The organism is Mesorhizobium sp. WSM3879, from assembly GCF_002294915.1.
Lineage (GTDB): Bacteria > Pseudomonadota > Alphaproteobacteria > Rhizobiales > Rhizobiaceae > Mesorhizobium.
This window is the reverse complement of record NZ_NSFZ01000016.1, coordinates 57,672-114,243: the sequence shown is the minus strand read 5'-3', so window position 1 is coordinate 114,243 and position 56,572 is coordinate 57,672. Positions and strand designations below refer to the sequence as shown.

The window sequence follows — 56,572 nt, the reverse complement described above, 5'->3', positions numbered from 1 at the left end:
GTAGCGCTACCATGCAAGGTAGTAAACCGGCATTTGCACAGTCGTCTTTGCGTGTTTCAACGTGCGGTGCTCTCGCGGCGAATGAGCTCGAAACCGAGATCGACAACCCTCTGCTGGGGCCTCCGGCCCGCAATCGCCGCCAGCGCCATCGCCACTGCCTGCCGTCCGATTTCATAACGATGCGTGCGAACGCTGGTGACCGACGGGAACGCCGCCTGCATCATGTCGAGGTCGTTGAAGCCCACGATGCCGATGGCCTTCGGTACCGCGATGGCGGCGCGGCGACATTCGAACAAGACTCCCAGCGCGATATCGTCATTGTTGCAGAAGACGCCGTCGAGCGACGGCATCTTGGCCAGAGCATCGCGCAAAAGCTCGCGGCCGAGCGTCACGCTGGACAGTAGCGGCGTGGTGGTGACCAGGCGGGGATCGAACAGGCCGGCCGACTCCATGGCCGCGCGATAGCCGGCAAGGCGCCGCTGCGAGCGCGGGTCCATGCGCGCGCCGATGAAACCGATGCGCCGATAACCTGCCTCGATCAGGTGCTCGGTGGCAGCGCGACCACCGTCGAAATGCGAGAAGCCGACCAGCATATCGACCGGATCGTGTCCGGTTTCCATCACTTGCACCACCGGGCAGCCGGCCGTCTCCAGCAACTTTCGCGACTGCGGCGTCTGGTCGATGCCGGCGACGATAAGCGCCGCCGGGCGCTGCGAGGCGAACAGCTGCAGCAGCCGCTCCTCTTCCAGGCCCGAATAGTGGGTATTGCCCATCTGGATGCGGAAAGGGCTGTCCGAAAGACTGTCATAGATGCCGCGCACCACTTCGGCAAAGACATTGTTGGTGAGCGACGGCACCAGCACGCCGAAGACCTCCGCGCGCGCCGAGGCCAATGCGCGCGCATTGGGGTCCGGGATGTAGCCGAGCTCGTCGACGGCGACCTGTATCTGCCGGCGCAGATCTTCCGAGACCCGCCCAGGCTCGCGCAGCGCACGCGACACGGTGATGGCGCCGACGCCCGCCTTGCGCGCCACATCGGCGATGGTCGGGCGGCCGCCGCCGCGCCGCGAGCGCGGCCTTGTCACCGCCTTGTCCTTTTTGCACGAAAGGAGCGCAGCGGCGAGTTGACGATCAACAGTTTAGCCACAGCAACCATGTTTCGCAGCCCGTCCCATTCCGGTTGGGTCGCGCAGGCCATGGCCGTTGTCAAGCCGACGAATATTGGTTCAGCCGACCCCCGGCAGAGGCGATAAACCCCCCAGGTCAATGCCTCGGTCGTCAGACCGCCCTCGCCTGATCGGCCGTAAGCGCCTGCTCCCGCGTGCCGGAGACGATGATCTCAAGGACCTCGTGCTCGTCGGTGTTCCTGACATGACGGTCGCCGACATTCTCGCCGCGCTTGAGTACCATGACACGGTCGCCTACGGCGAAAATGTCGACCAGCCGATGCGAGATGATGATCTGGGCAACACCCTGTCTTTTCAGTTCCAGCATGGTCTCGAGGAGCCGCGCGGTCGCCATCACCGAGAGATTGGCGGTCGGTTCGTCGAGGATCACGACGCGTGGCTCGAACGAAATCGCGCGGGCGATCGCCACGGATTGCTGGCGACCGCCCGACAGGCTCTCGACCTTCTGGAAAACGGAGTTCACGTCCACCTTGAGCCGCTTCAGCACGCTATCGGCTTCCGCGTACATCTTGCGGCGATTGACGAAAGGGCCTTTGCGCGGCCAGCGGCCGAGAAAGATGTTCTGGCCGACATCCATGTTTCCGCAAAGAGCGAAATCCTGGTAGATCATCTCGATGCCCGCGTCGCGGCTCTCATGCGGACTCTTGAAATGCACCGGTTGACCGGCGACGAGGATTTCGCCGGCGTCGCGCTGATAGGCGCCGGTCAGGATCTTCATGAGCGTCGACTTGCCGGCCGAGTTGTCGCCGACCAGTCCAAGGATCTCTCCGGGATAGAGCACCAGATCGACTTTCCGAAGCGCCTGAACGGCACCGAAGGCTTTTTCGATGCCTCGCATTTCCACGATCGGTTGAGGCAACGCAGCATCAGGCATGAATGGTTTCCCGGGTTCGTGCGCCTCGCGCGAGGCGGGCTCGCAGGCGACCGAAGATATTGGCCTGGCGCACCCAGATGTCGATCAGCACCGCGACAATGAGGATGACGCCGATGAAGACATTGATCCAATGCTGCGGCATGCTGAAGCCCTGGACATTGAGCTGCAGGAGCGCCCTAACCAGTGTGATCACGGCTGCACCGGCCAGAGAACCCAGCATGGTGCCGTAGCCGCCGAAGATCGACCCGCCGCCGATGATCACCGACGCGATGGCGTCGAGTTCGCGGAACTGGCCTGCAACGGGGTTGAAGCTTCGGAAATAGGCGACGTTGATGATCCCGGCCATCGTCGCGCAGAACGCCGCCAGCATGAGCGAGATGAAGCGCGCCCGGTTGGTGTTGATGCCGGCATAGGCGGCGGCGCGGATGTTGCCGCCGGTTGCATAGACCTTTTGCCCGAACGGCGTGTAGGCGAGCACGACGCCGGCAATCACGGCGACGAAGATCATCCAGATGGTCTGCACGCTGACCACCTCGGCCAGTGTTCTGAGGATGCCATCCGGAAGCACGATGCTGAAGTGAAGGAGGATGTCATTCACCTTGCGGCCGAGCAAATTGTAGCCCTCCGGCCAGCCGGTAAGCTGCTGCCCGGCGACGAACCAGGCCGCGAGGCCGCGGGCGATGTAGAACATGCCAAGCGTTGCGATGAAGGCCGGCAGTTTCAAGCCAACGGCGACGACGGCGTTGACGAGGCCGGCAAGCATTCCCGCAAGCAGGCCCATCGCGATAGCGGTGACGGGGTCGGTACCCAGGACCTTCAGGAAATAGGCCGCCGCGCTGCCGGCGAGCGCCAGGACGGCTCCGACGGAGAGGTCGATATCGCCGGCCGCGATGACGTAGGTAAGCCCGACCGTGATCAGCGCCAGTTCCGTATAGTTGAGCAAGATCGCGAAAGTGTTGGACAGGTTCCACCAGTAATCCGGCCTGAGGAAAAGACCCGTGAGCCACAGCACCACTGTCAGGATGACGGCGAGGGCATCGCGCCGGGCGAGGAACTTGCCGAACCCGGTCGCCGACAATGCGATGTCGGTCGCCATCGCACCCTTGGTCACCACGCCCTCGAGTGCGACGCCGCCGATCTCGAAGGCCGGCGGCGGCGGCCTGCCGCGCAGCCATGCCCAGAGGCGCGCCGCGACCTGCCGGCGGATGAGATAGGGTTCGATCAGCACGGCGATGACAAGCAGCAGTCCGAGGAAGACCGGAACCGCGCCCACTGGCAGGGAGTAGACGGCGTTGACCGTCACCTCCTCCTCGCCGATCTTGATGGTGCGCGTGATCGGCAAACCCTCGCGCAGCACCTTGTCGAGCAGAACGACCAGCATGGCGCCGAGGCAGGATCCGGCGACGCGGCCGCGACCGCCTAGAATGGAAGCGCCGCCGATGATCACCGCGGCGATGACGGTCAGTTCGCCGCTGACGCCGTAAAGCGGGGTCACCCCCTTGTCCTGAGCGGCCGACAGGAGGCCGGCAACGGCGGCGCAGAGCGACGAGAGCAGATAGGCACGGATGCGCACCCAGTTCGTCGGTATGCCAGCATAGACTGCTGCCTGCTCGTTGCCGCCCGTCGCAAAGGTTTCGTAGCCCCAGCGAGTGTTGGCGAGCACGTAGGCGCCGATCACGGCAACGATCGCGAAGATTGCGATCTGGTTGTTGAAGCCGAAGACGTTCGTCTCGCCGAGATGGAAGAAGAGCGGGGCCTCCTTCGCTTTTCCTGGATAGTAGATCGCCTGACCGTGCGTCAAGGCGAGGACGAAGCCGCGGCCGATCAGAAGCGTGGTCAAGGTGGCGATGAACGCCGGCACTTTTAGGATGGTAACGAGCACGCCATTGACGAGGCCGATCAACATCCCAAGAAGGACGCAGACGGTCACCGACATGACGATGCCGAGATCGGCGAAGCTTGGCGCGAACAGCCTCGCAAAAACGACGGCCACCAGGCCGTAGATGGAACCGACCGAAAGGTCGAGGTCCTTGTTGATGATGACGAAGGTCATTCCGACGGCGATGATGGCGACCCGCGAGGTATCGCGAAGCAGTGCATGGAACGCCTCCGGCGAGCCGAAAAACGTCGGATTGACGGCAGCGCCGCCGAGATAGATCAGCGCCAGCAGGGCAAGCAATCCCATTTCCCAGCCGCCGACGAGCTGGGGTGGAAGGCGACGAACGAGAGCTTCAGCGGGCATTCTTTGATAAAGGGTTCCGAAGGCCAAAATGCGCGGGAAGATACCAGCCCTCCCGCGCCGGGTTCAGTGTCGCTTTGACATTCAGTTCTCGAAACGCTTGCCGACCTTTCCAACGGTCTCTTGCGTCACGAGTTGGGCGCGCGTGTCGAGATTGGCGGCCGCGATGCCGCGATCGATCTGCAGATAGAGTTGCATGACCGGATAGAAGCCCTGCAGGAAGGGCTGCTGCCCGAGCGCGCCGGTCAGGTCGCCGCTCTTCAACGCATCCTGCTGCGCCGGACCGAGGTCGAACCCATAGGCGCAGATCTTGCCGGTCTTTCCGGTTTGGGCGACGGCCTTGGCCAGCGCAGGCGTGAACACGTTGTTGCCGGCGAAGGCGCCGACAACGTCACCTCGCGACTCGAACAGCGTCACGATGCCGTTCACCGGATCGTTCGGATTGGTGTCGATGCCGGTGTTCTCGGGACCTGCGTCGACCTTGAAGGCCTCGAGCTTGCCGGCGTCCCTCAGGCCTTTGACGATCGCGTTGAAGGCCGAGGTGACGCGATTGTTCACCTCGATGTTGCCCATCGCGGTCGATGACGGCAGAACGATCGAACCCTTCTCGATACCCTTGTCCGCCAGGCACTTGACGAGTGCCTCGCCGGCGATCGCCGCGGCGGAGGCGTCCTGACCGGTGTGGCTGATGCCGCTGCGGTCGAGGATCGTGCCGTCGAAGGAATTGGTCGTTGCTACCGGTATGCCCTTGGCCGCGGCAGCCTTGACGATGTCATTATAGGCGCCGACCTGGGGCGTTGTCATGATCAGCCCGTCGATCGTCGGATCCTGCACGATCTGATTCAGGATTTCGATCTCGCGGGCCGGGTCGTCGGTCGGAGATTCCGAGCCGAGCAGCAGTATCTTGGCGCCGATCAGATTGCCGGCGGCGGTTGCGCCGACATAGACTGGATCGAAGAAGCCGTTGCCGGCCGTATGTGTGACGATGGCGAAGGTGAGATGGCCATCGGCCGAATGGAAATCCTTGGTGGTGGGGGCTTCCTTTGCGGCTTCCTCGAAGCTGTAGCCGCCGACTGCTTTCTCGACGCCGCCGGACTGCGCGAAGGCGGAGGGCACGCCGAGCAACAACGCCGCGGCGGATGCCGCGAGCGGGAAAGTACGTCTCATGATTATCCTCCCTTGCATTCAACGGGCGGAAGCCGTTCGAGCGCATTTATTCAGGAGATTTTCCGAGTGCTTCCTCCCACTTTCGCGATATTCCGCCGAAAGCCTTTCCAAGTAAATAGTCTGCTGCACCCAGTATTCGGACGCGACGTCATGCGAAAGAGCACAGACGACTATCCACCTGACCCCTCCCTTTGCGCCGGTAGACAAGCTTGCAATGGCCAGGGTTGCCGGCGGAAATCAGGCTGGCGCTTCCGCGCCTCGCCTCGCCTTCCACATAAGCAGCAAAATCGCCGCGAGATTGACCAGGTTCCAGGCGATGCCGTTGAGGAAGGCGGCGGCATAGGAGCCGGTTAGATCGTAGATCCAGCCCGACATCCAGCCGCCGACGGCCATGCCGAAGATCGTCGCCATCAGGACGATGCCGACGCGCTGGCCGGCTTCCTTGGCCGGCATGTAGTCGCGCACGATGATCGCATAGCAGGGAACGATGCCGCCTTGGGAGAGGCCGAACACCAGCGACACCACATAGAGCGAAGCCAGCCCGTCGAAGGGAATATAGAACAGCAGTGACAGGCATTGCAGCGCCGAACCGATGATCAAAGTTTTCACCGCGCCGATGCGATCGGCGAGGAAACCTGAGCCAATGCGGCTGACAACGCCCGCCGCCAGCATGATCGACAACATGTCGGCGCCGCGCGCGACGCCGTAGCCGAGATCCATGCAATAGGCGACGATATGCACTTGCGGCATCGACATCGCCATGCAGCAGCCGAAGCCAGCAATCACCAGCAACATCTGCAACGCCGCCGGCGACAGCGAGATTGGCTGCGTCGGCCGGCTTCCCGGCGAGCCATGGGTGGCTTCGAGCGGCGCGCCGCGGCGCAGCATCAGCACCAGCGGCACCATGGTAGCGAGGCAGAAGATGCCGATCGCGGCATAGGTGAACCGCCAGCCTTCGCCTTGCATGACATAGGGCATCACCGTCGGCCAGACTGCTCCGGCAAGATAGCTGCCGGATGCGGCCGCGGTCACCGCGACGCCACGGCGCCGGTTGAACCAGTGCGAGATGTCGGCGATCAACGGGCCGAAGATCGCCGATGTGCCGAGTCCGATCAGAAGCCCCTGGACAAGGGTGAACGCAAGGATCGAGCTGGTCAGCGAGGCGAGCAGGAAGCCCGCGCCGAGCGCAATCGCAGAGACGAGCGCCGGGATCCAGTAACCCATGCGGTCGATGGCGCGTCCGACCAGCATATTGCCGGCGGCGAAGCCGACCATGGTCGCGGTATAAGGCATTGAAGCCGCGGCCCTGTCGACGCCGAATTCGGCCTGCACGGCGGGCAGAACGACGACCACCGCCCACATGCCGGCGCCGCCGATCGTCGACAAAAGCATCGAGACGCCGAGCCGTACCCATGCATAGGCGCTGTCGATGCTGGGGCCATCTGCCCGGCTGGAGACGGTTGTCGTCACACCTTTCCTGTCCGCGCTTGTTGGTGATCGGGCGGTTTCCACCCCAAGTATCGGCGCATTCCCGGTGCCGAGCAGCGCCACAAGGGACAAATCCGTGGCTCCAGAAATCGGGAACCGGCCATGCCGCCCCGAGTTTTTGCCCCAAGAGAGCGTTGTGCCCAAGGGGAGTTGTGCCCCAGGAAGGAGGTTCGCCATGACCGCCAGGAAAAAATGGTCGGCCGAAGTGACCGCGCACAGCGATGCGCTGGATCTCGAGGAGCACATTTTCGAATCCGACGATGCCAAGAGGATCGCCACCTCGCTGAAGCGCTCGGCTGAGCACAGCCATCGCCGCAAGGCTGAGCCGTTCCGATCCGCGATGTCGATGCTGAATTTCTACATCAACCGCGCCGGCAGGAACCTGCCGGAGAAGCGCAAGCGAGTTCTGGAAAAGGCCAAGGACGAGTTGCGCGTCGCTTTCGGGCGCGAGAAGGAAGACTAAGACTTGTCGAGGTCGGACCGGGCCTCACCCGGGTATCGGTAGGCCTTAGCGCGAGCGGATGACGTCGTCGGTATTCGCGAGCAGCTTACGCACGGCGTTGCGCGCCGCATCCGGCCGCTGCAGCCGGATGTTCCTCTCGATCGCTTCGTGCAGTTTCTGGGCGTGCTGCAGATCGTCCAGCTCGCGTGTCGTATAGGCGAAGAGATGATTGAAGGCGGATTCGATCAGGACGCCCAGGGGCACTAGGAGATCGTTGCCGGAGGCCCGGAGAATGGCCAGGTGGAAGCGGGTGTCGGCGCGCGTCCGCTCCTGCAAATTGGTCGCCTCGCCCATCTCGCGGCAGGCCTGGCTGATCTCGGCCATTTGCTCATCGGTGCGCCGCATTGCGGCAAAAGCCGTCGCCTCGGGCTCGATGATGTGGCGGAATTCCTGCACCGTCTTCAGGAACACCTCGCGATCCGGCGACGTCGCGTACCAGGAGAGCACGTCGCGGTCGAGCAGATTCCAGCGCTCCTTCGGCTCAACCCAGCTGCCGATCTTCGGACGTGATGCCAGAAGGCTCTTGGCCATCAGCATCTTGATCGCCTCGCGCACCGCCGAGCGGCTGACGTCGAAAGTCTCCGACCATTTGGCTTCGTTGGGCAGGATGGTGCCCGGGGGATAGTCGCCGCGCACGATCCGAAGGCCGATTTCGCTGGCCAGCGAGGTATGCACGCTGGCGCCAGGGATGCGCGGCGCGTCCGGCCGGCGAACGCCAGCCATACGCTCGGCGGATGCCGCTTTCGTCGGCCTTTTTTCGTTGTTCGGCTTTGCGTCCCGCATATGCCCAGAAAGTCCGGTTTTCAGAAGCTGTCAAGCGCGGCAAGGCCGGCTTTGCCGCCAGACGCCGCGCTGTGCACAGCTCAACCTATGTTTGTCGGCCCTCACGCTGTTTTGACGTATTTGCGCCAGCTGTGTTCGGGGCGGAAGCCGAGCACGTCCCGCGCCTTGCGGTTGGACAGCAGCGTCTCGAATTCACCGAGCTCGGCTTTCACCGGCACGCCTGGATAGAAACGCTTCAGGAGCTCGGCCGTCGGCAGATCGGACGAGGTCTCGTCATTGGCGGCGTTGAACACCTGATAGCCCAGCCCATCCTTCTCGATGGCGCGCAAGGCGATCTGGCCGAGATCGCGGGCGTCGATATAGCTCCAGGCAATGCGCTTGCGGAAACCGGAATCGGCAAACCATTTCGGGAACAGCGCATATTCATGCGGCTCGATGACGTTGCCGATGCGCAGCGCATAGATGTCGAAACCGCTGCGCAGCGCGAAGGCGCGCGCCGTCTTCTCGTTGACGATCTTGGACAGGGCGTAGCTGTCCATCGGATCGACGTCATAGTCCTCGTCGAGCGGGAAATGGGTCGGGTTGCGCGGCTCGTTGGCGAAGACCAGGCCGTAGGTCGTCTCGCTGGAGGCGATGATCACCTTGCGGATGCCGAGTTTCACCGCCGCTTCGATGACGTTGTAGGTGCCCATCGCGTTGATGCGGAACACCTCGTTGTCCGGGGTGATCATGATCCGCGGGATGGCGGCAAAATGCACCACGGCGTCGACCGGCTGTGCGCGCAGCGATGGATCGAATTCATGCAGCCCGGCATAGCTCGACAGCGCGTTGAACACCTGGCCGCTGTCGGTAATGTCGGTGATCAGCGTGCGCACCTTCGGGTTGTCGAGCGGCTTGGTGTCGATGTTGAGCACCTGGCAGCCATGCTCGACCAGATACTGCACGACATGGCGGCCGGCCTTGCCGCTGCCGCCGGTGAACATGATCCGCTTCGTCATTTTGCTCTCCACATTTCTCAAGGATTGTGTGTATTGTCAGACAATATGGCATTCAGCAACGGCCTGCCAACCGCGATCCGCGAAAACCTTCTCCAGCAAAGCTCGCCGGCCGGTCGCGCCGGCGCCGACCATCAGGAAAGACAGGGACGAAACGACATGACCACCACCGCTGCCCGCGAAAACATCGGTTTCATCGGCCTCGGCCTGATGGGGCATGGCATCGCCAAGAACATCGTCGACAAGGGCTATCCGCTCACCTTCCTCGGCCGCAAGAACCGCAAGCCGGCGGATGACCTGCTCGGCCGCGGCGCAAAGGAAGTGGCCACGTCCAAAGAAGTGGCAGCGGCCTCCGACATCGTCTTCATCTGCGTCACCGGCTCGCGTGAGGTCGAGGCGATCATCCGCGGTCCCGGCGGGCTGAAGGAAGGTCTGAAGCAAGGCTGCGTGGTCGTGGATTGCTCGACATCCGATCCTGTCTCCACCGTCGCGCTGGCAGCCGAACTCAGGGCGCTCGGCGTCGACTATGTCGACGCGCCGCTCAGTCGCACGCCGAAGGAGGCCTGGGAAGGCACGCTCGACGCCATGGTCGGCGCGCCCGACGCGGTGTTCGCACGGTTGAAGCCGGTGATCGAAACCTGGGCCGGCCGCATCGTCCATATCGGTGACACCGGCGACGGCCACCGCATGAAGCTGCTCAACAACTTCATCTCGCTCGGCTACGCGGCGATCTATTCGGAAGCCTTGGCGCTGGCGCAGAAGGTCGGCATCTCCCCGCCCCGCTTCGATAGCGTGATCCGCAACGGCCGCATGGATTGCGGCTTCTACCAGACCTTCATGCGCTGGACGCTGGAAGGCGACCGCGACGCCCACAAATTCTCCATCGCCAATGCCTTCAAGGATTTGACCTATTTGGAATCGATGGCCGGCGCTGCCGGCATCGCCAATCCGCTTGGCAACGCCACCAAGAATTCGTTCGCGACCGCCTTCGCGGCGGGGCCGGCCGAGCAGTATGTGCCGATGCTGGCCACCCATATCGGCAAGCTCAACGGCGTCGACCTGATGCCGTCGAAGGACGGCAAAAAGCAGACGATTTGAAAGCCGCGGCCAAGTCTGTCAGCGTCTCGAGAGCTCGATCACCTCGTCGGTATTGGCGAGAAGCCTGTGCACCGCGCTTCTCGCCGCGGCCGGGCGCTGCAGGCGGATGTTCCGCTCGATCGCCTCGTGCAGGGACTGGGCCCGCCGCTGGTCGCTGTGCTCGCGCGTGACGAAGATGAAGAGATGATCGAGCGCCGATTCGATCAGTACGCCTAGCGGCACCAGCAGCTCATTGCCCGAGGCGCGCAGGATGGCGAGATGGAACCGCGTATCGGCGCGCGTGCGCTCCTGGATATGCGCCGCCTCCCCCATTTCGCGGCACGCTTGGCTGATTTCGACCATCTGCTCGTCGGAGCGCCGCAGCGCCGCGAAGGCGGCCGCCTCAGGCTCGATGATATGGCGGAACTCCTGCACCGTTCTGAGAAACACCTCGCGGTCAGGCGAGGTCGCGTACCAGGCGAGCACGTCGCGGTCGAGCAGGTTCCAGCGCTCCCTCGGCTCGACCCAACTGCCGATCTTGGGGCGGGACGCGAGCAGGCTCTTGGCCATCAGCATCTTGATGGCCTCGCGCACCGCCGAGCGGCTGACATTGAAGGTTTCCGACCATTTGGCTTCGTTGGGCAGGACAGTTCCGGGCGGATAGTCGCCGCGCACGATCCTGAGGCCGATCTCGCCGGCGAGCGATGCGTGCACGCTGAGGCCGGCAATCCGCGTCGCCTCGGGTCGGCGTATCGTGGCCGGCTGTACAGGCTCGGCTAAGCGCTTTCCAGACTTTTCCCGTGGCATCCAAGTTCCGGTGCCTCCTGTCGCGGGCTCCAAGACTCCCGCAAAAACTCTGCCGGATAAGAAGATTCTGGGCGCAAAACTCTTGGCTCCGCCGCCCCGGCAAGGCCGCGTCCATAGTCCTAGCGAAAGTGGAGGGGCGCCCTTCGAAGGGCGCCCCGGGGATCGAAGCCTACTTCTGGATGCAGGTGTCGACCGTATCCTTGGTGCATTCGTCGAGCCCGGTGAAGACCGGATCGTCGACCTTCTTGCCCTGGATGAGGTCAAGCATCACCGACGGCGCCTTGTAGCCCATTTCGAACGGCCGCTGGCCGACCAGTGCGGTCACAAGGCCTTCCCTGGCGATCGCCACCTCGTCGCCGATCGTGTCGGCGGCGCCGATGACGAACTCGTTCTTGGCGATCTTGTCGGCCATCGGCTTGAACAGGTCGCGATAGGGCTGCGGAGCGCCGAACAGCGGCCAGCCGCCCATGATGCCGAAAGCGTCGAGCTTCGGATTGGCGGCCAGGATGTCTGTCATCGCCTGCACGCCCTTGGCGCCGTCGTCATTGGTGAACACCGGGCAACCCGCCACTTCCGTCCAGCCGCCTTCGCCGGCGAGCGCCGGCAGGCCTTCCTTGCCCGACAGCGCATCGCGCATGCCCTGCGCGCGGCGCAGGATGTTGTCGGCGGCCGGATTGCCCTCGATCGTGCAGATCGTGCCGCCATTCGGCTTGGCCTTCTTGATGTATTCGCCGATCCGCTTGCCCATCAGATAATTGTCGGTGCCGAGATAGGTCTTGCGAAGCGCGGCGTCTTCTTTGGCGAGATCGGCATCGACCGTCATGATCGGGATCGACGGATTGGCGCTCTTGATCGTCTGCGCGATCAGCGGCGCGTTGGACGGCGAGATCGCCATTGCGGCCGTGTCCGGCTTGCTCAGCATGTCCTGCACGATCTGGGCTTCGCCGGCCTCGTCCGAGGTCGATGCCGGGCCGGTGTAGAAGCATTCATATTCGGAGCTTGCGTTCTCCTTGTTCCACTTCTCGCAGCCCTGATGGATGGCTTCGAAGAACGGGTTGTCGAGGCCCTTTACGACAATGACGAGCTGTTTCTTGGCCAAAGCCGGCCCGGCGCCCAGCGCCATGGCGGCGACGGCGGCGAGCAAAAGTGATTTCCTCATATCAGTCCTCCCTTGAAAACAGACGGACACGACGTGCCCGCCACACCGATCGGCCCGGATGCAAGCAACACGCGGAATAGGCTCGAAAGTTCGTGTCTCAAGCCAGGCCGACAAGCATTTGCCGATCCGTTCCAGCTCGAATGGGCGCCGGCCGGATCCTGAATCTTGCCCATCGCGTCACGCCGAGCAGCGATTTCGCGACGGAAAAATTCTTCCTCCAATGCTAGCTAATAACGGCTCGCTGCCAACGTCAATTGCTATTTGTCCTACAAAACCGATTTTTCGACGGGACTCGAAATTAATCGCCCGACAATTGATTGACGCCCATGGCCGCATTTGCCTAAATGAGTCTATCGCACCTGCTCGGGAGGAGTTGGAGGCGCGAGGCCCCTGCGGCGCCGGCAATTATGGCAAGGCAGTCGAGGGACGAAAACGGGGAGGCTTAAGGCTGGTGTCAGTTCTCGAACTTGCCAACATCTCGAAGCATTTCGGCGCCATCCAGGCGGTGAACGACGTCTCGTTCACGCTCGAGGCCGGCGAGGTCGTCGGCCTGATGGGCGACAACGGCGCCGGCAAGTCGACGCTGGTCAAGATGATCGCCGGCAATTTCCGCCCCAGTCACGGCACGATGCACATGGACGGCAAGGAGCTGATCCTGCACAAGCCGGCCGAGGCCCGCCAGCACGGCATCGAGATCGTTCATCAGGACCTGGCGCTTTGCAACAATCTGACGGCCGCCGCCAATGTCTATCTCGGCCGGGAACTGCGCCGCGGCATCGGCCCCTTCCGCATTCTCGACTACGCCGCGATGTACAAGCGCGCCGGCCAGCTCTTTGCCGAACTGAAATCCGAGACGCGGCCGCGCGACCTCGTCAAGCAGATGTCCGGCGGCCAGCGCCAGGCGGTGGCGATCGCCCGCACCATGCTGTCGCAAGCCAAGATCGTGCTGATGGACGAGCCGACGGCGGCGATCTCGGTCAGGCAGGTCGCGGAGGTACTGAACCTGATCCGCCACTTGCGCGACCAGGGCATCGCCGTCGTGCTGATCAGCCACCGCATGCCCGACGTCTTCGATGTCGCCGACCGCGTCATCGTTATGCGGCGCGGCAGGAAAGTCGCCGACAAGAAGATCGCCTCGAGCTCGCCGGAAGAAGTCACCGGGCTGATCACCGGCGCCATCGAACAGGTTGCGTAATCGCGTGGATCGGGCGTCCAACGCCTCAGGAAAGGTCGATAATGGCAGTCACCCTTGACCAGACGATCGCGCAGAAGCAGCACACATTCTTCTCACGGCTCTTTGCCAACCAGACCTTCTGGGTGGTGATCGCGGTTATCCTCGCCTGCCTGTTCCTGTCCTTCGCGACCGACGCTTTCGCCACGCAGAAGAACCTCTTCAACATCACCCGCAACATCACCTTCGTCGCCATCGTGGCGCTCGGCATGACTTTCGTCATCATCACCGGCGGCATCGACCTGTCGGTCGGCTCGGTGCTGTGCCTGTGCTCGATGGTGCTGGCCGTCACCATGCATGCCGGCTATTCGATCGAAATCGGCATCCTGGCCTCGATCGTCACCGCTTTAGCCATCGGCGCCTTCAACGGGGTGCTCATCGCCTATCTCGGTTTCCCACCCTTCGTGGTGACGCTCGGCATGCTGTCGGTGGCGCGCAGCCTCGCCATGGTCGCCTCCAACAACACCGTCGTCTTCCAGTTCGGGCCGGACCACGACAAGCTTCTGGCGCTGGGCGGCGGCGCCTGGGTGTTCGGCATTGCCAATCCGGTGCTTTACATGATCCTTTTGGCGTTGATCACCGGCTTCATCCTGCGCTGGACCAAGTTCGGCCGGCATATCTTCGCCATCGGCGGCAATGAGCATGCGGCCACGCTGACCGGTGTTCCGGTGCGCCAGATCAAGGTCGCAGTCTACATGATCTCAGCGCTCTCGGCGGGTCTGGCCGGCATCATCCAGACCGGCTGGCTAGGCGCTGTCACCACCAATCTCGGCAACGGTATGGAGTTGCAGGTGATTGCCGCGACCGTCATCGGCGGCGCCGACCTCGCCGGCGGCGTCGGCACCGCGTTCGGCGCCATCGTCGGCGCCGCCCTGATCGAGGTCATCCGCAACAGCCTCGGCCTGCTTGGCATCAATGCCTTTTGGCAAGGCACTTTCATCGGGGGCGCGATCATCCTGGCGGTGCTGTTCGACCGCATCCGCAACTTCCGGCGCAGCGACTGACGATCACCGACCGACAATGAGAGCATCGACGACGTCGCCAACTACGAGATCGAGCGCTTCATCGACAGCATGCTCGACGCCCGCCGATGCGTCGGCGCCGCAGGCGGCGCGCGCTCGCATCAACACGATGCTGGATTTCTGCGTCCGCAAGGCAATCCAGCTGATAAAGGCCAATGTCTGCGAGCGCATTTCCCCGATCGAAAAGTTGTGGACCAGCCACACGGAGTTGATCAAGGCGCACCGTGTGGCGGTGGCCAAGCACGGGCGGCGGCGGGAGCGGATATTCTCTGGAACACGGCGGAGAAAGTATATCGGCTGGTGTGAAAACTTTGCCAAACATACCAATGAAGCCGCATCTATTGCGGCGTAGCGGGTGCTTTAGGTCCGTTCTTTTGAAAGTTTTCTAGAGCGTCCCGAAATTCCTGTTCGTTCTTTTTGCGAAAACCCTCGGCACCGTAGCGTGCGATCCCTTCGTCAAGCGATTTCGCGACACTGCCGCCAAAGGTCGGAAGTCGTGCTGGCTGCTCGCGTTCGGTCCACAGCCAGAAGCCCACTACAGTCAGCACAGCGACTGCCATCGCCAGAAGAACGCTTCTATTGAGTATCGCTGACATTGTCGGCCCCTAGCATCCTCCGTAGCAGCCTAGGGTCAATTTCTTAAAACTTGGCGGCGACTGCGCTTACATTTTTAGCCAGAACAAGTGGCGCTTAGACGGCACATCCCACGAAGCCGCCGTTCACTTCACTCGAACTGCTCATCGACCGGTATCCGCATCGCCGTCACCGATTATGGATTCCGCGCTTTTTGCTATTCAGCTGCTGCAAGACACTCTTCGGCCAAACCGCGCTGGGAATATGCGCGTCAGACACGTTCGACATCGCTTTTTTGGGCGTGACCGGAAACCTCGGCCCCCGCATGGGCCGGCAGGATCAGGAAACGCATCGCTGCCACCAGCCCGAGCAGGCCGATCGCGAAAAAGGCGATCCTGAAGTCCATCAGGTTGGGCGCCGCGCCGCTGCGCACGATCTGCGACAGGTTGAGGATCGCCGCGGCCACGGCCACGCCAAACAGCATCGCTACCTGCTGCAGCATACTGGACAAAGTCGCGGCCGAGCTGCGCTGCGGCGCGCCGATATCCGCGAAGGCAAGCGTGTTGAGCGCCGTGAACTGCATCGAGCGCGTCAGACCGGCGACCAGCATCAACGTCACGACAAGTGCCAGCGGCGTCTTGGGCGAAATCACGCCGCACGCCGCGATTGCAAGCGAGGCAATCACCCCGTTGACCACCAGCACCCGGCGGAAGCCAAAAAGCCTGAGCGTCGGCGTGGTCACCGCTTTCATCCCGAGGTTGCCGAGGAAGTAGGCCAGGATCAGAAGGCCGGCGTCCACCGGCCGCATGCCGAAGCCCACCTGGAAGAGCAGCGGCAGCAGGAACGGCGTGGCATTGATGGCGACGCGAAAGATCGTGCCCGCCGAGAGCGTCGAGATGGCGAAGGTCGGCACTTTGAAGGGGGACAGGTCGAGCAGCGGATGCGTCACCCGCCGCACGTGCCGCACGGCGAACCAGCCGACCGCGACGCCGGCGGCAACCAGGCCCGCTGTCGGCAGCATGCCATCCTCGGGATGCGCAAGCCGTTCCAGCCCATAGAGCATCGCGGCGAGGCCGAGCGCGGTGAGGAAGAATCCCGGCCAGTCGAGCGGCTTGGTCTCGGATTCGCGATCGCCCGGAACGAAGCGCGCGACAAGCAGCAGCCCGGCGAGGCCGAGCGGAACGTTGATGAAGAAGTTCCAGTGCCAGGACAGATAGGTGGTGATGAAGCCGCCGAGCATCGGCCCGATCACCGGCGCGAACAAGGCCGGCCAGGTGATCAGCGCCGTGGCGGCAAGCAATTCGGACTTGGCGGCGTTGCGCAGCACCAGGATGCGGCCGACCGGCGTCATCAAGGCGCTGCCGAGGCCCTGAACGATGCGGGCGGCAACGAATTGCGTCAGGCTCTGTGAGTAGCCGCAGGCGATCGACGCCAGCGTGAACAGCCCGATCGCGACGAGGAAAATGTTGCGCGCGCCAAACCGGTCGGCAAGCCAGGCCGACAACGGCACGAACACCGCCATGGTCAACATGTAAGCGGTGATGCCGATGCTCATCGCCACTGCCGGCACGCCGAATGACTGCCCCATCTGCGGTAGCGACGTCGAGATGATCGTCGAATCCAGCAACTGCATGAAGAAGGCGACGGCAACGATCAGCGCGACGCGCCGCGCCTGGCGCGCCGCCGTCGGCACGAGCTGGGATACGGCTTCATTGTCGGGGATGCTGGTCATGACGCGCCGGTTGAACAGCATAAGGCTGAACCAGTCCAGAGCTTATCCAACAAACTTTCGTGTCGGCCCGCCGCCTGTTATGGATGAGCGCGGGCCGGACGAGGGAAATGCATGAAGCCGATCTATATCGACTACCTCAATGCTCTCGACATTGAAGCCCTTGGCCTGAGCGATGCCGAGATCATCGGCGCCGTTGAAGCCGGGCTCGTCGCTCAGGGCAAGGGCCAGACGGTGATCGAGCCGCGCGTCCATCTCGAGCCGGATCCGTCCTTCCGCGGTCATTTCAACGTGCTGCGCGGCTATGTGGCGCCGCTCGATGCGGCCGGCGTCAAGATCGTCGGCGATTATGCCGACAACTACCTGCACTCCCTGCCGTCCGAATTCGGCATACTCAACCTGTTCGACCCGCGCACCGGCGCGCCACGCGCCATCCTCGACGCCACCGTCATCACCGATATGCGCACCGGCGCGGTCACCGCCATCGGCGCCAAGCATCTGGCGAAGAAATCATCCAGGGTGCTCGGTCATATCGGCGCGCGCGGCACCGCCTATTGGAACGTGCGACTGCTCGATCACCTGTTCGACTTCGACGAGATCCGCGTACATTCGCGCCGCCCCGAAAGCCGCGATGCTTTCGCCGCGAAGCTTGCCGCCGACCTCGGCAAGCCGGTTATCGCCGTTGCCGACTGGAAGAGCTGCGTGGAAGGCGCCGACATCGTTGTCGAGGCCTCGCGGCTGCCGGAACCGCAACCCCTGCTCAAGACCGCCTGGATCAAGCGCGGCGCGCTGGTCGTGCCCTACGGCACAATGAGCGCGGTGGAGCTTTCGCTTACCGACATCATGCAAAAGATCGTCGTCGACGACTGGGGTCAGTGCAAGGGCGGCAAGTTCGGCTCGCTACGCGCCCATGTCGAGACGGGACGGCTGAGCGAGGCGACGCTGCATGCCGAGCTCGGCCAGATCGCTGCCGGGCACAAAGCGGGCCGGCAAAGCGACGGCGAGACGATCCTGTTCTGGCATCGGGGTCTGTCGCTCTCCGACATCGCGCTCGGCAAGGCGATGCTGGCCAAAGCCGCGGAACAAGGCATCGGCCAGAGGCTGCGTTTCGCATGACCCCGCTCGTTCTCACCGGCGCCGGCGTCAGCATCGAGGACGTGGCCGCCGTGGCGCGCAGTGCAGGCAAGGTCGAGATCACGCCGGCGGTCATCGAGAAACTCGGCAAGGCCCGCCAGGTCCTCGATGACGCCGCTGCCGGCGGCCAGCAGATCTATGGGCTGAACACCGGGCTGGGCGCCAATCTCGGCGCCGCTGTCGAAGGCGATGCCGGTGCCTTCCAGCGCCAGCTTCTCGACGGACGCGGAGCTGCGGTGGGAAACCCATTGCCCGCCCAGCTCGTGCGCGCCGCAATGTTTGCCCGCATCGCCATGCTTTCCGCCGGCGGCTCCGGCCTGTCGCCGCATGTCCTCACCGCGCTTGTCGATCTGCTCAACGCTGGCATCCATCCGGTGATGCCGTCGCTGGGCTCGATCGGCGCCGGCGACCTGGTGCTGATGACCGCGATAGCCCACACGCTGATCGGCGAAGGCGATGCAGACTATCAGGGCAGGCGCATGCCTTCGGCAAAGGCGCTGATGATGGCGCGGCTTGCGCCGGTCAGCCTGGCACCGAAGGATGGTCTGTCGCTGATCAACGCTTCCGCGGTTTCCACCGGCGCCGGCGCGCTGGCGCTCGTCGACGCGCTGTCGGCACTCGAACAGCAGGAGCAGGCCGGCGCGCTCACCATGGAAGCGTTCGGGGCCAACCGCACCATCCTTGACCCGCGCCTGCATCTGGCGCGTCCAGCCGCCTGCCAGCAGGTAGCGGCAAAGGCGTTGCGCGACCTGCTCACCCGCGACGGGACGCCCGCGCCGACCACCCTTCAGGACCCGCTGTCGATCCGCTGCATGCCCTCGATCCACGGCGCGCTCATCCAGGCGATCGACCATGCCCGGCTCGCCGTCGAGATCGAGCTCAACGCGTCCGCCGACAACCCGCTGGTGCTCGCCGATGATTCACTCGTGCTGTCGACCGGAAATTTCCACACCGCCTCGCTGTCGCTGGCCTTCGAGACGCTAGGTCTGGCAGTTGCGCAATGCGCGGCGGCGTCGGCCGCGCGCTTCATCCAGCTCACCGGCTCAACCCGCCACGGCTTGCCGAAATACCTGTCGCCAATCGGCGGCGCGTCCGCCGGCTTCGTGCCGCTGCAGAAGACGGTGACGGCGATCCTGGCCGCCATCCGCCACAAGGCCAATCCGGTGATGCTCGACTTCCTGCCCGTGTCCGAGGGTGTCGAGGATCATGCGACGCAGACTCCCCTCGCCGTCGCCAAATGCGTCGAGATGATCGTACTGTGGCGGCGGCTGATCGCCCTGGAGCTTATGGCCGCCGCACAGGCCGTCGATCTTCGCGAAGGGCTCATTCTTGCACCGGCCACCAGCGCGATCCACGCGGCCGTCCGCGCCCATGTGCCGACGCTCAAGGAAGACCGGCCGCTCGGATCCCATGCCGATGCGCTCCACGCGGTGCTCGCCGACGGGTATTGGCTCCCTGCGGTGCACCAGATACTGCTCGATTAGACGAGATCAGGGCACCGCATCGTTGCGGACCACCAACGACAGATCGAGATCACCACCCGCCCAAGCCAACCCTCAAGCCAACTGGCCGCTCGCCCCGAATCGGATGGCCGGGCTCCGCCGCTTATGGGCCCGCCGGCCGCACCCCTCGGCACCCTCTTGGGTTGCACGATGAGTTCGGATATGAAGAGCCAAGGGCATATAAGGGGTGGCTCAATTGCATCGTTCCTGCTTCGTCTTGGCGGCAGACGCGAAAAATTTCCCATACGCCGTTCTGGGCGCGCGGCGCATACTGGACGTATCTGCGCCTATCGACGGTTTCATCCTTCATATGGCCGCCGGAACTGAGGATTTGCCGGTCGCGGACCGATTGCTCGGCGCTGCCGTCAAGATCGTCGACGTGTCCGATCTCATGAAGGAATTCGATTTCGATCCCGGTCACCTCAGCGTAGCAACCTACATTCGCCTGCTTGCCGACAAGCTGGCGGTATTCGAGCCTTACGACAGGCTCGTCTATGTGGACACTGACGTTATCTTCAACCGGTCGATCACCGACTTGGCCGATGTTGAACTGAATGCCCCACTCTTGGCGGCCCATGACGAACAGACCTATTTCGATCCGAGCTGCCGTGAGTCTCTTGAGATGGAGCCCGGCTCATCGCATTTCAACGCCGGCATACTGGTGCTGAACATGCCAATGATCCGCGCCGAGGGGCTCTTGGAGCGGGCGCGCGAACTGGCGCTGCGGCGGGTACCGAAGCTCGATCAGGGAGCGCTCAACATAGCGTTTGCCGGACGCTGGCAAACGATGCATCCGCTCTGGAATCTGCAGACCAACTATTCCAGCCAGATACCCTTCAGTAGAGCCTTCGCGCGTCATTTCACCTTCGGAAAGCCGTGGTGGCCAAGCCCTGAAGGAGTGGAACTCGCCGCGATGGCGATCTATCGCAACCTGGCGAAAGATACGCCCTGGCTCGATCGGTTCAAGCGTCCGCTCTGGACGAGAGGTCTGCGCAAGCGATTGCTCCGCAAATTCGACGGCCTCTCCGGGATTATTCTCAATAAGGAAAAATACAGACGCCGTTTCCGCTTCAACGCCGAACGGTGCACCGCCATCTTTGCCGCGCAGGCCGACCAGGGGATGATGGCCGCAACCTATCCGGAGGTCCTGATGGGCGTGGTCAAGGCACGGAAATAGGCGCCGATCTCTCGACGAAAGCTTACCGGCTCGGGCCGCGAGGCCGGCCCAATACCTGCCGCACTTGGCGGCGAACCAGGCAGACCCATCGCAGTGCCCGTTCAGGCTCTTGCGTCCACTTTCTTCATGAAACGCCTGAGCTCGTCTGGATCCATATGCACGATGTGCCGGTCTTCCGGATAGGCGCCGCTGTTGACGTCGCCGACATTTTCCGAGAACGCCGCGATGCGCTCCGCTTGCCTTCAGCCGATATCGATCATCACCTTCCCGGCCTCGACCTTGACCGGATAGGTTTTGAGGTTGAAGCAGACCGGCGCGCCCTTGGCCTGGCCGGTCTTATAGTTGAAGCGGCCATCATGCTTCGGGCATTCGATGATGTCGTCCATCACCAGCCCGTCGGCCAAATGCGCCTTTTCATGCGTGCAGAAACCGTCGGTGGCGAAGAACTCGTCGTCAGGCGAGCGGTAGACCGCGAAGGTGCGGCCGCCATGGTCGAAGCGGATCACGTCCTCCTCATCCACCTCGTCGACCGCGCAAGCTTCGACCCACTCCGCCATCGTCCTTCTCCTGTGGGTTCGCACAACTGCCGCGCGCACCGACCTTATTCGGCAGCCGCAGCCGTTATGTCGAGATCGTGGAATCGCCGCGGTAAGGCTTGGCCGTCGGCGGCAATTCGCGCTTGAGGTAATAGTCCTCGTATTTCAGCTGCCTGACCAGCACCGGCCAGACCTCGCGATAGGCATGCCACATCGACGGGTTCGGCTCCGGCAAATCGTGCTTGATCAGCTCATGCAGCCTGGGCAGCGCATGATAGGGCACCATCGGGAACATGTGATGCTCCACATGGTAGTTCATGTTCCAGTAGATGAATCGGCTGATCGGGTTCATATAAACCGTGCGCGTGTTGAGCCGATGGTCGGTGACGTTGTCGGCCAGTCCGATATGCTGCAGCAGGCCGGTCGTCACCATGTGCCAGGTGCCGTAGAGCCGCGGCAAGCCGATCAGCACCAGCGGTATCCATGACCTAAGCGCGATCGCGACAGCGATCGTCGCGACGTATACCGCTATGTGCCAGCGCGCCGCGATCACCGCCTTGTGCTGCTCCATCTCCGGAATGTAGCTCTTCTCGTCGTCCGACAGCTTGCCGAAGGCCTGGCGCACCAGCGTGGGCAGCGAATAGCGGAAGTCGAGAATGCCCGTGAAGGCGAGCGCAGCCTTGATGAGGTCCGGGGGCCGCATAACGGCGATCTCGGCATCGCGGCCGACAATGATGGTGTCGGTGTGGTGACGAGCATGGCTCCAGCGCCACTGCACCGGGTTTCGCATCAGCATGAACGAGGCGATGTGATAAACGACATCGTTCATCCAGCGCGTGCGAAACGCGGTGCCGTGCCCGCATTCGTGCCAGCGCGAGTCGCTCGACGATCCATAGAGCACGCCATAGACGAACATGAATGGCACGACCCACCACGTGCCCCAGAACCAGATAATACCGGCGGCTGAGCCCAGGATCGCCGAGATCCAGATGACGCTATCGCGGATCGCCGGCCCGTCGCAACGCTGCATCAGCTCCTTCATCACCTTGCGCGGCACGTCGGTGTGGTACCACTCGGCCGATGCAAGTCCGGTCTCTATCGCAAGCCGCGTGCTCTCGCCGACAAGGCTGTAGTCGCGCTTCGTACCGGTGGTCGTCATCGTCATTAAAGCCCGTTGGCGCGGAGTTTCCCGTCGAGGAATTTCTTGGCGCGCGGCACGTCCTCCTCGTCGAGATGCTCGATGATCACCGGGATGTTCGGGTGCTTTTCGCTGAGACGCTTGAGATAGAGATCGTAATTCAGCGCGCCGAGCCCGGGCGCCGGCAGTTCGATCTCGCCGACGCCACGGAAGGTCAGCCCCTCATGCGCATCCGCGTCGCCGATGTCGGCATGCTTCTCCGTCTTGTCGCCGCCCGAACGCTTCACATCCTTGGCATGCGCGATTTTGATCTTGTCCGTCAGCGTGTCGAACACCTGGTTCAGCACCTGATCCATGCGGTCGATGTTGTGCGCCTCGAAATAGTTCGTCGGGTCCATCAACAGGCCGAGGCCGGGATGATCGACCTGAGCGAACATCCTGACCGTCTCCTCGACCGAGCCGACAACGTTGTTGACGTAGGTTTCAAGCAGGAACACCGCGCCGTGGTCGTAGGCGGTCTGGGCAAGATCCGAGATCACCTTGCGGCACTCCTCAAAACCCTCCTCGGTCTTGTTCTTCGGATGATGCACCCAGTCGGATTCGGTGTTGTAGGTGCCGGTTTCCGAGATCACGTAAGGCGAGCCGAAATCGCGTGCGTTCCGGATGAGCTCCTTCAGGTAGGCAAGCCGCCGCTCGCGCTCGGCCCTGTCCGGGTGGATGATGTTCGTGTAGCCGGACACGCAGCAAACCGGGAGGTTGTGGTCGCGGAACGTATCGCGCACCCGCCTCGCCTTGTCCCTGGTGATCTGTCCGGCCGAGAGGTCGATATCCTTGAAATGCAGGTCGAGCTGCACGGTGTTGAAATCGAGCGCCCGGATGCGCCTGGCGACCTCCTCGAGCTCATACGGAAAATAGCCTGTGAAGATACCTGCCTGCATCATGAGGTGAAGTCCTCCCGATAAGCGATTCAATTGCCCTGTTTCTTAGTGGCCTGGTCGACAGGGATTTCGGACAGCCTGATGGTGCGGCCCTCCGCCATCGACCGGTAACCGGCCTCCACCAGCGCCATGGTGTTGACGTTGTCGGCACCGGAAAGCGCCGGCGGCGTGCCGGTCTTGAGCGCATATTGCAGCTGCTCCATGACGCCGATGAAGGCATGCGGAAACCACATCGTCTCCCAGCTCGGGCTGATCCATTTGCCGCCGGTCGTCTCGGTCGAGGCGTAGGTCAGCGTCGAGGCGACGCCCTTCGGCCAACCGATCGTGCCCTTGGCGACACCCTTGGTGCCATCGACGCGCCAGTCGATGTGCTGGTCGTCGGAATAGCCTTCCTGACGCGGGCCGGACCAGACGTCCTCCAGCGACACCGCGAGCACGCCGGAGGGAAAGCGCAGCGTCGAAACGGTGATGCCGTCGGAATGTTCGAACTTGGTGCGCGGATCCATGCGCGTCAGCGTCGTGATTTCGTCAGGGTCGCCGAACAGGAAGCGCAGCACGTCGAGGTGGTGCACACTCATATTGGCGAGCGTCAGCCGGTCATATCCGGCGAGGAAGGTTTGCCAGTGCGGGATGGCATGCATGTCGATCTCGGCGAAGACGATCTCGCCCAGCGCGCCGCTATCGATGATCTGCTTCAAGACGCGCATCGACTGGTCGTAGCGCATGTTCTGGTTGACCGAGAGGATCTTGCCGGAGGCCGCCGCCTCGTCGCGCAGCTTCACCGCTTCGTCGACCGAGAGCGCCAGCGGCTTCTGCGCCAGAATCGCCTTGATGTGCGGCTGGTTCAGTGCATGGCGGATCAGCGCGGGCTGCTGGTCCGGCGGGAAGGCAAGGTCGACGATCTCGACGCGGTTGTCTTCGATCAGCCGCTCCGGCGTATCGCAGACGGTCGGAATGCCCCAGCGGCCGGCGACCTTTTCGGCATTCGCCCTGGTTCGTGAGGCGATCGCCACCACCGGAAAGCCGGCTTGCGCGTAGGCGGCGAGATGGCACTCGGCCATGATCATGCCGGCGCCGATGCAGCCGATCCGGTACTCCTTGACCCGGACTTTCACGTCCGGCTCGAAATCCATGCTCGCCATCCATTCCTCCCGTCGAGGACTGGATTTAATGCCAGGATCAGGCGGTCAGCCAAGGGCCGCGCCATCATTTCCCATCAGGGACCGGGGATCCGGCTTACGCGGCGATCAGCACCGTGCTCTCCGGCGACCAGCTGAGCATCACTTCTTGGCCTTCGGCCAGCCGCTCGGCGCCGGTGTTCTGGACAATGACCTTCAGCGTCTGTCCATCGCGGTCGACGAAATAGGTGCTGTTGTTGCCGGCGAAGATGCGTTTTGAAACCTGGCCCCTGACCGTGTTGGCATATCCCGCCTCGGACGTTGCAGAGCCGGTTGAAATCTGGATGCGCTCGGGCCGCACGGCGCAGCTCGCCTTGGCGCCGGCCGAGAGAGACGCACCCGACGCAGCGGCGATTGCTGTACCGTCGGGCAGCCTGATGCCGTTGCCGGTCGCATCGCCGCGAAAGATGTTGGCGTCGCCGAGGAAGGTCGCGGCGAACTCGCTTTGCGGCCGGTCGTAGATCTCCTCCGGCGGCCCTTCCTGCACCAGCCTGCCGTCGCGCAATATGCCGATGCGGTCGCTCATCGTCAGCGCCTCTTCCTGGTCGTGGGTGACGAAGATGGTGGTGATGCCGATCTCGCGCTGGATGCGCTTCAACTCGATCTGCATGTCGACGCGCAGCGCCTTGTCGAGCGCGCCGAGCGGCTCGTCGAGCAAAAGCACGCGCGGCTTGGTGACGATGGCGCGCGCCAGCGCCACACGCTGCCGCTGGCCGCCCGAGAGCTGGTGCGGCCGGCGGCCGCCGAGCTTGCCGAGTTGCACAAGATCCAGCGCCCGCTGCACTTCCGTTGCGATCGTCGCCTTCGGCTCGCCGCGCACCGAAAGGCCGAAGGCGACGTTGTCGGCGACGCTCATATTGGGAAACAGCGCATAGTTCTGGAACACCATGCCGATGCGGCGCTTTTCTACCGGCACGCGCTCGACGCTTTCGCCGCCGATGGCGATGCGGCCGGTATCGGGAAAGTCGAAGCCGGCGATCTGCCTGAGCAGCGTGGTCTTGCCGCTGCCCGAAGGCCCGAGCAGCGCATAGAAGCCACCGTCGGGAAAGTCGATCGAGACATGGTCCAGCGCCTTGTGCGCGCCGAAACTGCGGGAGACGTTCGATACCTGGACGCCGGCCATTATTTCTCTCCGCCGAATTTGAAGAAGCGCGCCGTCAGCAGCATGAGCGCCATCGACACCACGATGATGATGGTCGACACCGCGTTGATCTCGGGCGTGAATCCCTTGCGGATCGCGGCGTAGATTTCGACCGGCAGCGTCGTCTGGCCTGGCGTCGACAGGAAGTACGAGACCACGAACTGGTCGAAGGAGACAGCGAATGCGAACAGTCCGCCGGCGATCACGCCAGGCATGATCCAGGGCAAAGTTACGCGCAGGGTAACCTGCCACTGATTGGCGCCGAGCGAACGCGCCGCTTCTTCCAGCTCCGGCGCGAAGGTCTGCAGGCGGGCGGACACGACGACGATGACGTAGGGCAGCGCCAGCGCGACATGGCCGAGCAGGATCGCGATGAGCCCGCGGCCGATGCCGATGCCGAAGAAGAAGATCAGCATCGCGGTGCCGGTAATAAGCCACGGGATGGCGATCGGCGGAAACAGCAGCGCCTGCAGGAATTTCTTGCCGCGGAATTCGTAGCGATAGAGCGCCAGCGACGCCATCGAACCAAGCAGCGTTGAAAGAATGGTCGTGATGATCGCGATCTCGATGCTGTTCCAGGTCGCCGCGATCAGCTGGTCGTTTTGCGCGAGCGAAGCATACCAGTCCGTCGTCCACTCGAACGGCAGCTGGTAAAAAGGCGAGGCGTTGAACGACATCAGCGCCATGATGATGATCGGCAGATAGAGGAAGCCGAGCAACAGGAAGATGTAAAAGCGCCCGACCCATTCCAGAATGCGCGTCGTCGCCATCAGCCGGCCCTCCGCAAGACCGGTGCCGCGAGCGCCAGGATGACCAGCACGACGGCAAGCAGGATGAAGGAGAGCGCCGCGCCCAGCGGCCAGTTGAAGACGGCAACAAACTGGTCCTCTATGACGGTGCCGTAGAAAGTGCCGGTGCGGCCGCCGAGGATGCGCGGCTCCATGAAAGAACCCACGACCGGCACGAAGATCAGCGCCGCACCCGCGATCAGGCCGGGCATCGACAGCGGGATGATCACCCGCTTGAGCACCTGCAGCCGCGAAGCCCCGAGCGAGCGGCCCGCCTCGATCAGCGAGTCGTCGATCGCCTGCAGCGTGAGGTAACAGGTGAGCACCATATAGGGCACGTAGGAGTGCACCAGGCCGATGATGACCGCCGGGTAGGAATACATGAGATCGATATTGATCTTGAACGGCAAGACGGCATTGAGCGTGGTGTCGAGAATGCCGCCCTCACGCAGCACCATGGCCCAGGAGAAGATGCGCACCAGCCCGTTCGACCAGAAAGGCAGGATGACCAGCAGGAAGATCGCCTCGCGGCTGCGGCCTTTAAGAACCTTCGCCAGCACGTAAGCCGCCGGATAGCCGATGACGACGCACCAAAGCGTGACCTCGAGCCCGAGCCGCAGCGAGGCCAGAAGAAGCGTCAGATAAAGGCTTTGCGAGAAGAAGGCGGCGTAGTTGCCAAGCGTGAACGACCATTCCTTCCCGGCCAGCGGCAGGTCGGTCATGAAGGAGAAGAACACCATGGCCGACAGCGGCAGAAAGATCGCCACCGTCAGCCACAGATAAGCGGGAAGCAGAAGCGGCAGGGCTGGCCGCAGTCCGCGGCGCGAACCGGTCGCGAGCTGCTCAGCCATGATGCCTCTCCTCCCCGTAAGACGCCAACTATTTCACGTTGACCTTCAGCTCCTGCCAAAGTGCCAGGTATTTCTCGCGCTGCTCATCGGTGACCGGCGCCTGGAACTGGATACGTTTGGCGACCTCTGGGCTGCCCATGACCTTTCGGTTGAAGGCGTCCTCGGGCAGCGCCTCGACCGCCTTGGTGTTGGCCGAAACCGGCGCGCCGACCTTGGTGACCCATTCGACATAGAATTTCGGGTCGATCATGTAGTTTATGAAGGCCTCGGCGCCGGCGACATTCTTGGAACCGGCCGGGATGGAGAAGGCGTCCAGCCAAGCGACGGCGCCTTCCTGCGGGATGACCAGCGAGACCGGCAGCTTGAAATGCGTCTTGGCGCGGTCGGCGGAGCCGCTCCAGTAGGTGCCGATATCGATCTGGTTGGAGGCAACCATCTGGTTCCAGTCGTTCTCCGAACTCCAGAAGGTCTTGATCTGCGGCATCAGCGAAGTGAGCTTCGCCTTGACCGCGCCCATATCCTTGATGTCGTTGATGTTCTGCCCCGATGCGATGGCGCCGAACTGCACCGCCTCGACGGCGTCGTCGCGGATGATGACGCGGCCCTTATGTGCCGGATCCCACATCTCGGCTATGCTCGTCGGCGGCTTGTCGAACGACTTCTCGTTGATGGCTAGAGCGGTCAGGCCCCATACCCACGGCACGCCATAGACCTTGCCGTCATGGTTCAGCATCGGCGAGCCGGCCTTGTCCTTGGCGATATCGGCATAGTTGGAGAGCTTCGACGTATCGATCGGCTGGATCAGCTTGCCGGCCATCGCCTGATCGTTGAAGGCGGCATTGATCATGACGACGTCGTAGAGGCCGGGATTGGTCCTCAGCTTGGTCAGCATCTCCTGTTCGGAGTTGAAGAAATCATTGACGACCTTGTAGCCGGTCGCCTTCTCGAAGTTGGCGACCGCCCATGGCTCGTCGGCGCCGTAGCCCTTCCAGTTGAGCACATGCACTTCTTCGGCGGCCTGGGCGGCAAACGTGAATGCTGAGACGAAGACGGCGGTCGCCGTCAGAAAAGCGGTCAGTCTGGGCATGCGCATGTTTTTTCCTCTCATTGTTGGCCCGGTTGATGGGCTTGTTAAGTTGCAGTCGCGTCCTCCCGGCCATGCGCTATCGTTCCTTGATCGCGATGACTTAGGAATTCCTGGATCTCACTGTCGGTCGGCGCGGACGAGCCGCCATGACGGGTGACGGAAACGGCCGCCGCGGCGTTCGCGTAGCGCGCCGCTTCGCAGGGCGACAGGCCGCGCGACAATGCGCTGACGAAGGCGCCGATATGCGTATCGCCGGCACCATTGGTGTCGACGGCGCTGACCGCGAAGCCGGGGATCGCGTGCGTGCCGCCTTCTGCCAGCCGCACAAGGCAGCCATGCGCGCCGGCGCGGATCACGACGCCCGCGGCTTTCGGGCAGTGTTCGGCCAGAAGCCGGATCGCGACGGTCTGCGCGTCGCCACGGCCGGCTATTGCGGCGGCCTCGTCGGCGTTGCAGCTCAGCCAGTCGATGCGGGCAAGCACCCTTTCCAGGATCGGGCGCGGAATCTCCCCGATCACAGGCGTCGGATCGAAGACTACGGGAACTTCCTCCGGCAGCGCCTCGATCCAGTCGACGAGCGCTTCGCGGCTGCCAGGGTAGCTCAACGTATAGCCGGAGGTGAAAACCCAATCGCCCGGAATGACTTGGACGGGCACCATCATGTCCGGTGTCAGCACGCTCTCCGCGCCCGGCCATGAGACGAAGGTGCGTTCCGCATCGCTGCTGATCATGGCGACGCAATTGCCGCTGTCCATCAAGGGTGACGGCGGCGTCAGCGTCTCAATGCCTTCAGCGGCGAAAGCCGCGCGCAGGAAGTCGCCGTCTGCCCCGATGCCAAGCTGTCCGCCGAACACCACCTTCATGCCGGTGCGGCTCGCCGCGACCATCATGTTGAAGCCGCCGCCGGCGACGCGCGAATAGCTCGTCGCGGTCTTTTCGCTGCCCGCCGCCGGGAGAGCGTCGATGCGATATACATAGTCGACCACCGCGCTGCCGACATGAACGAGGCGCCCGCTCATGCGGCGTCCTCCTTGCCGCCACGGGCCTTCGCCATGCGCGCCGCGACAAGATCATTGGCCAACGGCTCGACCTCCGCGAGATCGATGCCCTTCAGTCCCGCGATTTGATCTTGCGGCAGGCCCGACAGGCCCGAACAGGCGCCCGCCATGCCGGCGGCGATGGCCCCTATGGTGTCGGTGTCGCCACCGAGATTGGCGCTGATCACTGCCGCTCGCCACGCATCCCCGTTGGCAACCTCCAGCACGGCGAATGCTGCAGGAATCGACTCCTGGCTGGCGACCCCCGTGCCGATCAGGTCAACGATTAACCGGATCGCCTCTTTGTCGCGCTTCCCGCGCACAAGTTCCTGCGCCCAGAGGATGCGTTCGGCGATGTCGCCGCCGGTGACCCAGTGACCGAGCGCGGCACCAAGCTTTGCCGCCGCGACGGCATGGCCGGAAGCAGCGCGCCAGTCGGCGCCCGAAACACCGAGACTGACCGCGGCAGCAACTGCGGCTGCGGAGGCAATCGCAATCGACGTATTGTGCGTAGCCCGGCAGGTTTCCGCGACTTTCGCAACCAGGGCATCGAGCGGCTCCGGGCGGATCATAATGCCGACCGGCGCAATCCGCATCGCGGCGCCGTTGGTGTCGCCAGTTCGCCCCGCTTCTTCCGCCGGCACGCCGTTATTGATGGCGTCGATGGCCCGCTTGGTCGACGGTCCAAGCAGGTCGTAACTGCCACGCGCCTTGACGTCGCGCTCCCAGTCGAGCAGCGCGTTGACCCATCGCGCATGGTCGAAGCGATTGCCGGAGCTGACCAGGATGCGGCCGAGCAGCAGGGCCTGCTCGGTGTCGTCGGTGATGGCACCTGCCGGCAGCCCCTTCGACACCGGATGGTCGACGGCGGGCGCAACGAAACCCTCGACATGGCCATAGAGCTCGGCGATGCGGGCGGGCGACAGAAGCTGTGTCGGCATGCCCAGCGCATCGCCAAGCGCGCCGCCGATCAGCGCGCCCATCGCCCGGTCGATCGCGTCGGCCGCCATGCTCAGAACTCCAGATGCAGCGCGAAATGCGCCGGGTTGAGCAGGCTGGTGACGAATTCGATGGCGCGGCCGTCGGCGGCGCGCGTCAGCCGCCGCGTCCTGAGGAACGGCGTGCCCGGCGCGCAATCGAGGATGGCGGCATCAGCAGCGCTGAGCATCTCGATGTCGACCCACTCCTCGCCATGGTCGGACACCAGCCCTGCCCCGCGCAGCGTCTGGTGCAGCGAGCCTTCGCGAAGCCCGCGCAGCGGCACGTCTTCCAGCTCGGGCGACAGTGGCAGGCGGCTGCGTTCGATCGAGATCGCATGGCCGTCATCGGCATTGGTACGGACGCGATCGACGGCGATGAAAGACGAGCTCTCGACACCGAGCTTTGCCGCGAGCTCGGCATCCTCGATGATCTCGAGCCTAAGCGTCCGGGTTTCGGCATTGGCGCCCGCATTGGCGAGCGCGCGCGACCAGCCGATCGCGTCATCGACCGGCATGCCGTCGAAAGTGACGAAGGACCCGATGCCGACCTTGGTGGTGATGAGGCCGCGGCTTGAAAGCTCTTCCAGCCCTTTGCGAACCGTGTTGCGGCTGACCGAGAAGCGCTGGACGAGCTCGTTCTCGCTCTGCAGGCGATCGCCGAAGCCGAGCACGCCTGAGCGGATCTCGTGCTCCAGAACCGTCGCGATCTGCTCGGGCTTGCCCGTGCCGGGAGTGAGTTGCGTCGCGCGACGGGCCATATAGATACCTGTTCAATGAACCTGTATAATCCTGTTCATTAGCGTATCTGAGACGAAGCGTCAACGGCCACGTCGTGCATGTCCGGATGTTTTGCGCTGCACCTCATCTGACTGCAGGCATCCTCATAGTGACGCGAGAGGGGCGCTCTCATATGCTCCGATATGAACCTTGATCTCCGGAGCAATGGACGATGGTCAACTTCCTGCCGCTGAAAAAGGCCGTTGCGGAGACTCTGCACGATGGCGATACGGTCGCCTTCGAGGGCTTCACCCATTTGATTCCGACCGCCGCGGCGCATGAGGCAATCCGCCAGGGCTTTCGCGACCTGACGCTGATCCGCATGACGCCCGACCTGATCTACGATCAGATGATCGGCATGGGCATGGCCAAGAAGATCGTCTTCTCCTATCTCGGCAATCCCGGCGTCGGCCTGCTCAGGCGCGTTCGCGACGCCATCGAGAACGGCTTTCCGCGGCCGATCGAGGTCGAGGAGCACAGCCATGCCGGCATGGCCAACGCCTATGAGGCGGGGGCCGCCGGCCTGCCCTGCGCGGTGTTCCGCGGCTATCGCGGCGCAGGCCTTGCCGCCGTCAATGCAAACATCAAGTCCATAACCTGCCCGTTTACCGGCGAGGTGCTGGCCGCCGTTCCGGCGATCCGGCCCGACGTCACCTTCATCCACGCGCAGAAGGCCGACCGCAAAGGCAATGTGCTGGTCGAAGGCATCATCGGCATCCAGAAAGAGGCCGTGCTCGCCGCCAAACGCGCGGTGGTGACCGTCGAGGAAGTGGTCGACAGTTTCGACGATCTCCACCCCAATCTGACGGTGCTGCCGAATTGGACGATCGCGGCAATCTCGATCGTGCCGGGCGGCTCCCATCCGTCCTACACGCATGGCTATTACGAGCGCGACAACTCCGCCTATCTCGAATGGGACGAGATCGCCGCCGACCGCGACCGCTTCCAGGCATGGATGCAGAAGAACGTCATCGAGAGCAGCGCAGACGACTTCGCGGCTCGCGTCGAGCATCTGAGGAAAGCCGCATGAGCGAGAATGATCTGTGCTTCACCCCCAACGAGATGATGACGATCGCCGCCAGCCGTGCGCTGAAGAACGACGATGTCTGCTTTGTCGGCATCGGGGCGCCGTCGGCCGCCTGCAATGTCGCGCGGCTGACCCATGCGCCGGACATCACGCTGATCTACGAGAGCGGCACCATCGGCACCGCGCCCCACATTTTGCCGCTGTCGATCGGCGACGGCGAATTGTGCGAGACGGCGGTCACCACCGTCGCGGTGCCGGAGATGTTCCGCTATTGGCTGCAAGGCGGCCGCATCTCGATAGGCTTCCTAGGCGCCGCCCAGCTCGACAAATTCGGCAACATCAACACTACGGTCATCGGCGACTATGCGCATCCCAAGACGCGGCTGCCCGGCGGCGGCGGCGCGCCGGAAATCGCCACCTCCTCGCGAGAGGTCTACATCACCATGGCGCAGTCGAAGCGCGGCATGGTCGAAAAGATCGACTTCTTCACCTCCTTCGGCCATGGCGAGGGTGGCGACCATCGCAAGCGGCTCGGCATCGACACCGCCGGTCCGAGCTTGCTGATCACCGACCTCGCCGTCTGGAAGCCGGACCGTGTCACCAAGGAATTCACCGTCGTGTCGCTGCATCCCGGCGTCACCCGCGAAGAGGTGCAGGCGACCTGTGGCTGGGAAGCAAAGTTTGCCGAGGCGCTTGACGAGACGCCGGCGCCGACGGAACTCGAGCTGAAGACATTGCGCGATTTGCAGGCGCGCACCAAGGCCGCGCATGCGGGTACCGCCAAAGGGAAAGCTGCATAATGACTGATGCTTTCATCTGCGACTACATCCGCACGCCGATCGGCCGTTTTGGCGGCGCGCTATCCTCGGTGCGAGCCGACGATCTCGCCGCCATTCCGCTGAAGGCGTTGGTCGAGCGCAACCTGGGCGTCGACTGGGCCACGGTTGACGACGTCGTCTTTGGCTGCGCCAACCAGGCCGGCGAGGACAACCGCAACGTCGCCCGCATGGCGCTGCTGCTGGCCGGCCTTCCCCAGGACATTCCGGGTTCGACGGTCAATCGGCTGTGCGGCTCGGGCATGGATGCCGTCACCATCGCCGCCCGAGCCATCAGGGCCTGCGAGGCCGAGCTGATGATTGGCGGCGGGGTGGAATCGATGAGCCGCGCGCCCTTCGTCATGCCGAAGGCCGACACCGCCTTCTCGCGCAATGCCGAGATCTACGACACCACCATCGGCTGGCGCTTCGTCAACCCGCTGATGAGGAAGCAGTACGGCGTCGATTCCATGCCGGAGACCGGCGAGAACGTCGCCGAGGAGTTTTTGGTCAGCAGAGCCGACCAGGACGCCTTTGCCGCGCGCAGCCAGGACAAGGCTGTTGCGGCGCAGGCCAATGGCCGGCTGGCGAAGGAGATCACGCCGGTGGCGATCCCGCAAAGAAAAGGCGAGCCAATCGTCGTCTCGAAGGACGAGCATCCCCGCGCCGGCACGACCATCGAGGCGCTGGCCAAGCTGCCGACGCCGTTCCGCCAGGGCGGCACCGTGACTGCCGGCAACGCCTCCGGCGTCAATGACGGTGCTGCCGCGCTGATCATCGCCTCCGAAGCGGCGGCCAGGAAACATGGCCTGACGCCGATCGCCCGCATTCTCGGCGGTGCTGTTGCCGGCGTCGCGCCGCGCATCATGGGTATCGGTCCCGCGCCGGCAACCAAAAAGCTCTGCGCCCGTCTCGGCTTGAGGCCTGACCAATTCGACGTCGTCGAGTTGAACGAAGCCTTCGCCTCGCAAGGCATTGCCGTGCTGCGCGAACTCGGAATTTCCGAGCAGGCGGAGCATGTGAACCCCAACGGCGGCGCGATCGCGCTCGGTCATCCGCTTGGCATGTCGGGCGCGCGCATCACCGGCACGGCGGCGCTGGAGCTGCGCGAGCGCGGCGGCCGCTACGCGTTGGCCACGATGTGCATCGGCGTCGGCCAGGGCATTGCGATTGCACTGGAACGGGTCTGACGACTCGGTCCGCTCAGTAAGGCAGGCCGACATTGTTCTCCGCCAGCGCGGTCGAGGCGGCAGTGATGTGTACGAGATAATCGAGGCCGGCTTCCTGGATGCGCTGGCCGAACTCACCCGTCTCGGGGAAGCGGTGCAGGATCGTCGTCATCCACCAGGAGAAGCGCACCGCCTCGCAATCGATTGCGATGCGTCGTCCTCGAGCCCGGTCCGGTATCGGTTGGTATTGTTTGCGTCATCGCCCATGGAGATGCTTTCCCTCAGGCAACGACGCGACGAAGGCGCGGATCAGGGCGACGACCGCGTCGGGCTGCTCGATGCAGGGTATGTGCCCGGCGCCGCGGATCAGCTCGAAGCGCGCGCCGGGGATCAGGTCGGCAAGCGAGCGCACGAGATCGGGCGGCGTCGAGCCGTCCTGGTCGCCGACGATGCAGAGCGTCGGCACCGCGATGCGGCGCGCGCTGTCGGTGAAATCCGCGTCGCGAACCGCCATACACGTGCCGATGTAACCCGGCAGCGCCTGCCTGGTCAGCATGTTGCGGCAACCGGCAAGCTCGGCGGCGCGGTTGGCATGAAAATCCGGCGTGAACCACACCTTCATGATGCCATCGGCAATCGCCTCGATGCCGTCACGCTCGACCGTCGCGATGCGGCTGTTCCAGCTCTCGGGGGTGCCTATTTTGTGCGCGGTGTCGCTGAGGATCAGCGCTTCGACGAGTTCGGGCCGCCGTGCATAGAACCCCTGCGCGACCATGCCGCCGACCGACAGGCCAAAAAGCACGACCTTCTGGAAGCCGAAGCAATCGATGAGCGCGCTCAGATCGTCGACATGGTCGTCGATCGAGCGCACGCCGCTGCCGATGTCGGAAAGTCCGTGGCCGCGCTTGTCATAGACGAGCATCGGCATCTCACCGGCAAGCCGTGCGACGACATCGTCCCAGATCCGCAAGTCGGTGCCGAGCGAATTGATGAAGATGATCGGGCGCGCAGCAGCCGTCCCGGCGATAAGGCGATGGTGCAACGCAATGCCGCCGATACTGACGAATGGCACGATCTCGATCCTCCAAACCAACATTGCACCAGTTGTCTAGATCGGTAAACCGAAGGCTACTCTGGACGGTGCACGCCGCCTTGGATCTTTTGAGGGGGCGTTTGGCGATCCGCCTCCGGGGTCGAGACCAGCAGGGCGGCGGCGGCATTCGCGGCGGCGATGGCGGCCTCGGTGGGCTCGCCGCGAGCAAGTGCAGCCGCAAAGGCACCGACGAATTCATCACCGGCGCCATGGGTGCTGACCACCTTCACCGGAATGGCAACGAGCGCCAAGGCGCGGCCATCGCGGTCGTCATAGGCGACGCCATCGCCGCCGGCGGTGACGATTGCGGCCGGACAAACGATTGCCAATTGCCGCGCTGCCTCAGCTGCGCCTTGAAGCGTGTCGACGACCGGAATGCCGGCCAGGAACTCCGCCTCTATGGCGTTGGTGATCACGATGTCGACGAGCCCGGTGAGTTCGGCGGGCAGCGGCCGGGCCGGCGCCGCGTTGAGCACGACGCAGCAGCCGTGAGCCTTCGCCGCGCGCGCGGCAGCGATGTTGGCGATTTCCGGAACTTCGTTCTGCAGCAACAGCACCGAAGTCTGCGCGAGCAGACCGGCGGCCGCCGCGACATCCTTTTCGCCGAGTGTCAGATTGCTGCCGGAAACGATCACCGCGCCGTAGTCGCCATCGTCGTCGAAGATGGCCACGCTCATGCCTGATCGGATCCCCGGTTCTGTTCGCACGAAGCGGTGATCGACATTGCTGCGGCTGAGATTGGCGAGCAGCGCGCGGCCGAAATCGTCGTCGCCGACGGCGCCGATCATCGCCGACCTCGCCCCCGCGCGCGCCGCCGACAGGGCCTGATTGCCGCCCTTGCCGCCGCATTTCGGCTGCCAGCCGAAACCGGTCACCGTCTCGCCCTTGCGCGGACGATCCGGTGCGTCGACCAGGATGTCGTAATGCAGGCTGCCGAACACGACCACCACCCCCGCTGAAGCAACGCTCATCCGCGATGATCTTTCATCTGTTCTTGTCCTGGCGTTTCGACGTCACTGCCGACATGGTGCGGCCGAGATTGTGCTCCGCCGCCTGATAGTCGCGCTGCGCCACCGCGACGAACAGCGCATCCAGGATGTTGAGCTGGGCGATACGGGCGGCCGCATTCTCGCCCATCAGCGGCGACCCCCGCGCGGTCGAGCAGAGCACGACATCCGCCTCGGCTGCCAGTGGCGAGTTGGCGTAGTTGGTTACGGCAAGCGTGCGGGCGCCGTTCTTTCTGGCGAGTTGAACGGCATCAATCACCGCGCTGCTGTTGCCGGAATGGGAAAAGCCGACGGCAATGTCTTCGGCGCCGAGGAGCGAGGCCGACATGAGCATCATGTGGGAATCGTCGTAAACCGCCGCGCGGATGCCGATGCGCAGGAACTTGTGCGAGACGTCCCGGGCAATCTGAGCTGAGCCGCCGACGCCGTAGAAGTCGCGATTTCTGGATCGATAAATGAGGTCGGCGGCCCGGTCGAAATCGCCGATGTCAAGGATCGCGAGCGTTTCCTCCAGCGCCTGTATGGAAGTGCGGAAGACCTTTTGCACGATCTCGGCCGAACTATCGTCGACGGAGAGTTCCCGGTGCATCTCGGCGGTCGGCGAGCGGCTGTATTCGCAGACTGCCGTCCGGAAGTCGCGATAGCCGGAGAAGCCCAGCTTCTTGGCGATCTTCACCACCATCGCCTCGGAGACGCCGGCCTCGTCAGCGATCTCTTTCAAAGGGATCGTCTCGTCGAAACCGCGGCGGCCGAACACGGTTTCCACCACCTTTGCCTCCAGCGGTGTGAGATGCGGCATCATCATGCGGATGCGCGGCCCCACAGCTCGGAGATCCGCGGACGTCATCCTGCATTTGCTCCGAGCAGGATTTCTTGGACGACAGCCTGAGAGGCAACCGCGTCCTGTCCGTCGAGGGCAGCCGCCAGCCGATTGTCCTGCCCCAGCCGCTCGACGACCCGCAACATGCGCTTGACGGTCGCGATGTTGACCTCGCATTCGCGCACCGGGTCGAGACCGGTCATGTCCGGAAAGGTGTCGAAATAGATGGCACCGGCGTAGCCGTCCCTGCGTATCTGGCGCAGCAGCTCGATCGTCTGCAGCGTGTGCACGGCGCCGACCATCAGGCCGTCGTCGCGCTTGGCGTAGCCATCGTTGAGATGAACGCCGAGCAACCTGCTGTGACGGGCGACAAGAGCGGCGGCAAAGGCCGGTTGCTCGTCGGCATAAAGAACATGCGCGAAGTCGAGAGTGACGCCCAGATTGGGCAGGCCGGCCTCGCGGATCGCCAGCAACGTGGTCGCGGCATCCGGCATCAGTGAATAGGAGCGCGGCTCGTTCGGCTTATATTCGAGACTGATGGCGCAATCGGGGTCATGCGCCGCAACTTCACGAATACCGTCGATTTCGTGTTGCCAAAGCGTCGCGTAGTCGGCCTGGAAAGCGTAGTCGAAACCATCCTGCCCCAGCCACAATGTCATGAGACTGGCGCCCGCCTCTTGCGCCGCATCGATGCCAGCCTTGGTAAGGTCGATGGCTTCACGCCGCACTGCCGGATCGGGATTGGTGAACGCGCCGAGCTTGAAGGCGGGATTGGAGTAGTAGCGCATCGCGAAGCCATTGATGGAAAGCCCAAGATCGCCAAGCCTCCGTGCGATTTCCCTGGGGTTTTCACCGATATGGTCGGGATAGTTGAGATCGAGATCGGTGAGCCCCTCGACCTTGGCCGCCCGCGCCGCCATCTGCAGCACCGAGGGCTTCCCGGTAAGCCCGGCCCACTCCGCCTCGGGCCGCGAGGCGAAGGAATTGAGACGGGTGGCAAAACGGTGGGATGTCATTTGGGATCCTTGGGATGCCTGAGACTTCACATGGAAAAATGATTTTGTAAAGTTCTCTGGTGAGCTGTACAGGCTGGTTGCCCTGGTTGGCATGCGCTGATTGTTCTGGCATTACCGGGTTCGAGAACCATTCCGACGGGCAGCAATGACCTCGAAACGCAACGTCCTTTTCATCATGTGCGACCAGCTGCGGTTCGATTATCTGAGCTGCGCCGGGCACAAGAGTCTGACGACGCCGAACATCGACCGGCTCGCCAGCCGCGGCGTGCGTTTCACCAATGCCTATGTGCAATCGACGGTCTGTGGCCCCTCGCGCATGAGCGCCTATACCGGCCGCTACGTCCGCTCGCACGGCTCGACGCATAATGGCGTGCCGCTCAGGGTCGGCGAGCCGACGCTGGGCGACCATCTGCGCGAGGTCGGCGTGCGTTGTGCGCTCATCGGCAAGACACATATGAAGGCCGACGAGGAAGGCATGGAGCGCCTCGGCATCGCCAAGGATTCCGTCATCGGCGTGCGTGTCGCGGAATGCGGCTTCGAGCCGTTCGAGCGTGATGACGGCCTGCACCCCTCCACCAGCTACGACCCCGATCCGGTCTACGACACCTATCTGCGCCAGCACGGCTTCGAGGCCGAAAATCCTTGGGAGCACTGGGCGAATTCCGGCGAAGGCGAGAATGGCGAGAATTTCAACGGCTGGCTGCTCGTCCATGCCGACAAGGCGGCGCGCATTCCGGAGGAGCATTCCGAGACGCCTTACATGACGCGCCGCGCCATGCGCTTCATCGAGGACGCCGAGGCCAAGGGCGAAGCCTGGTGCGCGCATCTTTCCTACATCAAGCCGCACTGGCCCTATATCGTGCCGGCGCCCTACCATGCCATGTACGGCAAGGCGGAGATCCAGCCGCCCGTTCGCAGCGAAGCCGAGCGCGTCTCGCCAAACCCGATCTTCGAAGCCTTCCAGCAGGAGCGGTATTCGAAGAACTTCTCGCGCGATGAGGTCCGCGAAACGGTTGTTCCCTGCTACATGGGCCTGATCAAGCAGATCGACGATCAGCTCGGCCATTTGTTCGACTTCATGGAGAAGCGCGGCCTATTCAAGAACACGCTTGTCGTCTTCACTTCTGACCACGGCGACTATCTCGGCGACCATTGGCTCGGCGAGAAATACCTGTTCCACGACGTCGCGGTGAAGGTGCCGATGATCGTCTACGATCCTCGTTCGGAAGCCGACGTCACAAGAGGAACCACGTCGGACGCGCTGGTCGAGATGATCGATCTCGCGCCCACCTTCCTCGATTATTTCGGCGGCAGGCCCAAGCCGCATGTCCTCGAAGGCCGCTCGCTGCTGTCGCTGACTTCGGGTGAGCGGAAGAGCCTGCGCAACTATGCCATCAGCGAATATGACTACAGCGGCGATGCGGCGCGGCTGAAGCTCGCCATGCCGGTGTCGGGCTGCAAGCTCTACATGATCACCGACGGCCTCTCCAAACTCGTCCATGGCGAAGGTGTCGAGCCGATGTTCTTCGATCTCCAGAACGACCCCGGCGAATTGCGCGACCTCGGCCGCGAGCCGTCGGCCGCTGGCGACATCGAGAGGCTGCGCAAAATGCTGATGCGCTGGCTGGCGCTGCCCAACAACCGCATCACCGTCCCCGACGAGTGGCTGACGGAGATCGACGACAAGGTCGGGCATTTCGACCCGATCATCGGCTCCGGCGTGCTCATCGGCTACTGGGACGAGGCCGAACTCGCCGAACAGCTGGAGGCGCGTCGCCGCTGGCTGACGCGCCGGGGCAACTAGCTTTCGTTACCCGAGTGTCAGCCCCGCCTTCTTCGCTTCCTCGCGCAGGAAGGGCAGCCCCACCTCGATGACGTCGCGCGGGTCGTCCGCCACCGGGCGCCATACCGCGAGCCCCCCGGCGATGTCGACGTCGACATGGTTCATGCTTTCGAGCGTGATCGGGCCCTCATAGCCGACGTCGGCGATCGCCTTCATGCAGGCTGCCCAGTTCAGCATGCCGCGCCCCGGCACGCCGCGATTGGCCTCCGACACATGGACATAGCCGAGGAAGGGCGCCGCCGCCTCGAAGCCGGCCGCGAAGCTCTCTTCCTCGATATGCATGTGGTAGGTGTCGAGATGGATGAAGATGTTGTCGGCGCCGATGCGCTCGATGATGCGCGCCGCATCGATGCCGCGGTTGATCAGATGCGTCTCGTAGCGGTTGCAGGGTTCGATGCCGAGCTTCAGGCTGCGTGCCTTCGCCGACTTTGCCGCCCGTTCGAGGAAGCGGCACATGCCGTCGATCTCCCGCTGCGTCGGCGCCCGGCCGGTGGTCTTGCCGATCGTGCCATAGGTGACGCCGCCGAGCGCCTCGGCGCCCACCTCGTTGCAGACGTTGAAGGCCGGCTGCAGGAAATCGAGCGCCTCTTCCGGCCGCTCCACCACGTCGAGCGCGCGCGGCAAGCCGAGCGACGGGATGAGCTGCACGCCATAATGGTTTGCAAAACCGCGCGTGCGCTTGGTGTCGATCTCCTCGGGTCTGAGCAGCGGGATCTCCATCAGGCCGATGCCGAGCTCCTTCAGCCGGTCCATCTGCGGCTCGATGCGGGCCAGATCCCAGACCGGGGCGATGGCGAAAGTGTGCAGTCCGAAAACATTCATATCAGCCTCGTTGCTCGTGCGCCGCCGCGGCGGCCGTGTCGCCGCCGCCGACGATGCGGCTGACGACTTCGTTCATGTTGGTTTTGGCGGTGACAAGATCGGCATCCGCCCTGCCGTGGCGCAGCACGACGATGCGATCGGTGACCGACAGCACGTCGTTCAGCCGGTGCGAAATCAAAATGACGGCGATGCCTTCAGACTTCAGCCGCCGGATGAGATCGAGCACGCTCTGCACCTCGCGCACGGCGAGCGCCGCCGTCGGCTCGTCCATGATGACGAGCTTCGGGTTGAAGGTGAGCGCCCGCGCAATCGCCACCGTCTGCTGCTGGCCGCCGGAGAAGGAGCCGACGGAACGACTGATCGACGGCAACTGCGCCCCGAGCCGCTCGATCATCCGGGCCGCCTGCCGATCCATCTCGGTCTTGTCGACAAAGCCGGGGAAGAGGCCGAGCAGCCTTTTCGTCGGCTCTCGGCCAAGGAAGATGTTGGAGGCCACGTCCTGCTGCTTGGCCAAGGACAGATCCTGGTAGATCATCTCGATGCCGAGCCGGCGCCGCTGGCCGGGATCGAGAGCGAGGATGTCCTTGCCGTCGAACTCGATCGAGCCGGTGTCGGCGCGGTAGATGCCGGTGATGGTCTTCATCAGCGTCGACTTGCCGGCGCCGTTGTCGCCGACCAGCCCGACCACCTCGCCGGCCGCGACCGACAGGTCGACGCCATGCAGCACGTCGACCGCCCCGAAGCTTTTGCGGATCTTGTGGAGCGAAAGCAGGGTCATACGCGCGACTCCTTCCGCACCTGATACTGGTCGATGAAGACCGCGAGGATGAGAACCGCGCCGATCGCCATCTGCTGGTAGTAGGACTGCACGGCAAGCAACGTCAGCCCGTTCTGCAGCACGCCCATGATCAGCGCGCCGATCATGGTGCCGAGGATCGAGGCACGGCCGCCGAACAGGTTGGTGCCGCCGATGATCGCCGCGGTGATCGCGGTGAGTTCGTAGTTGATGCCGGCGGTCGGGTCGCCCGCATTGACGCGGGCGGTGAACAAGAGACCGGCAAGCCCGGCAAGCGCGCCGGAGAGCGTGTAGATGATGCGGCGATGCTGCTCGACGCGGATGCCGGCTGCGCGCGCCGCGCCCTCGCTGTCGCCGAGCGCCAAAGTGTGGCGGCCGAAGCGCGTATAGGCAAGTACCGTATGCGCGACGATCGCCGTCAGCACGAAGATGATGACGGGCATCGGAATGCCGAGCGGCCTCCCTTGCCCGATATAGACGATCTCCGGCGGCAGGCCGTAGATCGCCCTGCCCTGCGAGATGACGAGCGCCAGCCCGCGCGCAAGGCCCAGCATGCCGAGCGTGACGATGAAGGCGGGCACGAAGGCGCGGGTGACCAGTTGGCCGTTGATGTAGCCGGCGATACTTCCGGCCAGAATGCAGGCGATCACCGCGAACACCGATGGCCAGCCGAGGTTGACGGCAACGAAGGCTCCCGCCACGCCGGCGAGCCCCATGACCGATCCAAGCGACAGATCGAGCCCACCGGAACCGATGACGAAGGTCGCGGCGATCGCCAGCACGCCGATCGTCGATGTCGCGAGCAGGATGTTGAGAAAATTGCTGAGCGACAGGAAGAAAGGCGACAAAAGCGCCATCGCCGCGCTCAGCAGCACAAGCACCAGCAGCGACTCCAGCCTGATGTGGAGCCTCTCGACGGATGCGCGCTGCACCCGAGCCCAAAACCCGGGCTGCGCCGTTTCGGAAGCCATGTCTTGACCCTTCTGGGTAGGGGGACTAGGGGAATAGGGAAGTGAGCGGGAGAGAGCCGGGTCTTGGAAGTGCAAACCTTCCTCCTCCTACTCCCTACGGACCTACTCCCCTACTCCCTTCTCTTACTTCACATATTGCAGCATCGGCTCCTTGCCGGCGTCGAGCACGTCCTTGGTCAGCACCAGGGTGGGCACCGCGATGCTTTCCTCGACCTTCTCGCCAGCCAGCGCCTTCTTGACGTTCTCGACCGCCTGCTTGCCGACGAGATAGGGAAGCTGGGCGACGGACGCGTTCAGACGGCCTTCCTTGATCGATTTCACCGCGTCGACATTGCCGTCCACGCCGATGATCGTCACCTGCTCGCCCTTGCCGGCGGCGTAGACCGATTCCACGGCGCCCAACGCCATGCCGTCGTTGGCGCAGAAGATGGCAACCAAATCGGGATGCGCCGTCAGTGTGTCGGTGGCGATCGAGGCGGCCTTGCCGCGATCCCAATCGCCCGGCAGCGAGGCGACCACCTCGAGCCCCGGCGCCAGTTCCTTGAGCTTGTCGGCAAAGCCCTTGGCGCGCTTCTCGCCGGTGATGTTGCCTGAGAGACCCTCGATCACCAGCACCGGACCCTTGGCGTCCTTGCCAAGCTTGGAGACGAGATATTCGGCCCCTTGCGCACCCGCGGCGACGTTGTCGGAACCGATATGGAAGGTGACCTTGACGCCTTCCTTGTCGAGAACCGCCTGGTCGAGATTGTTGTCGAGATCGACGATCTTGATGCCGGCATCCTGCGCCGATTTCAGGCAGGGCAAGAGGTTGGTCGAGTTGATGGCGGCGGTGATCATCGCCACCGGCTTGCGCTCGAGCATCGTGTTGCAGAGGTTAAGCTGCGGCTCGGCCGCCTGGTCGCTTTCGGCCGCCTGCTGGAAGTATTTCACGCCGGCTTCCTTGGCGCCGTCGGCGACGCCCTGCGCCATCGCGCCCCAGAACGGATTGGCCAAGGTCTTCATCAGCACGCCATATTCGCCGTCCTCGGCCTTAGCAGTGCCGACCGCGGCAAAGGTAAGCGCCACGCCCAATGCGAGAGTAAATCGATTTATCTTTGTGGAAAGCGATGTCATTCCGTCCTCCGTTTGTTTGCGCCGGATGCCTCGGCCAGGGCCGGCACTCTTCTTCCGTTTTCGACAATGGGGGTTATTGTCGGTCTCCTCCCCCGGAATGCGGGACGCTGCCTGGCGAGCCAACGGATTCCCGCATGAACACCTTGCAAGGTTCGAGCCGCGCCCTCGGCGGGCCGCGCTCGCCTTCGATCCTGCGAAACAGAACCTCCATTGCGTTGGCGGCGATCTCGCGCACCGGCTGCACCACCGCGGCGATCGCCGGCCACGTCACCTGCATCCATTCGGCGTCGTCGAAGCCGACCAGCGAGATGTCGTTTGGGCAGTGCCAGCCGCGCCGCCGAAATTCCGAAAGCGCCACCAGCGTGCCCTTGAGGAAGAGCGAATAGACCGCCGTAGGCCTGTCGCCGCCGTCTTCCCGCTGGCTGAAATAATCGCGAAGCAGCGTCCGCAAGGGCCCGACATCGCTTTCGCAGAGTACGACGTCGATCCGGATGTCGGGCGCAAGCTCAACTGCCGTCTTGCGAAACCCTTCCAGCCGGGCGCGTACGGTCGCCGCCTGCTGGCCGAGACCGACCACAAGAACATGGCGATGGCCCTGGCTGACCAGCGCGCGCGCCACTTCGGCGCTTGCCGCAGCGCTGTCGGCCGAAACCGTGTCGAAGGCGTCATCGGCAAGCACGCGGTCAATCAGCACCCCTGTCATGCCGTTCGCTTTCATGAAACCAGCCGCCGGTCCGTGCTCGTTTCGCACCGGTGCCAGTACGACGCCGGCAACGCGCCAGTCATGCATGCGGGCGAGGATCTCCTTCTCACGTTGCTCCGATTCCCGGCTGGAGGCGGCGACCAGCGTATAGCCGCGTTGCTCGGCGAGGCCTTCGAGCTCGCTCACCATCTGGCCGAAGAACTCGCTTTCGAACTCCGGCATGATGGCGCCGATGATGCGACGCTTGGCCCTGCGCATATCCGAGGCGAGCGGATCGACGCGGTAGCCCAGAAGCTCGACGGCATCGAGGACGCGCTGCGCGTTTTCCGGTTTTACCGTGGTGACGCCGGAAAGAACCTTGGAAACGGTGGCCGCCGACACGCCCGCCTGGCTTGCCACATCGTGGATCGACGCGCGCCGCTGCTGGGCCTGCTGTTGCGCCATTAATCTTCTCCCGGAGGCGAGTGGTCGCCCTCTCGTTAACATAATCGATAAATCGATTTTTCGCTGTTGTAAATCGTTTCATCGGGGGTAAAAACGCTGATATGATTGGTGCGATCCAATCGCGCCGGGAGGAAAATCATGTCCAACAAAGCCTCGCCGCTGGTGATCAGCGCACCCGAACCGCGCACGCTCGACCTGATCTTCACCCCGCCGCAGCTGGCGCGCTTCCGCAAAAGATATCGCATCGTCGAGACAACGCCGGAAGGCGTCTCGGAGTTGCCGACAGATGTGCTGGCCGAAGCCCGCTACATCGTCGGCCAGCCGCCGATCACCCCTCAGACGCTGGAGAGGTTGAAAGCGCTGCGCTGCATCTTCAACGTCGAGACCAATCTCATCAACAACATGCCCTATGAGACGCTGTTTGCCCGCGGCATTCACGTCGTCACCACCGGCCTGGTGTTCGCGGAGCCGGTGGCGGAACTCGGCCTTGCCATGGCGCTAAACCTGGCGCGCGGCATCGTCGATGCCGACCTCGCCTTCCGGCAAGGCAAGGAACTATGGGGCGGTGACGGCAACCAGACGGCGCGACTCCTCTCAGGTTCGGATGTCGGCATCATCGGCTTCGGCGATCTTGGCCGCGCTCTCAATCGGCTGCTGACCGGCTTCCGAACGCGCACTAGGGTCTTCGATCCCTGGCTACCGCCTTCCGTGCTGGTGGAGCATGGCGTCGAGCCGGCCTCGCTCGAAAGGGTGCTGTCGGAAAGCGATTTCGTTTTCGTCGTCGCCTCGGTGACCAGCGAGAACCAGGGTTTTCTCGGCGCCGACGCTTTCGCCAAGATGCGCCAGGGCGCCGCTTTCATCCTGCTCAGCCGCGCCGGCGTCGTCGATTTCCCGGCGCTGATGGAAGCGGTCAAAAGCGGCCATGTCGTGGCGGCCAGCGACGTGTTTCCCGAGGAGCCGCTGGCGAAGGACCATCCGGTGCGCTCGCTTTCCGGCTTTCTGCGCTCAGCCCACCGCGCCGGCGCGCTCGACGTTGCCTTCAAGCGCATGGGCGACATGGTGCTGGAGGACATGGACCTCGTCGACCGCGGTCTGCCGCCGCTGCGCTCCAAGCGCGCCGAGCGCGAGACCGTTTCACGGATGCGCTCCAAGCCGGTCGACAGGAACTGATCGCGCCTCGTCGCCTGGAACGTAACATTCCTGCTAATGATTGCCGCCCGTGGTGTAGTGCAACCAAACTTAACGGCCGGACCACGGAGAGTTTTCGGCCCTCTCGGTACCATTTTTTCTTCAGAATTTTTTTCTGCATTTCACGGGAATAGAGGAACTTTGATCCGGACCTTCCGTTGATGACACGATCGTTTCTCGAACGATCCGGAGAAACAGGAGGTTATGTCATGAACATCAAGATGATCTGCCTTGGCGCAATGACCCTTTCGATGGTTGCCGGCTCGGCTCTCGCCGCTAGCGAAACCGGCACGTCGGCGCTGGATGACCCGGCCAAGATGCAGCCCTTCTACACCGACTCCAGCATGAAGACGATGGTCAGCAAGGACGCCTTCGTGAAGGCGTGGAAGGCAATGTCGCCGGAGGACCAGACCGCGATGATGACGGCTTGTGAGGACGAGGCCAAGAACGCCAATGCAGCCAACAGCCATCCGGAGTTCTGCAGCAGCGTCAAGGAGAACGGCGGCAGCAAGTAACCAGTCAGTGCAGCTACCGGCAAAACGGCCCCGTTGTGGGGCCGTTTTTGCGATCCCAGACGAAGGACCGTGACGCACTTTTCCCAGATTGATCAGGCAACCAGATCGCTGCGGTCCGTCTGTTCGAAGCCGTCATTGAAATTCGCCGCGAGCCAGGCGATCGCGCTGGCGACATCGGCGATGGCGAAACGCGCCGCGGTCTCGCCCTGCGGCCTCACGCGGATCGAGATCCCGCCCGCGGCATTGACGGTCTCAAAACCGTTTTCGTCGGACGTGTCGTCGCCGAGGAATACCGGACGCCGTCCGGTGAAAGGTTCAAGCTGCATGAAGCGCCGGATTGCGGCGCCCTTGGCCGCCTCTAGCGGCATCAGTTCGACACCGGCATTGCCGGCAATTACGCGGTAGCCTTTCGGCAGCCGGGCAAGTGCTGTCTCGACCAGCTCCGTCGCGCGGGCCAGCAATTGCGGCGCTGCCCGCGTGTGGATGGCGAGCACCGGCCCCTTGCGCTCCACATAGACGGCCTTGCTTGCCAACTCCAGCTCGATTTCGTCGGCAAGTGCGGCCATATCCGCCGGCTCGTCGGCGGCCTCGATTTGTCCGTCCGGTGTCAGCCTGTGCTCCAGCCCGTAGAGGCCGGCGATCCGCAGCTTCAAAGGCTCGAACAGCCGGTCGACGGCCGCGATAGAGCGGCCGGTGATGAAGGCGAGCGCTCCATCCAGCCGGTGCTCGACCGCTTGCAGCAGCGAACGCAAGTCCGTGCTGACCGCGACGCTATCTGGATGGGCGGCGTGCTCGAGCAAGGTGCCATCGATATCGAGGAAGAGCGCCCACCGGCCTTCGGGGAGCGGTGGGGTCAAATCTGCTTGGATGTTCATCGGAATCCGACTGCCTGTTTGCGTTCGAAGATAGAGACGACATTGTCGCCGTTGGTGTTTGCCGAGCGGTCGGACAAGGCCGTGACGCGGTCGAGCTCGCCGCGCTTCCTCAATCGCGCCGCGTCGAGCAGCATGCTGCCGGCCCAGCGATAGACATTGTTGTCGCGTACGATCTCGCGCATGCGGCGCATGCGCTCGCGCTGCTCGTCGGGCCCCATGACCAGCGCCTGCCGCATGGCTTCGCTCATCATCGCCGCGTCGTAAGGATTGACGATCAGCGCCTCGAGCAGTTCGCGCGAGGCGCCGGCAAACGTGCTGAGCAGGAGCACGCCCTCTTCGTCGTCGCGCGCGGCAACGAACTCCTTGGCCACGAGGTTCATGCCGTCATGCAGGCTGGTGACGAGGCAGATGTCGGCCGCGCGGTAGATCTTGTAGACGTCCCTCTGCGAGTGATGCTCGGCCACGAGCACGACCGGACGATAGCTGCCGTTGCCGTAGCGCTCGTTGAGTCCCTCGGCGAGCCGCTGGCATTCCTCATGCAGGTGCTTGTAGGCCGGCAATGTGCCCCGGCTCGGTGCGGCGACCTGCAGGAACACCGCCTTGCCGATCATTTCAGGGTAGCGGATGAACAGTTCCTCCAGCGCATGGAAGCGGTCGAGAATGCCCTTGGTGTAGTCGAGGCGCTCGACACCGACGCACAGCTTGGCGTCGGCTGGAATCCCGAACCGCTCGCGGATTTGCGCGCGGCATTCCTCGACCGGCGGCAGGCTCTTCAGGAGCTGCACAGGCCATTCGATAGAGATCGGGTAGGCGTGGACCAAAGTCGTCTGGCCGCCATAGGACACCGCGGCATCCGCCCGTTCGATCCGGCTCTCCATGAAACGGTCGACGCTCTCGGTGAAGTTGTTGGCATGGAACTGGGTGTGGAAGCCGATAATCGAGCTGCCCAGCAGCCCATCCAGAATGCGCTCGCGCCACGGACAGATGCTGAACACTTCCGAATTCGGCCACGGGATGTGCCAGAAGGTGATGACAATCGCCTCGGGCAGGCGCTCGCGGATCATGCGCGGCAGCAGCGCGAAATGATAATCCTGGACCAGCACGATCGGCCTCTCGTTGCGCGCCTCGGCAACCACCGTTTCGGCGAATTTGCGGTTGACGGCCTCGTAGGCCGCCCAGTCCGACTCGCGGAAGATCGGTCGGGTAAAGGCTATATGGCAGAGCGGCCAAAGCCCTTCATTGGCGAAGCCGAGATAATAGCCCTGATATTCCTCGTCGGTCAGCCAGACCCGGCGCAGGGCATAAGATGGATTTTCGGGCGGCACCTGTACCCGGTCGTGGCGGTCGACGACCTGACGATCCGCGCTTCCGCCGCCATAGGCGATCCAAGTGCCGGCGCAGGCGCGCGTGATCGGCTCCAGTGCCGAGACCAGTCCGCTCGCCGGCACGACGAGCTCGACATCGCCGTTCTCGTCCTCATTGTGGATGTAGGGCTCGCGGTTGGAGACGACGATGACCTGTGCGTCCGGCAGATCCTCGGCAAGGATCTTGCGCAGCGTCTCCGGTGACCAGGTGACGAGGGCGGCGTCGACCGACTGCCCGTTCTTCTCGAATTCGCGCAACACCTTGCGTGCGGCTTCCGATGCGACGTCCTCGCCCGCACCGGGCGTGTTCACAGCCGTTGCATGCTGGTGACGGTGCCTGGTTATTGAGACGAAGATCGCGAGAGCGCTGAGTCCGAGACTAGCTAGGATAAGGACCCACAAGAGGTCGACGCCATACTGTGCCATTGATGCCAGGTTGCCTCCGGCTGTCCGCTATTTTGTTTTCGTTCTTGCCGGCTGCGGAGAGGTGTGCCGGTTCCGGTTTGCAAACGCATAGGGCGCTCGTCGGTTCCGACATTTTTCGACTGCCGGATGCATTTGCGGAACTCCGCTCTCGTAACGGTTTTCCGTCCGGAATTGCGCAATCGACCCGTCTAAGTCCGCACAATCAGCGGCACCAGGCCCTCATGCCGATCGGCGAGGAAGGCAACGACGCGGTCCCCGACACGCTGGAAGGTGAGGTCGATAGTCTTATTGCCGACGGACAGATGCCGGAGCGTGAGCGTGTCGATACCGATAGGCATCCGTGGGCGGGTGACGCGCAACTCGCCTTTCCAACCGTCGATTTCCAGACCGAGGCAGGCCTGCATCAGCATGAAGGTGGAGCCTGCCGACCAGGCCTGCGGCAGACAGGCGACAGGATAGGCGATCGGCGCCTCGCCTGGCGCCCGGGTGAAGCCGCAGAACAATTCCGGCAGCCGCATGTTGAAGTGCACGGCCGACTCGAACGTGCCGCTCATCAGCCGCACGACACTTTCCCGCTCTCCATAGCGTGACAGGCCGACACCGCAGAGCGCCGTGTCGTGGGGCCAGATCGAGCCGTTATGGTAGGACATTGGGTTGAAGAAGATCGCGTCGTCTGCAAGCGTCCTCAGTCCCCAGCCGGAATGGAAGGAAGCCGACAGCAATTGATCGGCGACAATCTTGGCACGCTCCGGCTGCGGCAGCCCGGCATAGAGCAGATGCCCCGCATTTGACGTTCGCACCTTGCAGGGCTGGCCTTCGCCGTCGATCGCGATGGCGTAGAAGTTTAGATCCTCGATCCAGAAGTCACGCTCGACGGCGATCCGCATTTCCTCGGCGCGGTTCTCCCAATGTTCGGCATCGGCAAACTCGCCGCGGCGGCGTGCGAGCGCGGCAAGGCCGCGATAAGCGGCAAAGACATAGCCTTGCACCTCGACCAGCGCGATCGGTCCTTTGGGCATGCGGCCATCGGCATGGAAGACCGAGTCGACGCTGTCTTTCCAGCCCTGGTTGGCGAGGCCGGACTCCGCCGCGCGTTGGTAGGTGACGAAACCCGTTGCCCGGCTTGCCTCTTCCGTCCACTCGGCGGCCGCCTTGAGCGATGGCCAGAGCGTGTCGATGAAGGCCATGTCGCCGGTGCGGTCGGCATAGGCGCAGGCGAGATGAATGTAGAGCGGGGTCGTGTCGACGCCGCCATAATAGCGGCCGAAGGGAAGCTCGCGCAGCGCCGCCATTTCGCCCTTGCGCGTCTCATGCATGATTTTGCCTGGCTGGGAATCGATGAAGGGCGACGTTTCCGTCGCCTGATGTTCGGCAAGGAACGCCAGCACGCCGCGCGCGAGACCCGGATTGAGCCACAGCATCTGCAAGCCGGAGATCACGCCGTCGCGGCCGAAGGCCGTGGAGAACCACGGGATGCCGGCATAAGGATAAGGCCCGGTAGGAAGCTCGGTGGTAAGCAACGCGACATCCGCGCGGGCGCGCTCGACCCAATCGTTGAAGACGCGACCGGAGCTGTGGACGGTGGCGCCATGCCGGCGCTTGGCGCGCGTGGCAAAACGCGCGCGTGCGGCAGCGGCCCGGAACCGGTCGCGATTGGGCGTTTCGGCAACTTCCGGTCCCACTTCGACATAAAGCACCTTGCTGCTGCGCTTGGTCACCGCGATCAGGAAGTCGGCACGACTGTCGCTCAGTTGGTCGGGAGCTTGCGAGAAGGAGATTGCCGACTGGCGCGGCAGGCCGTCGAGACCGTCATAGCCGAGCATAACGGACGCCTTGTCGGTCTTCGCCAGATGGACCGTTCCACGTTTCGGCCGTGTCGAGCCGCGCACCTCGAACATGTCGCGAAAGTCGGCGGCGAAATGCAAGGAGATGGCGATGGTCGAATGCTCGCGGCTGTAGTTGGAAAGCGTGATGCGATCGAATAGCCTGTCCTGCCAGATCAGCCTGACGCGCTCGATATGGATCGCGCCTTGCGGAATGTCGCGGCCGGCGGCGCTCTGTATCGGCAAGTTGGTAAGGTTGCTGGTGAAGAGAACATTGTCCTGGCTGAGCGAGGCGCCGAGCAGCGACATCGGCCTGCCGCCGATCGTCAGGCGGAACTCGGAAAGAACGCGCGTGTCGTCGCGAAAGAAACCGTCGCCGGCGCCCCTGATGTCACCATAGGCGTCGGTGACCGCGAAACAATCGCCCTGTTTGAGCGCGAACAGCCGGTGAGGCTCCCGCGGCGCTGTTTCGTCGAGCGAGGCAAGGGCTACGGCGGGATCGAGCTTGCGCTCGTCGAGCTGCGTCATTCGTCACCTCTTCGCTTGCCCCGCCCAAAAGAGAATGCCGGTCAGGAGGCTCTCGCCTCCTGGATGCCGATCAGGCGCATATAGGCGGCAAGATAGTCGCGCGCCATCCTGGTGGCTGAAAACCGCTTTTCGAAGACCGTCCTCACCTGCCGTCGGTCAAGTTCGAGCAGGGCCGGCGTTGCAGCGACCGCATCATCGACAGAGTCCACGACAAAGCCGGTCACGCCCTGGTCGATGAGCTCCGGCAGGGCGCCGCAGTTCCAGGCGATTACCGGCGTGCCACAAGCCATCGCCTCGATCGGCGCCAGGCCGAACGGCTCCGGCCAGTCGATGGGAAACAGCAGGCCCGCGGCATTGCCGAGAAACTCGGCCTTCTCGTGTTCCGCGATCTCGCCGACATAGTCGACCCGGTCGCCGTCGATGAGCGCCTCGATCTCGTCGTGAAAATAGGCGCGATCGTCATCGCCGATCTTGGCCGCCAGCTTAAGTTTCAAACCGGAACGCCGCGCGATCTCGATCGCTCGATCCGGGCGCTTGTCGCGAGACAGCCGGCCCAGGAAAGCCAGATAGGGTTCCTCGGCCGAGGGATCGTAGGTGGGCTGATACGCATCGACCGGAATCCCGTGATGGATCGTCGCCAGCCAGTTGGCGTCGGGCAATCCGCGCTTCTGGCTGTGCGAGATGGAGATCATCGGAAAGCGCGGGAAGCGCTTGTAGGCCGGCGCCAGGTCGACATAGTCGAGCCGGCCATGCGGCGTCGTCACCGTTCGCCCCGCCATGTGTTCGAAGAATGGAAAATGCACGAAATGGCTGAGATGGAAGTGGATGACGTCGAACTCGTCCGCCCGCTCGCGCACCTGGCAAAGCATCGCCATATGCGCCGCAATCTCGGACTTTTTCGGCCGCGGATCGAGACGGATCGCCTGGTCGCGGCCGGGCACCAGCCGCGCCGAGGTCTCACTGTCGCCGCTGGCGAACAGGGTCACTTCGTGCCCGACTTCCACCAGCGCTTCGGTGAGATAGGACACGATCCGCTCGGTGCCGCCATATAGTTTCGGCGGCACGGATTCGTAGAGCGGCGCGACATGAGCGATGCGCATGGTTCCCTCAAATGGTTGATGGGAACCAAAATGCGTCAGCCGCCAGATCGTTCCTGCCCGATTGTCGCAGGCGGGGCCTCGAGCTTCGGCCAATCAACTCATCCAGCTGCCGCCGTCCACATTGAGCGTCTGCGCCACGACGTAGTCGGCCTCGCTCGATGCCAGGAAGACAGCCGCACCCCGGTAATCGTCGGGATCGCCCATGCGCCCCGCCGGCACCGCCAGCCCGACCTGCCGCTTCTTCTCGCCGATCGGCAGGTTCTCGTAGCGCGCGAACAGGGCGTCGACCTGGTCCCACATCGGTGTGTCGACCACACCAGGCGCGATGCCGTTGACGTTGATGCCGTGCTTGATCAGCGCAAGGCCGGCCGATTGCGTGATGCTGATTACGGCGGCCTTGGTGGCGCAATAGACGGCGACCAGCGCCTCGCCGCGCCGTCCCGCCTGCGAGGCCATGTTGATGATCTTCCCCTTGCGCCCTTGGGCGACCATGCGCTTGGCCACCGCCTGCAGCGTGAACAACAGCCCTTTCACATTGACCGAGAACTGCAGGTCGAAGCTCTTCTCCGAAATCTCGAGAAGCGGCCCCATGTCGAAGACGGCGGCATTGTTGACCAATATGTCGATCCCGCCATGCGTCCTCGACACCGAAGCGACCATCGCCTCGATCGAGGCGAGGTCGCGCACGTCGAGTTGCAGAGCGGTAGCTTTGCCTTCGAGCTCGCGCGCAAGCGCTTCCGCCTTGTCTAGTGCCATATCGGCGATCACGACATGGGCGCCTTCGGCGGCGAAACCGCGCACGATGGCTGCGCCGATGCCTTGCGCGCCGCCAGTGACGACGGCGACCTTGTCCTTGAGTTTCATGGCAATTCTCCTGTCTCAGCGCCCTAAGCTCAGCGCCATCTCAGCGTGTTGTATAGCCGCCGTCGATGACCAGCACCTCGCCGGTCACGTAGCTTGAGGCGGGAGAGCACAGGAAAAGTGCGGCCGCCGCAACTTCTTCCGGCTGGCCGACGCGGCCCATCGGCGTCATGCCGCGCCAGATCGGGAACCATTCCGGATTCTCGATGCCGCCGCGCGAAAGGTCCGTTTCGATATAGCCGGGCGCGACGGCGTTGACGCGGATGTTATCGGCCGCCACCTCGCTGGCGAGGCTCTTGGTCATCATGTGCACCGCCGCCTTGGAACTGTTATAGGCAACCTGGTTCTGGGGAATGTTGGAGACGATGCCGGAAATCGAGCCGACATTGAGGATCGCGCCGCCTCCCTGGCGCCGCATCGGCGCCAGCGCCGCCCTGCAGCAGCGGAAGACGGCATCGACATTGATCGCCATCGTCTGCCGCCAGATGTCCTCCGGATAGTCGCCGCTGTCGCCATGGATGGCGATGCCGGCGCTATTGACCAGGATGTCGAGGCGGCCGGCCTTGGCGAGCGTGTCGGCGACCAGCCTGTCCGGCGCTTTCTCGTCCAGCATCTCGGCGGCGTGAAAGTCGAAGGCGAGGCCCGCGAGTTCCTGCCGCGCATCATCCTTCATCGTCCGGCCCGCAACGACGACGCGTGCGCCGGCTTCGCCGAGCGCCTTCGCGATGGCGAGGCCGATGCCGCGCGTGCCGCCGGTCACCAGCGCGACCCTGTCGTCCAGTCGGAAGCGGTCGAGGATCATGGCGGCGGTTCCGTTCTGCGAGGGCCGGTCGGCGAGCCGCTCAGATGTCCACGCTCTGCGGCAGGATGACGAGGTCGCGAATGGTGATGTTGCGCGGTCGCGTCAGCATGAACAGCACGGCGTCCGCCACTTCCTTCGCCTCCATCAGGCTGCCGGCGGCGAGCGCTTCTTCCATCTTGGCCTTTGGCCAGTCGCTGAGCAGCGCCGTCACCACCGGACCGGGAGCGACTGCACCGACGCGAATGCCGTGCTTCAGCACCTGGCGCCGAACCGTATGGACGAATGCCTGCACGGCGAATTTCGAGGCGGTGTAGATCGGCTCCCAGACCACGGGAACGAAGCCGGCCACCGAACTGGTGACGATGATATCGCCCTTCTTCCGCTCGATCATATGCGGCAGCACGGCGTGCACCGTGCGGAACACGGCGTTGACGTTGAGGTTGAGCATCCTATCCCACTGGTCGGGATCGCCCGACGCTACCTCCCCGCCGACATAGGCGCCGGCATTGGCATGGAAGATGTCGAGCTGGCCCGCCTTTTCGAGGATCTCGGGCATCATGCAGTTGACGCTCGCCGGATCGAGCAGGTCGGTGACGACGGCATAAGCATTGTCGCCGAGCTCCGCGACAAGTTCCTGAAGCCGGTCCTCGGCCCGGTCGACCAGGACGACCTTCGCGCCGGCTGCGAGCATGGTGCGGGCGCATTCCAACCCGATGCCCGAGGCAGCGCCAGTGATTGCGGCAACCTTGCCGGAAAGACTTTCAAACATTGCGATCCTCTTCGATAGGCCTCAGGCGCGGCCGTGTGAAACACGCGAGCGGCGGGCGAGAGAATCGACGATGACCGCGATCGCCAGCACGCAGCCGGTGATCATGTACCGGAGCGAGGATGACAGATCGAGCAGCGTCAGGCCGCTTGCGATGGATTGGATGACGATGATGCCGAGCAGCGCCGAATAGGCGCTGCCGCGGCCGCCGAACAGGCTGGTGCCGCCGATGACGGCCGCCGCGATGGCGTTGAGATTGACGTCGCCGGTGCCGGCCTGCTGGCTGGCGGTTGCCAGGCGTGCTGCCGAGAGCAGGCCGCCCGTCGCCGCCAGCGTGGCGCAGAGCGCGAAGGCGCTGGCGTAGATCAGCCGGACATTGATGCCGGCGCGACGCGCCGCTTCGCGGTTGCCGCCGACAGCGGTCATCGAGCGGCCCCATTGGGTGCGCTTCAGCGCATAGTTCATCGCCACGACCAGGCCGACGAACAACGCGAACATCCAGGGCACGCCGCGCGACAGATTGAGGTAGTAAGCCACCAGTTCGAGCGCGACCGTGATCGCGACGGCCTGGAGCAGCAGCCCGCCGAGCGAACGCGATGACAGGCCGGCGGCCTGGCGGCGTTGCGCCTTGCGATAGCCGAGAGCCAGGGCAAGCACGCCGGGCACGACGGCCAAAGTGTGCGACACCCAGTGCGGCATCACGAGCAGCTGTCCGAAATTCACCAGCGGCGAATCGTAAGGCAGGTTGATCGAGCCCGTCGGGCCGAGGATGTAGAGCTGCAATCCCAGGAAGGCGAGCAGGCCCGACAGCGTCGAGACGAAGCTTGGCATGCCGAGCCTATTGAGCAGCAGCGCGTAGACGCAGCCGGTCACGAACCCGACCGCCATCGCCGCCAGCATGGCAAGCGCGACCGGCCAGCCCCACTGCACCCACAGCACGCCGAGCAGCGCGGAGGCCAGGCCGCTGACGGACCCGACGGACAGGTCGATCTCGCCAACCATCAGCACGCAGACGATGCCGAGCGAGATGATGCCGACGGTCGAGCAGTCGAACAAAAGATTGACCAGATTGTTCGGCGACAGGAATACCGGGTTGAGCGTCTGGAAGATGGTGCAGATCAAAACCAGCCCGACCACCACGGGCAGCGAGCCGAGATCGCCGGAGCGGACGCGGTCGAGGAAGCCCCTGATGGCGCCCTTCGCGCCGCTGCGATCCTTCAGCCGTTCGTCGCTGCGATCGAGCAGCGCGCCGGGATTGCGGTCGGACGCCGTGGTCATGGCTGTTCTCCTTGCGCCTTCTCGGCCGTGCGCCTGCCGCGCCGCGAGACCGCATTGTCGTCGGCGCCGGTGATCGCGGTGACCAGCTCCTGATTGGAGGCGCCGGGCAGGAAGATGCCGTTGTTGCGGCCGAGCCTCAGCACCACGATGCGGTCGGCCACGGCGCGCACGTCCTCCATGTTGTGGCTGATCATGACGACGCCCAGCCCGCGATCCCGCACGCGCTCAATGAGGTTCAGCACTTCGGCGGTCTGCGCGACGCCGAGTGCGGCGGTGGGCTCGTCGAGGAGGATCACGCGCGGCTCCATCA

The 56,572-nt window shown here is 63.8% G+C and carries 52 protein-coding genes and 4 pseudogenes (1 of these 56 running past the window's edge); 14 read left to right on the top strand and 42 right to left on the bottom strand.

The genetic code is table 11. From position 1 onward, the window contains the following. Positions 1–56: 56 nt before the first annotated feature. The 5 genes from CK218_RS26860 to CK218_RS26840 form a co-directional block, all read right to left on the bottom strand. On the bottom strand, positions 57–1,085 hold the full coding sequence (locus CK218_RS26860; RefSeq protein ID WP_067328901.1) for a LacI family DNA-binding transcriptional regulator: 1,029 nt from the start codon (positions 1,083–1,085) through the stop codon (positions 57–59). Between the two features lie 193 nt (positions 1,086–1,278). Next, positions 1,279–2,061: an ATP-binding cassette domain-containing protein gene (locus CK218_RS26855; protein WP_095829449.1), complete on the bottom strand. Its 783-nt coding sequence runs from the start codon at positions 2,059–2,061 to the stop codon at positions 1,279–1,281. After that, positions 2,054–4,303 carry an ABC transporter permease gene (locus tag CK218_RS26850; RefSeq protein WP_095829448.1) on the bottom strand — a complete coding sequence of 750 codons (2,250 nt, stop codon included), beginning with the start codon at positions 4,301–4,303 and terminating at the stop codon, positions 2,054–2,056. Before CK218_RS26850 ends, CK218_RS26855 begins: the two co-directional genes overlap by 8 nt. An 81-nt stretch (positions 4,304–4,384) precedes the next feature. Next, positions 4,385–5,467, bottom strand: a complete 1,083-nt coding sequence (locus tag CK218_RS26845) for a substrate-binding domain-containing protein (protein ID WP_095829447.1) — start codon at positions 5,465–5,467, stop codon at positions 4,385–4,387. Positions 5,468–5,704: 237 nt separating this feature from the next. Continuing rightward, positions 5,705–6,937, bottom strand: a complete 1,233-nt coding sequence (locus CK218_RS26840) for an MFS transporter (RefSeq protein ID WP_245435201.1) — start codon at positions 6,935–6,937, stop codon at positions 5,705–5,707. A 193-nt stretch (positions 6,938–7,130) separates the two neighbouring features. On the opposite strand from CK218_RS26840, the gene CK218_RS26835 reads away from it, so the two are divergent. Then, positions 7,131–7,418: a DUF3175 domain-containing protein gene (locus tag CK218_RS26835; protein ID WP_066992279.1), complete on the top strand. Its 288-nt coding sequence runs from the start codon at positions 7,131–7,133 to the stop codon at positions 7,416–7,418. A 45-nt stretch (positions 7,419–7,463) separates the two neighbouring features. On the opposite strand, the gene CK218_RS26830 is transcribed toward CK218_RS26835, so the two are convergent. Together CK218_RS26830 and CK218_RS26825 are read right to left on the bottom strand one after the other, a co-directional pair. Continuing rightward, positions 7,464–8,240, bottom strand: coding sequence for a FadR/GntR family transcriptional regulator (locus tag CK218_RS26830; RefSeq protein WP_095779401.1), 777 nt, complete (start codon positions 8,238–8,240; stop codon positions 7,464–7,466). Positions 8,241–8,341: 101 nt separating this feature from the next. Continuing rightward, positions 8,342–9,238, bottom strand: a complete 897-nt coding sequence (locus CK218_RS26825; protein WP_095829466.1) for an NAD(P)-dependent oxidoreductase — start codon at positions 9,236–9,238, stop codon at positions 8,342–8,344. 156 nt (positions 9,239–9,394) lie between these two features. Here CK218_RS26825 and CK218_RS26820 point away from each other — a divergent pair, with 156 nt between their 5' ends. Then, positions 9,395–10,333, top strand: coding sequence for an NAD(P)-dependent oxidoreductase (locus CK218_RS26820; RefSeq protein WP_095784042.1), 939 nt, complete (start codon positions 9,395–9,397; stop codon positions 10,331–10,333). Positions 10,334–10,351: 18 nt separating this feature from the next. Here the strand turns inward: CK218_RS26820 and CK218_RS26815 are convergent, their stop codons facing one another. Next, the gene (locus CK218_RS26815) at positions 10,352–11,119 is read right to left on the bottom strand and encodes a FadR/GntR family transcriptional regulator (protein ID WP_095829445.1); all 768 of its coding nucleotides are present in this window, start codon (positions 11,117–11,119) and stop codon (positions 10,352–10,354) included. Between the two features lie 169 nt (positions 11,120–11,288). Then, positions 11,289–12,278: a sugar-binding protein gene (locus CK218_RS26810; RefSeq protein ID WP_066992270.1), complete on the bottom strand. Its 990-nt coding sequence runs from the start codon at positions 12,276–12,278 to the stop codon at positions 11,289–11,291. Between the two features lie 451 nt (positions 12,279–12,729). Here CK218_RS26810 and CK218_RS26805 point away from each other — a divergent pair, with 451 nt between their 5' ends. The 3 genes and pseudogenes from CK218_RS26805 to CK218_RS31230 all read left to right on the top strand — a co-directional run. Beyond that, the gene (locus tag CK218_RS26805) at positions 12,730–13,473 is read left to right on the top strand and encodes an ATP-binding cassette domain-containing protein (protein ID WP_066992363.1); all 744 of its coding nucleotides are present in this window, start codon (positions 12,730–12,732) and stop codon (positions 13,471–13,473) included. Between the two features lie 41 nt (positions 13,474–13,514). After that, positions 13,515–14,513, top strand: coding sequence for an ABC transporter permease (locus CK218_RS26800; protein WP_066992267.1), 999 nt, complete (start codon positions 13,515–13,517; stop codon positions 14,511–14,513). A 9-nt stretch (positions 14,514–14,522) separates the two neighbouring features. After that, positions 14,523–14,837, top strand: a pseudogene (locus CK218_RS31230) (AraC family transcriptional regulator); the annotation flags it as partial. 32 nt (positions 14,838–14,869) lie between these two features. Here CK218_RS31230 and CK218_RS26785 read toward each other — a convergent pair. Both CK218_RS26785 and CK218_RS26780 read right to left on the bottom strand, forming a co-directional pair. After that, positions 14,870–15,127: a hypothetical protein gene (locus CK218_RS26785; protein ID WP_095829444.1), complete on the bottom strand. Its 258-nt coding sequence runs from the start codon at positions 15,125–15,127 to the stop codon at positions 14,870–14,872. A 248-nt stretch (positions 15,128–15,375) separates the two neighbouring features. Beyond that, positions 15,376–16,836, bottom strand: coding sequence for an MFS transporter (locus CK218_RS26780; RefSeq protein ID WP_095829465.1), 1,461 nt, complete (start codon positions 16,834–16,836; stop codon positions 15,376–15,378). 111 nt (positions 16,837–16,947) lie between these two features. Between CK218_RS26780 and CK218_RS26775 the strand changes: the two genes are divergently transcribed. The 3 genes from CK218_RS26775 (at position 16,948) to CK218_RS26765 (ending at position 20,646) form a co-directional block, all read left to right on the top strand. Then, on the top strand, positions 16,948–17,949 hold the full coding sequence (locus CK218_RS26775; RefSeq protein ID WP_095829443.1) for an ornithine cyclodeaminase family protein: 1,002 nt from the start codon (positions 16,948–16,950) through the stop codon (positions 17,947–17,949). After that, positions 17,946–19,451: a histidine ammonia-lyase gene (gene hutH / locus CK218_RS26770; RefSeq protein ID WP_095829442.1), complete on the top strand. Its 1,506-nt coding sequence runs from the start codon at positions 17,946–17,948 to the stop codon at positions 19,449–19,451. The genes CK218_RS26775 and hutH overlap by 4 nt, the downstream gene beginning before the upstream one ends. 205 nt (positions 19,452–19,656) lie before the next feature. Beyond that, complete coding sequence (locus CK218_RS26765) at positions 19,657–20,646, top strand: glycosyltransferase (RefSeq protein ID WP_143749709.1); 990 nt, start codon at positions 19,657–19,659, stop codon at positions 20,644–20,646. A 101-nt stretch (positions 20,647–20,747) separates the two neighbouring features. Here the strand turns inward: CK218_RS26765 and CK218_RS31505 are convergent. The 12 genes and pseudogenes from CK218_RS31505 to CK218_RS26705 form a co-directional block, all read right to left on the bottom strand. Then, positions 20,748–20,885 (bottom strand): annotated as a pseudogene (locus CK218_RS31505) (3-methyl-2-oxobutanoate hydroxymethyltransferase); the annotation flags it as partial. A 3-nt stretch (positions 20,886–20,888) separates the two neighbouring features. Beyond that, positions 20,889–21,203, bottom strand: coding sequence for a MocE family 2Fe-2S type ferredoxin (locus CK218_RS26755; protein WP_095829440.1), 315 nt, complete (start codon positions 21,201–21,203; stop codon positions 20,889–20,891). Positions 21,204–21,247: 44 nt separating this feature from the next. Beyond that, positions 21,248–22,341 (bottom strand): annotated as a pseudogene (locus CK218_RS26750) (fatty acid desaturase family protein). Positions 22,342–22,346: 5 nt separating this feature from the next. After that, positions 22,347–23,261 (bottom strand): sugar phosphate isomerase/epimerase, encoded by a 915-nt coding sequence (locus CK218_RS26745; RefSeq protein ID WP_095829438.1) that lies wholly within the window; start codon positions 23,259–23,261, stop codon positions 22,347–22,349. A gap of 26 nt (positions 23,262–23,287) precedes the next feature. Further along, entirely contained in the window at positions 23,288–24,400 is a 1,113-nt protein-coding gene (locus CK218_RS26740) for a Gfo/Idh/MocA family oxidoreductase (RefSeq protein WP_095829437.1), read from the bottom strand. 94 nt (positions 24,401–24,494) lie between these two features. After that, positions 24,495–25,559: an ABC transporter ATP-binding protein gene (locus CK218_RS26735; protein ID WP_095829436.1), complete on the bottom strand. Its 1,065-nt coding sequence runs from the start codon at positions 25,557–25,559 to the stop codon at positions 24,495–24,497. Then, the gene (locus tag CK218_RS26730) at positions 25,559–26,347 is read right to left on the bottom strand and encodes an ABC transporter permease (RefSeq protein ID WP_095829435.1); all 789 of its coding nucleotides are present in this window, start codon (positions 26,345–26,347) and stop codon (positions 25,559–25,561) included. Before CK218_RS26730 ends, CK218_RS26735 begins: the two co-directional genes overlap by 1 nt. Continuing rightward, complete coding sequence (locus CK218_RS26725; protein WP_066992233.1) at positions 26,347–27,216, bottom strand: ABC transporter permease; 870 nt, start codon at positions 27,214–27,216, stop codon at positions 26,347–26,349. Before CK218_RS26725 ends, CK218_RS26730 begins: the two co-directional genes overlap by 1 nt. Positions 27,217–27,244: 28 nt before the next feature. Continuing rightward, the gene (locus tag CK218_RS26720; RefSeq protein WP_066992230.1) at positions 27,245–28,309 is read right to left on the bottom strand and encodes an ABC transporter substrate-binding protein; all 1,065 of its coding nucleotides are present in this window, start codon (positions 28,307–28,309) and stop codon (positions 27,245–27,247) included. A 38-nt stretch (positions 28,310–28,347) separates the two neighbouring features. Continuing rightward, positions 28,348–29,322: a PfkB family carbohydrate kinase gene (locus CK218_RS26715; RefSeq protein ID WP_095829434.1), complete on the bottom strand. Its 975-nt coding sequence runs from the start codon at positions 29,320–29,322 to the stop codon at positions 28,348–28,350. Beyond that, a complete protein-coding gene (locus CK218_RS26710) occupies positions 29,319–30,350 on the bottom strand; it encodes an ADP-ribosylglycohydrolase family protein (protein ID WP_066992224.1) in 1,032 nt (343 codons plus the stop codon). Before CK218_RS26710 ends, CK218_RS26715 begins: the two co-directional genes overlap by 4 nt. A 2-nt stretch (positions 30,351–30,352) precedes the next feature. Further along, positions 30,353–31,078 (bottom strand): GntR family transcriptional regulator, encoded by a 726-nt coding sequence (locus tag CK218_RS26705; RefSeq protein ID WP_066992221.1) that lies wholly within the window; start codon positions 31,076–31,078, stop codon positions 30,353–30,355. A 191-nt stretch (positions 31,079–31,269) separates the two neighbouring features. Between CK218_RS26705 and CK218_RS26700 the strand changes: the two genes are divergently transcribed. Genes CK218_RS26700 through pcaF form a run of 3 tightly spaced genes read left to right on the top strand, consistent with a single transcriptional unit; the run spans position 31,270 to position 34,129 of the window. Continuing rightward, positions 31,270–32,127 carry a CoA transferase subunit A gene (locus CK218_RS26700; RefSeq protein ID WP_066992218.1) on the top strand — a complete coding sequence of 286 codons (858 nt, stop codon included), beginning with the start codon at positions 31,270–31,272 and terminating at the stop codon, positions 32,125–32,127. Next, positions 32,124–32,924 (top strand): CoA-transferase subunit beta, encoded by an 801-nt coding sequence (locus tag CK218_RS26695; protein ID WP_095829433.1) that lies wholly within the window; start codon positions 32,124–32,126, stop codon positions 32,922–32,924. The genes CK218_RS26700 and CK218_RS26695 overlap by 4 nt, the downstream gene beginning before the upstream one ends. Further along, on the top strand, positions 32,924–34,129 hold the full coding sequence (gene pcaF, locus CK218_RS26690; protein WP_095829432.1) for a 3-oxoadipyl-CoA thiolase: 1,206 nt from the start codon (positions 32,924–32,926) through the stop codon (positions 34,127–34,129). Before CK218_RS26695 ends, pcaF begins: the two co-directional genes overlap by 1 nt. Before the next feature lie 13 nt (positions 34,130–34,142). Here the strand turns inward: pcaF and CK218_RS26685 are convergent. The 5 genes and pseudogenes from CK218_RS26685 to CK218_RS26665 all read right to left on the bottom strand — a co-directional run. Further along, positions 34,143–34,304: pseudogene (locus tag CK218_RS26685) on the bottom strand (4-hydroxybenzoate 3-monooxygenase); the annotation flags it as partial. 60 nt (positions 34,305–34,364) lie between these two features. Then, on the bottom strand, positions 34,365–35,180 hold the full coding sequence (gene pcaD / locus CK218_RS26680; protein WP_095779457.1) for a 3-oxoadipate enol-lactonase: 816 nt from the start codon (positions 35,178–35,180) through the stop codon (positions 34,365–34,367). A 56-nt stretch (positions 35,181–35,236) separates the two neighbouring features. Then, on the bottom strand, positions 35,237–36,172 hold the full coding sequence (locus CK218_RS26675; protein ID WP_095829431.1) for a PfkB family carbohydrate kinase: 936 nt from the start codon (positions 36,170–36,172) through the stop codon (positions 35,237–35,239). Positions 36,173–36,185: 13 nt separating this feature from the next. After that, positions 36,186–37,055: a MurR/RpiR family transcriptional regulator gene (locus tag CK218_RS26670; protein WP_095829430.1), complete on the bottom strand. Its 870-nt coding sequence runs from the start codon at positions 37,053–37,055 to the stop codon at positions 36,186–36,188. After that, the gene (locus CK218_RS26665; RefSeq protein ID WP_095829429.1) at positions 37,052–38,044 is read right to left on the bottom strand and encodes a sugar phosphate isomerase/epimerase family protein; all 993 of its coding nucleotides are present in this window, start codon (positions 38,042–38,044) and stop codon (positions 37,052–37,054) included. The genes CK218_RS26670 and CK218_RS26665 overlap by 4 nt, the downstream gene beginning before the upstream one ends. 145 nt (positions 38,045–38,189) lie before the next feature. Here CK218_RS26665 and CK218_RS26660 point away from each other — a divergent pair, with 145 nt between their 5' ends. After that, the gene (locus CK218_RS26660; RefSeq protein ID WP_095829428.1) at positions 38,190–39,848 is read left to right on the top strand and encodes a sulfatase-like hydrolase/transferase; all 1,659 of its coding nucleotides are present in this window, start codon (positions 38,190–38,192) and stop codon (positions 39,846–39,848) included. A gap of 6 nt (positions 39,849–39,854) precedes the next feature. On the opposite strand, the gene CK218_RS26655 is transcribed toward CK218_RS26660, so the two are convergent. From CK218_RS26655 to CK218_RS26635, 5 genes are all read right to left on the bottom strand, one after another. Next, positions 39,855–40,709: a sugar phosphate isomerase/epimerase family protein gene (locus CK218_RS26655; protein WP_095829427.1), complete on the bottom strand. Its 855-nt coding sequence runs from the start codon at positions 40,707–40,709 to the stop codon at positions 39,855–39,857. 1 nt (position 40,710) lies between these two features. Continuing rightward, a complete protein-coding gene (locus CK218_RS26650; protein WP_095829426.1) occupies positions 40,711–41,487 on the bottom strand; it encodes an ATP-binding cassette domain-containing protein in 777 nt (258 codons plus the stop codon). Continuing rightward, positions 41,484–42,476 (bottom strand): ABC transporter permease, encoded by a 993-nt coding sequence (locus CK218_RS26645; protein ID WP_066992192.1) that lies wholly within the window; start codon positions 42,474–42,476, stop codon positions 41,484–41,486. The genes CK218_RS26650 and CK218_RS26645 overlap by 4 nt, the downstream gene beginning before the upstream one ends. Before the next feature lie 123 nt (positions 42,477–42,599). Beyond that, positions 42,600–43,589, bottom strand: coding sequence for a substrate-binding domain-containing protein (locus CK218_RS26640; RefSeq protein ID WP_127217102.1), 990 nt, complete (start codon positions 43,587–43,589; stop codon positions 42,600–42,602). 73 nt (positions 43,590–43,662) lie between these two features. Continuing rightward, complete coding sequence (locus CK218_RS26635) at positions 43,663–44,736, bottom strand: LacI family DNA-binding transcriptional regulator (RefSeq protein ID WP_095829425.1); 1,074 nt, start codon at positions 44,734–44,736, stop codon at positions 43,663–43,665. 138 nt (positions 44,737–44,874) lie between these two features. Here CK218_RS26635 and CK218_RS26630 point away from each other — a divergent pair, with 138 nt between their 5' ends. Together CK218_RS26630 and CK218_RS26625 are read left to right on the top strand one after the other, a co-directional pair. Beyond that, the gene (locus CK218_RS26630) at positions 44,875–45,906 is read left to right on the top strand and encodes a hydroxyacid dehydrogenase (RefSeq protein ID WP_095829424.1); all 1,032 of its coding nucleotides are present in this window, start codon (positions 44,875–44,877) and stop codon (positions 45,904–45,906) included. A 227-nt stretch (positions 45,907–46,133) separates the two neighbouring features. Next, positions 46,134–46,439, top strand: coding sequence for a hypothetical protein (locus CK218_RS26625; RefSeq protein ID WP_066992184.1), 306 nt, complete (start codon positions 46,134–46,136; stop codon positions 46,437–46,439). Between the two features lie 92 nt (positions 46,440–46,531). Here CK218_RS26625 and otsB read toward each other — a convergent pair whose 3' ends face one another. The 9 genes from otsB to CK218_RS26580 form a co-directional block, all read right to left on the bottom strand. Continuing rightward, a complete protein-coding gene (gene otsB / locus CK218_RS26620) occupies positions 46,532–47,314 on the bottom strand; it encodes a trehalose-phosphatase (RefSeq protein ID WP_066992182.1) in 783 nt (260 codons plus the stop codon). Continuing rightward, positions 47,311–49,104, bottom strand: a complete 1,794-nt coding sequence (locus CK218_RS26615) for a trehalose-6-phosphate synthase (protein WP_095829423.1) — start codon at positions 49,102–49,104, stop codon at positions 47,311–47,313. The genes otsB and CK218_RS26615 overlap by 4 nt, the downstream gene beginning before the upstream one ends. A 188-nt stretch (positions 49,105–49,292) precedes the next feature. Continuing rightward, on the bottom strand, positions 49,293–51,455 hold the full coding sequence (locus CK218_RS26610) for an amylo-alpha-1,6-glucosidase (RefSeq protein WP_095829422.1): 2,163 nt from the start codon (positions 51,453–51,455) through the stop codon (positions 49,293–49,295). Between the two features lie 41 nt (positions 51,456–51,496). Continuing rightward, the gene (locus CK218_RS26605; RefSeq protein WP_095829421.1) at positions 51,497–52,555 is read right to left on the bottom strand and encodes a glycosyltransferase family 4 protein; all 1,059 of its coding nucleotides are present in this window, start codon (positions 52,553–52,555) and stop codon (positions 51,497–51,499) included. A gap of 93 nt (positions 52,556–52,648) precedes the next feature. After that, positions 52,649–53,419, bottom strand: a complete 771-nt coding sequence (locus CK218_RS26600) for an L-iditol 2-dehydrogenase (RefSeq protein ID WP_095829420.1) — start codon at positions 53,417–53,419, stop codon at positions 52,649–52,651. Positions 53,420–53,459: 40 nt separating this feature from the next. After that, positions 53,460–54,218, bottom strand: coding sequence for a glucose 1-dehydrogenase (locus tag CK218_RS26595; protein ID WP_095802296.1), 759 nt, complete (start codon positions 54,216–54,218; stop codon positions 53,460–53,462). A gap of 40 nt (positions 54,219–54,258) precedes the next feature. Then, entirely contained in the window at positions 54,259–54,987 is a 729-nt protein-coding gene (locus CK218_RS26590; protein WP_095829419.1) for an SDR family oxidoreductase, read from the bottom strand. A gap of 21 nt (positions 54,988–55,008) precedes the next feature. Next, complete coding sequence (locus tag CK218_RS26585) at positions 55,009–56,262, bottom strand: ABC transporter permease (protein ID WP_066992162.1); 1,254 nt, start codon at positions 56,260–56,262, stop codon at positions 55,009–55,011. Beyond that, positions 56,259–56,572 carry the final stretch of an ATP-binding cassette domain-containing protein gene (locus CK218_RS26580; RefSeq protein WP_066992159.1) on the bottom strand. Its footprint extends 499 nt past the window's final position, so 314 of the gene's 813 nt are visible here — the last part of the coding sequence; its start codon lies beyond the right edge, outside the window; it ends in the stop codon at positions 56,259–56,261. Before CK218_RS26580 ends, CK218_RS26585 begins: the two co-directional genes overlap by 4 nt.

Bases quoted from the DNA above. Each gene is read 5' to 3' on its own strand.
- CK218_RS26855 (WP_095829449.1), bottom strand. From the start codon at position 2,061: ATGCCTGATGCTGCGTTGCCTCAACCGATCGTGGAAATGCGAGGCATC.
- CK218_RS26850 (WP_095829448.1), bottom strand. From the start codon at position 4,303: ATGCCCGCTGAAGCTCTCGTTCGTCGCCTTCCACCCCAGCTCGTCGGC.
- CK218_RS26845 (WP_095829447.1), bottom strand. From the start codon at position 5,467: ATGAGACGTACTTTCCCGCTCGCGGCATCCGCCGCGGCGTTGTTGCTC.
- CK218_RS26835 (WP_066992279.1), top strand. From the start codon at position 7,131: ATGACCGCCAGGAAAAAATGGTCGGCCGAAGTGACCGCGCACAGCGAT.
- CK218_RS26830 (WP_095779401.1), bottom strand. From the start codon at position 8,240: ATGCGGGACGCAAAGCCGAACAACGAAAAAAGGCCGACGAAAGCGGCA.
- CK218_RS26825 (WP_095829466.1), bottom strand. From the start codon at position 9,238: ATGACGAAGCGGATCATGTTCACCGGCGGCAGCGGCAAGGCCGGCCGC.
- CK218_RS26820 (WP_095784042.1), top strand. From the start codon at position 9,395: ATGACCACCACCGCTGCCCGCGAAAACATCGGTTTCATCGGCCTCGGC.
- CK218_RS26815 (WP_095829445.1), bottom strand. From the start codon at position 11,119: ATGCCACGGGAAAAGTCTGGAAAGCGCTTAGCCGAGCCTGTACAGCCG.
- CK218_RS26810 (WP_066992270.1), bottom strand. From the start codon at position 12,278: ATGAGGAAATCACTTTTGCTCGCCGCCGTCGCCGCCATGGCGCTGGGC.
- CK218_RS26800 (WP_066992267.1), top strand. From the start codon at position 13,515: ATGGCAGTCACCCTTGACCAGACGATCGCGCAGAAGCAGCACACATTC.
- CK218_RS26785 (WP_095829444.1), bottom strand. From the start codon at position 15,127: ATGTCAGCGATACTCAATAGAAGCGTTCTTCTGGCGATGGCAGTCGCT.
- CK218_RS26780 (WP_095829465.1), bottom strand. From the start codon at position 16,836: ATGACCAGCATCCCCGACAATGAAGCCGTATCCCAGCTCGTGCCGACG.
- CK218_RS26775 (WP_095829443.1), top strand. From the start codon at position 16,948: ATGAAGCCGATCTATATCGACTACCTCAATGCTCTCGACATTGAAGCC.
- hutH (WP_095829442.1), top strand. From the start codon at position 17,946: ATGACCCCGCTCGTTCTCACCGGCGCCGGCGTCAGCATCGAGGACGTG.
- CK218_RS26755 (WP_095829440.1), bottom strand. From the start codon at position 21,203: ATGGCGGAGTGGGTCGAAGCTTGCGCGGTCGACGAGGTGGATGAGGAG.
- CK218_RS26745 (WP_095829438.1), bottom strand. From the start codon at position 23,261: ATGATGCAGGCAGGTATCTTCACAGGCTATTTTCCGTATGAGCTCGAG.
- CK218_RS26740 (WP_095829437.1), bottom strand. From the start codon at position 24,400: ATGGCGAGCATGGATTTCGAGCCGGACGTGAAAGTCCGGGTCAAGGAG.
- CK218_RS26735 (WP_095829436.1), bottom strand. From the start codon at position 25,559: ATGGCCGGCGTCCAGGTATCGAACGTCTCCCGCAGTTTCGGCGCGCAC.
- CK218_RS26730 (WP_095829435.1), bottom strand. From the start codon at position 26,347: ATGGCGACGACGCGCATTCTGGAATGGGTCGGGCGCTTTTACATCTTC.
- CK218_RS26725 (WP_066992233.1), bottom strand. From the start codon at position 27,216: ATGGCTGAGCAGCTCGCGACCGGTTCGCGCCGCGGACTGCGGCCAGCC.
- CK218_RS26720 (WP_066992230.1), bottom strand. From the start codon at position 28,309: ATGCGCATGCCCAGACTGACCGCTTTTCTGACGGCGACCGCCGTCTTC.
- CK218_RS26715 (WP_095829434.1), bottom strand. From the start codon at position 29,322: ATGAGCGGGCGCCTCGTTCATGTCGGCAGCGCGGTGGTCGACTATGTA.
- CK218_RS26710 (WP_066992224.1), bottom strand. From the start codon at position 30,350: ATGGCGGCCGACGCGATCGACCGGGCGATGGGCGCGCTGATCGGCGGC.
- CK218_RS26705 (WP_066992221.1), bottom strand. From the start codon at position 31,078: ATGGCCCGTCGCGCGACGCAACTCACTCCCGGCACGGGCAAGCCCGAG.
- CK218_RS26700 (WP_066992218.1), top strand. From the start codon at position 31,270: ATGGTCAACTTCCTGCCGCTGAAAAAGGCCGTTGCGGAGACTCTGCAC.
- CK218_RS26695 (WP_095829433.1), top strand. From the start codon at position 32,124: ATGAGCGAGAATGATCTGTGCTTCACCCCCAACGAGATGATGACGATC.
- pcaF (WP_095829432.1), top strand. From the start codon at position 32,924: ATGACTGATGCTTTCATCTGCGACTACATCCGCACGCCGATCGGCCGT.
- CK218_RS26675 (WP_095829431.1), bottom strand. From the start codon at position 36,172: ATGAGCGTTGCTTCAGCGGGGGTGGTGGTCGTGTTCGGCAGCCTGCAT.
- CK218_RS26670 (WP_095829430.1), bottom strand. From the start codon at position 37,055: ATGACGTCCGCGGATCTCCGAGCTGTGGGGCCGCGCATCCGCATGATG.
- CK218_RS26665 (WP_095829429.1), bottom strand. From the start codon at position 38,044: ATGACATCCCACCGTTTTGCCACCCGTCTCAATTCCTTCGCCTCGCGG.
- CK218_RS26660 (WP_095829428.1), top strand. From the start codon at position 38,190: ATGACCTCGAAACGCAACGTCCTTTTCATCATGTGCGACCAGCTGCGG.
- CK218_RS26655 (WP_095829427.1), bottom strand. From the start codon at position 40,709: ATGAATGTTTTCGGACTGCACACTTTCGCCATCGCCCCGGTCTGGGAT.
- CK218_RS26650 (WP_095829426.1), bottom strand. From the start codon at position 41,487: ATGACCCTGCTTTCGCTCCACAAGATCCGCAAAAGCTTCGGGGCGGTC.
- CK218_RS26645 (WP_066992192.1), bottom strand. From the start codon at position 42,476: ATGGCTTCCGAAACGGCGCAGCCCGGGTTTTGGGCTCGGGTGCAGCGC.
- CK218_RS26640 (WP_127217102.1), bottom strand. From the start codon at position 43,589: ATGACATCGCTTTCCACAAAGATAAATCGATTTACTCTCGCATTGGGC.
- CK218_RS26635 (WP_095829425.1), bottom strand. From the start codon at position 44,736: ATGGCGCAACAGCAGGCCCAGCAGCGGCGCGCGTCGATCCACGATGTG.
- CK218_RS26630 (WP_095829424.1), top strand. From the start codon at position 44,875: ATGTCCAACAAAGCCTCGCCGCTGGTGATCAGCGCACCCGAACCGCGC.
- CK218_RS26625 (WP_066992184.1), top strand. From the start codon at position 46,134: ATGAACATCAAGATGATCTGCCTTGGCGCAATGACCCTTTCGATGGTT.
- otsB (WP_066992182.1), bottom strand. From the start codon at position 47,314: ATGAACATCCAAGCAGATTTGACCCCACCGCTCCCCGAAGGCCGGTGG.
- CK218_RS26615 (WP_095829423.1), bottom strand. From the start codon at position 49,104: ATGGCACAGTATGGCGTCGACCTCTTGTGGGTCCTTATCCTAGCTAGT.
- CK218_RS26610 (WP_095829422.1), bottom strand. From the start codon at position 51,455: ATGACGCAGCTCGACGAGCGCAAGCTCGATCCCGCCGTAGCCCTTGCC.
- CK218_RS26605 (WP_095829421.1), bottom strand. From the start codon at position 52,555: ATGCGCATCGCTCATGTCGCGCCGCTCTACGAATCCGTGCCGCCGAAA.
- CK218_RS26600 (WP_095829420.1), bottom strand. From the start codon at position 53,419: ATGAAACTCAAGGACAAGGTCGCCGTCGTCACTGGCGGCGCGCAAGGC.
- CK218_RS26595 (WP_095802296.1), bottom strand. From the start codon at position 54,218: ATGATCCTCGACCGCTTCCGACTGGACGACAGGGTCGCGCTGGTGACC.
- CK218_RS26590 (WP_095829419.1), bottom strand. From the start codon at position 54,987: ATGTTTGAAAGTCTTTCCGGCAAGGTTGCCGCAATCACTGGCGCTGCC.
- CK218_RS26585 (WP_066992162.1), bottom strand. From the start codon at position 56,262: ATGACCACGGCGTCCGACCGCAATCCCGGCGCGCTGCTCGATCGCAGC.